Annotated in this window: 63 protein-coding genes and 1 pseudogene; 53 read left to right on the top strand and 11 right to left on the bottom strand. The window is 28.3% G+C overall.

All coding sequences use genetic code 11. From position 1 onward, the window contains the following. The first annotated feature begins 8 nt into the window (after positions 1-8). The 18 genes from map to FYJ83_RS09005 all read left to right on the top strand — a co-directional run bounded on the left by map (position 9) and on the right by FYJ83_RS09005 (position 15,225). Positions 9-761 (top strand): type I methionyl aminopeptidase, encoded by a 753-nt coding sequence (gene map / locus FYJ83_RS09080; protein ID WP_154440010.1) that lies wholly within the window; start codon positions 9-11, stop codon positions 759-761. Positions 762-795: 34 nt separating this feature from the next. Continuing rightward, positions 796-1,464 (top strand): PAQR family membrane homeostasis protein TrhA, encoded by a 669-nt coding sequence (trhA, locus tag FYJ83_RS09075; protein ID WP_154440009.1) that lies wholly within the window; start codon positions 796-798, stop codon positions 1,462-1,464. Positions 1,465-1,529: 65 nt separating this feature from the next. Continuing rightward, entirely contained in the window at positions 1,530-2,180 is a 651-nt protein-coding gene (locus FYJ83_RS09070; protein WP_154440008.1) for a response regulator transcription factor, read from the top strand. 136 nt (positions 2,181-2,316) lie between these two features. Beyond that, complete coding sequence (locus tag FYJ83_RS09065; RefSeq protein ID WP_154440007.1) at positions 2,317-3,279, top strand: M23 family metallopeptidase; 963 nt, start codon at positions 2,317-2,319, stop codon at positions 3,277-3,279. A gap of 471 nt (positions 3,280-3,750) precedes the next feature. After that, positions 3,751-5,163, top strand: coding sequence for a radical SAM protein (locus tag FYJ83_RS09060; protein ID WP_154440006.1), 1,413 nt, complete (start codon positions 3,751-3,753; stop codon positions 5,161-5,163). Further along, positions 5,135-6,289, top strand: a complete 1,155-nt coding sequence (locus tag FYJ83_RS09055; protein ID WP_154440005.1) for a P-loop NTPase family protein — start codon at positions 5,135-5,137, stop codon at positions 6,287-6,289. The genes FYJ83_RS09060 and FYJ83_RS09055 overlap by 29 nt, the downstream gene beginning before the upstream one ends. Before the next feature lie 9 nt (positions 6,290-6,298). Next, on the top strand, positions 6,299-6,553 hold the full coding sequence (locus tag FYJ83_RS09050) for a hypothetical protein (protein ID WP_154440004.1): 255 nt from the start codon (positions 6,299-6,301) through the stop codon (positions 6,551-6,553). A gap of 70 nt (positions 6,554-6,623) precedes the next feature. Further along, complete coding sequence (locus FYJ83_RS09045) at positions 6,624-6,818, top strand: hypothetical protein (protein ID WP_154440003.1); 195 nt, start codon at positions 6,624-6,626, stop codon at positions 6,816-6,818. A 108-nt stretch (positions 6,819-6,926) separates the two neighbouring features. Then, the gene (locus FYJ83_RS09040) at positions 6,927-8,252 is read left to right on the top strand and encodes an ABC transporter permease subunit (protein WP_154440002.1); all 1,326 of its coding nucleotides are present in this window, start codon (positions 6,927-6,929) and stop codon (positions 8,250-8,252) included. A gap of 30 nt (positions 8,253-8,282) precedes the next feature. Further along, entirely contained in the window at positions 8,283-9,194 is a 912-nt protein-coding gene (locus FYJ83_RS09035) for an ABC transporter ATP-binding protein (RefSeq protein ID WP_154440001.1), read from the top strand. After that, positions 9,187-10,377, top strand: coding sequence for an ABC transporter permease (locus FYJ83_RS09030; protein ID WP_195837968.1), 1,191 nt, complete (start codon positions 9,187-9,189; stop codon positions 10,375-10,377). Before FYJ83_RS09035 ends, FYJ83_RS09030 begins: the two co-directional genes overlap by 8 nt. A gap of 58 nt (positions 10,378-10,435) precedes the next feature. After that, positions 10,436-11,122, top strand: coding sequence for a peptidylprolyl isomerase (locus FYJ83_RS09025; protein WP_154439999.1), 687 nt, complete (start codon positions 10,436-10,438; stop codon positions 11,120-11,122). 105 nt (positions 11,123-11,227) lie between these two features. Continuing rightward, positions 11,228-11,377 carry a hypothetical protein gene (locus tag FYJ83_RS19670; protein WP_195837967.1) on the top strand — a complete coding sequence of 50 codons (150 nt, stop codon included), beginning with the start codon at positions 11,228-11,230 and terminating at the stop codon, positions 11,375-11,377. A 27-nt stretch (positions 11,378-11,404) separates the two neighbouring features. Further along, positions 11,405-11,617, top strand: a complete 213-nt coding sequence (locus FYJ83_RS19665; protein WP_195837966.1) for a hypothetical protein — start codon at positions 11,405-11,407, stop codon at positions 11,615-11,617. A 98-nt stretch (positions 11,618-11,715) separates the two neighbouring features. Next, positions 11,716-12,888 (top strand): MFS transporter, encoded by a 1,173-nt coding sequence (locus tag FYJ83_RS09020; RefSeq protein ID WP_154439998.1) that lies wholly within the window; start codon positions 11,716-11,718, stop codon positions 12,886-12,888. A 5-nt stretch (positions 12,889-12,893) separates the two neighbouring features. Further along, positions 12,894-14,054 (top strand): sensor histidine kinase, encoded by a 1,161-nt coding sequence (locus FYJ83_RS09015; RefSeq protein ID WP_154439997.1) that lies wholly within the window; start codon positions 12,894-12,896, stop codon positions 14,052-14,054. 20 nt (positions 14,055-14,074) lie between these two features. Beyond that, a complete protein-coding gene (gene ybaK / locus FYJ83_RS09010; RefSeq protein ID WP_326828328.1) occupies positions 14,075-14,557 on the top strand; it encodes a Cys-tRNA(Pro) deacylase in 483 nt (160 codons plus the stop codon). An 11-nt stretch (positions 14,558-14,568) separates the two neighbouring features. After that, positions 14,569-15,225 carry a pentapeptide repeat-containing protein gene (locus FYJ83_RS09005; protein ID WP_154439996.1) on the top strand — a complete coding sequence of 219 codons (657 nt, stop codon included), beginning with the start codon at positions 14,569-14,571 and terminating at the stop codon, positions 15,223-15,225. 16 nt (positions 15,226-15,241) lie between these two features. On the opposite strand, the gene ymfI is transcribed toward FYJ83_RS09005, so the two are convergent. After that, positions 15,242-15,982 (bottom strand): elongation factor P 5-aminopentanone reductase, encoded by a 741-nt coding sequence (gene ymfI, locus FYJ83_RS09000; RefSeq protein ID WP_154439995.1) that lies wholly within the window; start codon positions 15,980-15,982, stop codon positions 15,242-15,244. A 270-nt stretch (positions 15,983-16,252) separates the two neighbouring features. Between ymfI and FYJ83_RS08995 the strand changes: the two genes are divergently transcribed. The 6 genes from FYJ83_RS08995 (at position 16,253) to FYJ83_RS08970 (ending at position 21,682) form a co-directional block, all read left to right on the top strand. Continuing rightward, complete coding sequence (locus FYJ83_RS08995) at positions 16,253-17,185, top strand: helix-turn-helix transcriptional regulator (protein ID WP_154439994.1); 933 nt, start codon at positions 16,253-16,255, stop codon at positions 17,183-17,185. Positions 17,186-17,253: 68 nt separating this feature from the next. Then, positions 17,254-17,511, top strand: a complete 258-nt coding sequence (locus FYJ83_RS08990; protein ID WP_154439993.1) for a zinc ribbon domain-containing protein — start codon at positions 17,254-17,256, stop codon at positions 17,509-17,511. A 121-nt stretch (positions 17,512-17,632) separates the two neighbouring features. Next, on the top strand, positions 17,633-18,613 hold the full coding sequence (locus FYJ83_RS08985; RefSeq protein WP_154439992.1) for an ABC transporter ATP-binding protein: 981 nt from the start codon (positions 17,633-17,635) through the stop codon (positions 18,611-18,613). Beyond that, on the top strand, positions 18,610-19,410 hold the full coding sequence (locus FYJ83_RS08980) for an ABC transporter permease (protein ID WP_154439991.1): 801 nt from the start codon (positions 18,610-18,612) through the stop codon (positions 19,408-19,410). The genes FYJ83_RS08985 and FYJ83_RS08980 overlap by 4 nt, the downstream gene beginning before the upstream one ends. Before the next feature lie 4 nt (positions 19,411-19,414). Continuing rightward, on the top strand, positions 19,415-20,215 hold the full coding sequence (locus FYJ83_RS08975; protein WP_154439990.1) for an ABC transporter permease: 801 nt from the start codon (positions 19,415-19,417) through the stop codon (positions 20,213-20,215). A gap of 114 nt (positions 20,216-20,329) precedes the next feature. Further along, positions 20,330-21,682: an MATE family efflux transporter gene (locus FYJ83_RS08970; RefSeq protein ID WP_154439989.1), complete on the top strand. Its 1,353-nt coding sequence runs from the start codon at positions 20,330-20,332 to the stop codon at positions 21,680-21,682. A gap of 38 nt (positions 21,683-21,720) precedes the next feature. Here FYJ83_RS08970 and FYJ83_RS08965 read toward each other — a convergent pair whose 3' ends face one another. Further along, a complete protein-coding gene (locus tag FYJ83_RS08965; protein WP_154439988.1) occupies positions 21,721-22,083 on the bottom strand; it encodes a DUF1667 domain-containing protein in 363 nt (120 codons plus the stop codon). A gap of 92 nt (positions 22,084-22,175) precedes the next feature. Here FYJ83_RS08965 and FYJ83_RS08960 point away from each other — a divergent pair, with 92 nt between their 5' ends. The 3 genes from FYJ83_RS08960 (at position 22,176) to FYJ83_RS08950 (ending at position 24,216) form a co-directional block, all read left to right on the top strand. Then, on the top strand, positions 22,176-22,685 hold the full coding sequence (locus FYJ83_RS08960; RefSeq protein WP_154439987.1) for a nitroreductase family protein: 510 nt from the start codon (positions 22,176-22,178) through the stop codon (positions 22,683-22,685). Positions 22,686-22,715: 30 nt separating this feature from the next. Continuing rightward, a complete protein-coding gene (locus FYJ83_RS08955) occupies positions 22,716-23,417 on the top strand; it encodes an MgtC/SapB family protein (protein WP_154439986.1) in 702 nt (233 codons plus the stop codon). Between the two features lie 193 nt (positions 23,418-23,610). After that, entirely contained in the window at positions 23,611-24,216 is a 606-nt protein-coding gene (locus FYJ83_RS08950) for a peptidylprolyl isomerase (protein WP_229768546.1), read from the top strand. 67 nt (positions 24,217-24,283) lie between these two features. Here FYJ83_RS08950 and FYJ83_RS08945 read toward each other — a convergent pair whose 3' ends face one another. Together FYJ83_RS08945 and FYJ83_RS08940 are read right to left on the bottom strand one after the other, a co-directional pair. After that, positions 24,284-25,084, bottom strand: a complete 801-nt coding sequence (locus FYJ83_RS08945) for an ABC transporter permease (RefSeq protein ID WP_154439984.1) — start codon at positions 25,082-25,084, stop codon at positions 24,284-24,286. Beyond that, the gene (locus FYJ83_RS08940) at positions 25,077-25,850 is read right to left on the bottom strand and encodes an ABC transporter ATP-binding protein (protein WP_154439983.1); all 774 of its coding nucleotides are present in this window, start codon (positions 25,848-25,850) and stop codon (positions 25,077-25,079) included. Before FYJ83_RS08940 ends, FYJ83_RS08945 begins: the two co-directional genes overlap by 8 nt. Positions 25,851-25,998: 148 nt before the next feature. On the opposite strand from FYJ83_RS08940, the gene FYJ83_RS08935 reads away from it, so the two are divergent. The 4 genes from FYJ83_RS08935 to FYJ83_RS08920 all read left to right on the top strand — a co-directional run bounded on the left by FYJ83_RS08935 (position 25,999) and on the right by FYJ83_RS08920 (position 30,028). Then, on the top strand, positions 25,999-26,571 hold the full coding sequence (locus tag FYJ83_RS08935; protein WP_154439982.1) for a thymidine kinase: 573 nt from the start codon (positions 25,999-26,001) through the stop codon (positions 26,569-26,571). Between the two features lie 5 nt (positions 26,572-26,576). After that, positions 26,577-27,401 (top strand): NAD(+) diphosphatase, encoded by an 825-nt coding sequence (gene nudC / locus FYJ83_RS08930; RefSeq protein WP_154439981.1) that lies wholly within the window; start codon positions 26,577-26,579, stop codon positions 27,399-27,401. Between the two features lie 286 nt (positions 27,402-27,687). Further along, positions 27,688-29,310 (top strand): ribosomal protection-like ABC-F family protein, encoded by a 1,623-nt coding sequence (gene abc-f, locus FYJ83_RS08925; protein ID WP_154439980.1) that lies wholly within the window; start codon positions 27,688-27,690, stop codon positions 29,308-29,310. Between the two features lie 16 nt (positions 29,311-29,326). Continuing rightward, entirely contained in the window at positions 29,327-30,028 is a 702-nt protein-coding gene (locus FYJ83_RS08920; protein ID WP_154439979.1) for a metallophosphoesterase family protein, read from the top strand. Positions 30,029-30,071: 43 nt separating this feature from the next. Here the strand turns inward: FYJ83_RS08920 and FYJ83_RS08915 are convergent, their stop codons facing one another. From FYJ83_RS08915 to rodA, 5 genes are all read right to left on the bottom strand, one after another. Further along, positions 30,072-31,208, bottom strand: coding sequence for a DUF4932 domain-containing protein (locus FYJ83_RS08915; RefSeq protein ID WP_154439978.1), 1,137 nt, complete (start codon positions 31,206-31,208; stop codon positions 30,072-30,074). Positions 31,209-31,231: 23 nt separating this feature from the next. After that, on the bottom strand, positions 31,232-32,566 hold the full coding sequence (locus FYJ83_RS08910; RefSeq protein WP_154439977.1) for a DUF4097 family beta strand repeat-containing protein: 1,335 nt from the start codon (positions 32,564-32,566) through the stop codon (positions 31,232-31,234). Next, positions 32,556-33,149 carry an HAAS signaling domain-containing protein gene (locus FYJ83_RS08905; protein WP_154439976.1) on the bottom strand — a complete coding sequence of 198 codons (594 nt, stop codon included), beginning with the start codon at positions 33,147-33,149 and terminating at the stop codon, positions 32,556-32,558. The genes FYJ83_RS08910 and FYJ83_RS08905 overlap by 11 nt, the downstream gene beginning before the upstream one ends. Then, positions 33,146-33,463 (bottom strand): PadR family transcriptional regulator, encoded by a 318-nt coding sequence (locus FYJ83_RS08900; protein ID WP_154439975.1) that lies wholly within the window; start codon positions 33,461-33,463, stop codon positions 33,146-33,148. Before FYJ83_RS08900 ends, FYJ83_RS08905 begins: the two co-directional genes overlap by 4 nt. Positions 33,464-33,550: 87 nt before the next feature. After that, complete coding sequence (rodA, locus tag FYJ83_RS08895; RefSeq protein ID WP_154439974.1) at positions 33,551-34,657, bottom strand: rod shape-determining protein RodA; 1,107 nt, start codon at positions 34,655-34,657, stop codon at positions 33,551-33,553. A 112-nt stretch (positions 34,658-34,769) separates the two neighbouring features. Here rodA and FYJ83_RS08890 point away from each other — a divergent pair, with 112 nt between their 5' ends. The 13 genes from FYJ83_RS08890 (at position 34,770) to FYJ83_RS08835 (ending at position 45,606) form a co-directional block, all read left to right on the top strand. Next, positions 34,770-35,609, top strand: coding sequence for a deoxyribonuclease IV (locus FYJ83_RS08890; protein WP_154439973.1), 840 nt, complete (start codon positions 34,770-34,772; stop codon positions 35,607-35,609). Then, on the top strand, positions 35,597-36,634 hold the full coding sequence (gene queG / locus FYJ83_RS08885) for a tRNA epoxyqueuosine(34) reductase QueG (protein WP_154439972.1): 1,038 nt from the start codon (positions 35,597-35,599) through the stop codon (positions 36,632-36,634). Before FYJ83_RS08890 ends, queG begins: the two co-directional genes overlap by 13 nt. A gap of 59 nt (positions 36,635-36,693) precedes the next feature. Continuing rightward, a complete protein-coding gene (locus tag FYJ83_RS08880) occupies positions 36,694-37,884 on the top strand; it encodes a glycine C-acetyltransferase (RefSeq protein ID WP_154439971.1) in 1,191 nt (396 codons plus the stop codon). Positions 37,885-37,949: 65 nt separating this feature from the next. Then, positions 37,950-38,231: a DUF503 domain-containing protein gene (locus FYJ83_RS08875; RefSeq protein WP_154439970.1), complete on the top strand. Its 282-nt coding sequence runs from the start codon at positions 37,950-37,952 to the stop codon at positions 38,229-38,231. Positions 38,232-38,239: 8 nt separating this feature from the next. Further along, entirely contained in the window at positions 38,240-38,890 is a 651-nt protein-coding gene (gene nth / locus FYJ83_RS08870; protein ID WP_154439969.1) for an endonuclease III, read from the top strand. Between the two features lie 156 nt (positions 38,891-39,046). Next, a complete protein-coding gene (locus FYJ83_RS08865) occupies positions 39,047-40,399 on the top strand; it encodes a VanW family protein (RefSeq protein ID WP_154439968.1) in 1,353 nt (450 codons plus the stop codon). A 45-nt stretch (positions 40,400-40,444) separates the two neighbouring features. Then, complete coding sequence (locus FYJ83_RS08860) at positions 40,445-41,119, top strand: DUF2225 domain-containing protein (protein ID WP_216584974.1); 675 nt, start codon at positions 40,445-40,447, stop codon at positions 41,117-41,119. Positions 41,120-41,208: 89 nt separating this feature from the next. Next, positions 41,209-42,036 (top strand): type II restriction endonuclease, encoded by an 828-nt coding sequence (locus FYJ83_RS08855; protein WP_154439967.1) that lies wholly within the window; start codon positions 41,209-41,211, stop codon positions 42,034-42,036. Positions 42,037-42,054: 18 nt separating this feature from the next. After that, on the top strand, positions 42,055-43,155 hold the full coding sequence (locus FYJ83_RS08850) for a DNA adenine methylase (protein ID WP_326828329.1): 1,101 nt from the start codon (positions 42,055-42,057) through the stop codon (positions 43,153-43,155). A gap of 184 nt (positions 43,156-43,339) precedes the next feature. Next, positions 43,340-43,993, top strand: a complete 654-nt coding sequence (locus tag FYJ83_RS08845; protein WP_154439966.1) for a CPBP family intramembrane glutamic endopeptidase — start codon at positions 43,340-43,342, stop codon at positions 43,991-43,993. A 24-nt stretch (positions 43,994-44,017) separates the two neighbouring features. Beyond that, entirely contained in the window at positions 44,018-44,353 is a 336-nt protein-coding gene (locus tag FYJ83_RS08840) for a hypothetical protein (RefSeq protein WP_154439965.1), read from the top strand. Between the two features lie 677 nt (positions 44,354-45,030). Then, positions 45,031-45,162, top strand: a complete 132-nt coding sequence (locus FYJ83_RS20265; protein WP_268233514.1) for a hypothetical protein — start codon at positions 45,031-45,033, stop codon at positions 45,160-45,162. A gap of 216 nt (positions 45,163-45,378) precedes the next feature. Next, a complete protein-coding gene (locus tag FYJ83_RS08835; protein ID WP_154439964.1) occupies positions 45,379-45,606 on the top strand; it encodes a hypothetical protein in 228 nt (75 codons plus the stop codon). A gap of 142 nt (positions 45,607-45,748) precedes the next feature. On the opposite strand, the pseudogene FYJ83_RS20615 reads toward FYJ83_RS08835, so the two are convergent. Beyond that, a pseudogene (locus FYJ83_RS20615) lies at positions 45,749-46,649 on the bottom strand (IS982 family transposase). A 180-nt stretch (positions 46,650-46,829) separates the two neighbouring features. Between FYJ83_RS20615 and FYJ83_RS08825 the strand changes: the two are divergent. The 5 genes from FYJ83_RS08825 (at position 46,830) to FYJ83_RS08805 (ending at position 54,802) form a co-directional block, all read left to right on the top strand. Continuing rightward, positions 46,830-47,576: a flavodoxin family protein gene (locus tag FYJ83_RS08825; RefSeq protein WP_154439963.1), complete on the top strand. Its 747-nt coding sequence runs from the start codon at positions 46,830-46,832 to the stop codon at positions 47,574-47,576. A gap of 20 nt (positions 47,577-47,596) precedes the next feature. Then, on the top strand, positions 47,597-48,910 hold the full coding sequence (locus tag FYJ83_RS08820) for a lanthionine synthetase C family protein (RefSeq protein WP_154439962.1): 1,314 nt from the start codon (positions 47,597-47,599) through the stop codon (positions 48,908-48,910). 203 nt (positions 48,911-49,113) lie between these two features. Continuing rightward, positions 49,114-52,218, top strand: a complete 3,105-nt coding sequence (locus tag FYJ83_RS08815) for a lantibiotic dehydratase (protein WP_195837965.1) — start codon at positions 49,114-49,116, stop codon at positions 52,216-52,218. A gap of 1,235 nt (positions 52,219-53,453) precedes the next feature. Then, on the top strand, positions 53,454-53,621 hold the full coding sequence (locus FYJ83_RS08810; RefSeq protein WP_154439960.1) for a hypothetical protein: 168 nt from the start codon (positions 53,454-53,456) through the stop codon (positions 53,619-53,621). 272 nt (positions 53,622-53,893) lie between these two features. After that, a complete protein-coding gene (locus FYJ83_RS08805) occupies positions 53,894-54,802 on the top strand; it encodes a CPBP family intramembrane glutamic endopeptidase (protein ID WP_154439959.1) in 909 nt (302 codons plus the stop codon). Positions 54,803-55,118: 316 nt separating this feature from the next. On the opposite strand, the gene FYJ83_RS08800 is transcribed toward FYJ83_RS08805, so the two are convergent. Continuing rightward, positions 55,119-55,514, bottom strand: a complete 396-nt coding sequence (locus FYJ83_RS08800; RefSeq protein WP_229768540.1) for a hypothetical protein — start codon at positions 55,512-55,514, stop codon at positions 55,119-55,121. A gap of 159 nt (positions 55,515-55,673) precedes the next feature. Between FYJ83_RS08800 and FYJ83_RS08795 the strand changes: the two genes are divergently transcribed. From FYJ83_RS08795 to FYJ83_RS08780, 4 genes are all read left to right on the top strand, one after another. Continuing rightward, on the top strand, positions 55,674-55,844 hold the full coding sequence (locus tag FYJ83_RS08795) for a hypothetical protein (protein ID WP_154439958.1): 171 nt from the start codon (positions 55,674-55,676) through the stop codon (positions 55,842-55,844). Between the two features lie 531 nt (positions 55,845-56,375). After that, on the top strand, positions 56,376-56,612 hold the full coding sequence (locus tag FYJ83_RS08790) for a response regulator (RefSeq protein WP_154439957.1): 237 nt from the start codon (positions 56,376-56,378) through the stop codon (positions 56,610-56,612). A 32-nt stretch (positions 56,613-56,644) separates the two neighbouring features. Then, a complete protein-coding gene (locus tag FYJ83_RS19955) occupies positions 56,645-57,085 on the top strand; it encodes a LytR/AlgR family response regulator transcription factor (protein ID WP_154439956.1) in 441 nt (146 codons plus the stop codon). Then, the gene (locus FYJ83_RS08780; RefSeq protein ID WP_154439955.1) at positions 57,082-57,561 is read left to right on the top strand and encodes a hypothetical protein; all 480 of its coding nucleotides are present in this window, start codon (positions 57,082-57,084) and stop codon (positions 57,559-57,561) included. The genes FYJ83_RS19955 and FYJ83_RS08780 overlap by 4 nt, the downstream gene beginning before the upstream one ends. The last annotated feature ends 110 nt before the right edge of the window (positions 57,562-57,671 follow it).

Raw genomic sequence — 57,671 nt, 5'->3', positions numbered from 1 at the left:
GAGATTATATGATTATATTAAAAACACAGGAACAAATGGAAAATATGAAAAAAGCAGGAGAGATATTAGCCAATCTACATAAAGAAATAGCTAAGATGATAAAACCTGGAATATCTACTATGGAAATCGATAAATTTGTAGAAAAGTATTTAGAAGAACGTGGAGCATATCCAGAGCAAAAGGGCTATCATGGTTATCCTTATGCAACTTGTGCATCTATAAATGATGAAATCTGCCACGGGTATCCTAGGGTAGAGCCATTGAAGGATGGGGATATAGTAACTATTGATATGGTAGTGAACTTAAATGGATGGCTTGCAGATTCTGCTTGGTCCTATGCTGTAGGCGATATATCTGATGAAGCAAGGAAGTTGTTGGATATAACGAAAGAAGCCCTATATAAAGGAATAGAAAAAGCTGTAGTAGGAAATCGACTAGGAGATATAGGCCATGCTATACAATCTTTTGTAGAATCCCAGGGTTACTCTGTAGTTAGGGATTTTGTAGGTCATGGAATTGGGAAAAATATGCACGAAGACCCTCAAGTACCTCATTATGGAGTACCAGGTAGAGGGCAAAGACTTGTAGAAGGTATGGTTATAACCATAGAGCCAATGATTAATATGGGAACATACCATATGAAAATAGATGATAATGAGTGGACAGCAAGAACAGTGGACGGAAAACTATCAGCCCAATATGAACATACCTTAGGAATTACAAAAGATGGACCAATAATTTTAACAGACCAAGGAGAATAAAAAATAAGGCTTTTAAGAAAGGATAGGTGAAAGTATGAAAAATGAAAATCTAGTTCAATTGTTAAGCAAGAAGTATACAGTGAAAGAGGAAATAGCCAATGGTATAACCCATGGATTAGGGGTGTTGTTTGGTATAGTATCTTTAGTTGTATTATTGATGTTATCTATACAAAAAAGACAAACGATTTCTATAGTTGCATTTAGTATTTATGGTTCATGCTTAATTTTAATGTATCTGGCATCTACATTGTACCATAGTATTCCTTATGAAAAGGCAAAACAAATACTTCGTGTATTTGACCATTCATCTATATTTTTATTTATAGCAGGAACATATACCCCAATAGCACTTCTTACTATGACAGGAGCATTGAGAGTTGGAATATTGATTTCAGTATGGTCCATAGCTATACTAGGAGTTGTATTTAAAATATTTACCTTTGGAAAATTTGATAAGTTTAAAGCAGTATCTCTAATTATGTATATAGGTATGGGATGGATAGCAGTATTTACAATAAAGCCAATTATTAGAATGGCTTCTTTAGGATTTTTCATGTGGATATTGGGAGGAGGACTACTTTATACACTGGGAACTATATTCTATAGTACAAAAAAAATTCCCTATAATCATGCAATATGGCATCTATTTGTATTGGCGGCTTCTGTGTTACATTTTGTAGGTATTGTAATATATTTAGCATAATAATACCTCCGATTTTGTTGACCCAAAATCGGAGGTATTGAATATTCTGAAAGGAGAGAATCACCATGATCAGAGTTTTAATCGTAGATGATCAAAGTCTAATACGAGAAGGTCTTAGAATGATGCTAGGGATTTATGATAATATATTTGTAGTAGACGAGGCTATTAATGGAAAGGAAGCCATAGAAGCATTAAAATATAAAGAAGTAGACTTAATTTTAATGGATATACGAATGCCTATAATGAATGGAGTAGAGGCTACAAAGATAATAAAAGAAAATTATCCAGATATAAAAATATTAATACTAACTACTTTTAATGAAGATGAGTACATATTTGAAGGACTAAAAAATGGTGCAGACGGATACTTGTTAAAGGATATATCCTCCCAAGAGTTGGTTGGCTCAATAGAAACAGTTTATAAAGGAAATGTACTTTTACAGCCTGATGTTGCTAAGAGAATATTAGGGTCTATAGGAAATAATAGAACCATACAAAATAATAGAAATGAAGATATATTTAAAGACCTGACTAAGAAGGAATATGAAATATCTCTATTAATTGGAGAAGGAAAATCCAATAAGGAAATAGCAAAAACTTTGTATATAGCAGAAGGAACTGTGAAAAATCATATAACTAAAATATTAGATAAATTAGATTTAAGAGATAGAACTCAATTGGCATTACTTATTAAGGACGGAAAAAGCTATGATTAATTAATCATAGCTTTTATATTACTTTAGTAATATAAAAATATGACCTTAGTTAGATTTAGAATATTCAATATTATTATATAATTAAAGTATTGGAACCTTCTGTTTCCTAAATATAAATAGGCTATGGGGTGATACTATGGTATCTAATAAAGTAATTATTTTTTTGGCTAACCTATATTGTCAGATAATATTACCATGTGAATTAATATATATGATTTTTACTGTAAGGTATGACACAGTAAGTGAATATATTTTATTGGTTATATATGTACTAGTAATGTTCTTTTTTCATTTTTCATTTTTCTATTGGGGATATACTAGTTTTTATTTGAGATATGTATATAGCTTTTTTATAATAATTGGTACTTTTTTAATTATCTATAGAATTATATTTATTCAAGATATTACATTTGGGCAATTAAGTGATTTGATAAATAGTTTCAGAAGGATTATTTTTATTATAGTTTTTACCATAATTGATATTAATATTATTTTAAGTAAAAGGAAAAAGAAAAATTGTTTTGATTTAACATTCCCTTTTAAAAATGGTAGATTTTTAGTTATTGATGGTGGAGACGGTAAAAAGTCATATTTTACTAATTATCATTATTATGGATGGAAAAGAAAAAACATAAAAAATTACTATTCTATGCGATTTGCTGTAGATTTGATTAAGTTAAACAAATGTGGCTTTCAAAAAGGTAATCTACTGTCATCTTATAATAAGGCTTACAATATTTATGGAGAAAAAGTATATAGTCCCATAGCAGGTCAGGTAGTAAAAGTAATGGGAAATCTAGATGATAATATTCCACATAGTAGATTCCCTAATAATACAGGAAATCAAATTATTATTAGAAGCAACAATTATTATATATCTTTATATCATTTTAAAAAAGATACTATTGTAGTAAATCTTGGTCAAAATCTAGAAATAGGTGATTATCTTGGGGAGGTGGGTAACTCAGGTTACTCAATAATACCCCATCTTCATATTCAGGTTGTATACTCTGAAGACAGTGATTATTGGTTAGGAGAAAGTATTCCAATAATATTTGATAATATATACCCCGTTAAGAATTATGTAATTAAATCTTAGGTTGTTTCTAAGAAAAATATAAATAAATTTTATAGCTTAGTATTCAAATTTATTATTAGCATTAATAAATATATTAAGAAAATAGGGTATATAGACATGTATAGTAGCAACAGAAAATAATAATTATAATGGAGGTAATACTATGAAAGAGCTGAGAAAAACCATCTATTTTATATCTTTTTCATTATCCTTTATAGGTAATGGTGTAAGAATATGTAGAAATATGGGCAAAAATAGTGGAAAAAGTTTTTAAATTACCATCTGATATGTGTTACAATTAGGATAAACAGTTCATGAACAACAATCTAAAAAGCTTATATAATTTCAAAAAGATATAAAACTTTTCAAATCATTCAAATCATAGGAAAAAACATTAATAGCTATTTTAGAAAGTAATATAACATTATATTTATAAATCAAATATAATGTGTTTTTGTTATACAATTATGAGCATTTTGGAGGAGAGTGTGTATGAAACCATTTATTCATCTTTTTAAAACACCTAAAAATTATTATTTTTACGATGTAAATAAAAATGAAAATGTAAGAATTGAACACAGCTTATATCAATATTTAAACAATATGATGTCTGGTTCTAATAAGATTGATATTAATAATGAATTAGAGGACAAACTAAAGGATTTAAAAGAAGGGGGGTACTTATCAGATAATAGGGTAAAAGAAATAAAACATCCAACTACTGATAGTTTGGGTTTATACTTAGAACGTCAAACTGATATGCTAATATTACAATTAACACAGTCTTGTAATTTACGTTGTAGTTATTGCAACTATACTTCTAATAATGGTACAGAGAGAGTGCACAACAGTGCAAATAAAATGTCATGGGATTTAGCGAAACAAAGTATAGACTATTATATAGAGAAATCTGTAGATTCACAACAAATTACGATTAATTTTTATGGTGGTGAGCCATTATTGGAGTTCGAGTTACTAAAAAAATGTGTTGACTATGTAAATCAAGTATTTAAAGGTAAAGGTCGAAACTTTCATATGACAACAAATGCAACGTTGTTGGATGATGAAAAGGCAAGATATTTAAATGATAATAATTTTAATTTAGTTATTAGCCTTGATGGAACCAAGACAATAAATGATAGAAATAGGAAATTTGCTAATGGGAAAGGAAGTGTTTTTGAATCTGTCATAACAAATATTGAAAATATTAGTAAATATTATCAAAATTTATTTTCTAATTTATGTATTAACATGGTTTTAGACCCAAGTGCTACATTTGAGAATTACATTAAGGTTTTTGATGAATTTGAGTTTCTTAAAAGTGTTCGGGTTATGAGTAGCATTGTTGATGATAGTTCATTAGTGAATAAAAATCAAGTGTCACTTGAATTTATTGAGTCGTACGATTACTATTCATTTCTTAGTTATTTACATATGCTGGGAAGAGTAAATTTGAAAGATAAATTCTATTTACTAAGCAATTATCTAATGCAATGTACGGAGGTTTTAGAAGGTCTTACTAATAGTGTAAGATTAGGTAAAGTATATGCTCCAAGTGGCCCTTGTCTGCCTGGAAAACAAAGGCTGATGGTAAATGCAGAGGGAAAGATGCTTCCGTGCGAACGTGTTAGTGAAATAATAGAAAAAAACCATCTTGGAAATATTCAGAACGGAATAGATTTGGAAAGGGCACTAAGAATTTTAAATGTTGCCAAATCTAATGAAGATACATGTAAAAATTGTTTTGCATTTAGACATTGTTCATTGTGTGCTAAGGCATATGAATGTGCTTCAATAAGCAAAGATATTCTTAAGGAATCATGTAATAGGTGTAGAGATTCTTTCCATGATAAATTGGTAGATATGGAAATATTAAATGAAATTAGGTATGATAATCTATTATAGAAAAAATATTCTTAGAGAAGGTGATTATATGTTGACAAAGGATGATAAAATTTTAATTTATCCATTTTCTTATAAGGCTTTTTCAATAGTAAAACTATTAGTTGAAAATAAATTTAATATTATAGTAGCAACAGAAGATGGAACTGGTCTAATAGGAAAAGACATAGCTTTTTCAGTAAACAGAAAGAAATCTGATGTATCAGTATTAAAATACTCAGATGAACTATTAGAAGAAGTTGATCTTTTATTTATACCCGAGGGATATATTGGTGATCCAATAAATGAAGGAACAAAAGATGTTCTGCAAAAAGCAATTAAAACAAACAAAAGAATAATTTCATCACTAAAGTTAGATGAAGAAAATAAACACCTTTTAGAGTATAGCAAATATATTGACTTGTTAACTACAAAAAATTTAAAGATAGATTCATATCTAACAAGGATAAAAGAAAATAGATTATCTTTCTTTATACCAAATATTCCAGTGATATATGTAGGTGGGGTTTTCGATATTGTCGATAATAATTACATTACTATTTCTTTAAAGCAAAAATTTAAAGAAAATGGATATAGAGCATGTTGTATCATGGCAGATAATTCTGGAAAATTATTTGATTGTCTTACGTTTCCTAAAAACTTCATAAATAATGGGTTATCCATTGAGGATAGAATAATGGAGCTTAATAATTATATTAGAGCATGTGTAGAGTTAATAAAACCACATGTAATAATAATTCAAATACCATTTGGTATGATTAGATATAATAAGTATTTTGAAAACTCATTTGGTAGTTATGCATTTATGATATCTCAGGCAATAAAAAGTGATTACTTTATATGTGCTTCAACTCCAGAATTAATAGATAGTAGATATTTTAAGGAATTGTCGTCTATTTTTGACAGACAATTTAACAGCGCAATAGATGCTTTACATATATCAAATTGTGAACTAGATATACCAATGATTAATAGGGCAAGTAAGGTAGAGGTTATTTTTAGTAATGAATCAAAGATAAATGATATAATTGGTAATCTGAATAAAGATTTAAACTTTAAAGTATTTAATGTTTTTATGGAAAAAGATTTAGAAAATTTATTTCAGGATATAATAGAACAATTGGGATAGGGGGATTTTATGGAGACTATATTAAATGATGTTTGTAAGATAGTGTCAAATTTATTTAATATATCGTTAGATGATGTAAAAAACAATGAAGAAAGATGTTTATTTAGCCAACCTTTTTATTTTAGACCTACGGAACTATTGTTTATATTTTTCTATCTAGAAGAAAAATATAATATTCACTTTGATGAAAAGGATGTGTTTGATTTTTCATTTATCAGTATAAGAAGTATTGCAAACAACGTAAGTAATCACATCAATAACTAAGTTATTAACTTGCACATAGATGTTGTTTTAAGTAGCTATTACTTTGTTATTTTAGAAAGGGGAAAATAATATGAAATCACTTAATAAGAGAAAACAAAGCCTAAGTAGTGCGAGAGAAATTGCAAATGCATGTGCATGTAGTAGGCATCCTTGTCATTGTTATCCTACCTTCGATGCTCATATTGATAGTAGTGAGAGTTTATATGCAGCTTCAAGAAATATGTCAGTAAGGGGAGTAGAGCCTACGTCTATTAATAAGATATAAATTTAATGTGATTCGCTGATGTAGTATAAATAAATACGTTATCGTCTATGTGCTAGTTAATTAATAAATTTTTTTATCTGATTAAAGCCTATTTCTAGGAGGTAGAGAATGGGAAAATACATATGGTTTGAATTTAAGAGACAAATTGGTCAAGCTAGAACATGGTTTTTAATTTTATTAATTTTTATTTTATCTTTTCAGAAAATATTAGACTATAAAACCAAGTCATTAACAGAGACTTCTGCAATCAACTTTGATTCGCTTGGGAGATATATGGAAAACGCTGGTAGTAGATTGTTAGATGAATATAAAGATGGACCAAAAGAATCTCAGAATGCTTCTAATGTTCTTATTGATATAGGAACACAGATGAGAATTGCTGCAAAAGAGGAAGATTATACGGAGTGGGAGCGATTAGCATCATTTGGATATTTAATAAGAGGTAAAGCTGCAGTACAAAGGTTTGGTGGTTTAAGAGAGGAAAGCTTTCGTATAAAATCCATGAAATTTTGGGATGAAGTAAATGGTGGAATAGAGTATGAAGATATAGATTTTAAATTTGGAGTACTAGGTTCTACAAGAGAAAAAGTAGATACTTATTTAATTACAGCTAAATATTATAATATTTTATACAAAAACAATCTTCAGCCAGTTGAAAAGTATCATATGGATAGCATGATGTTTTTATATCATTATTTTAACCATATAATACCAATCGTAATAGGTTTTATTATACTTGCAATTATTTTTAATAGCATTAATGATGAGTGGAATACTGGGAGTCTAAAGCTTATTCTCACACAACCTTTTTCTAGAAATAAGTATTTGGGTTCTAAAACTATTGTAGGTATATTGATTTCTTTGTTTATAATCATTATTCCAGCATCAATTATTTCTATAGGATATGGAGTTATAGATGGGTTTGAAAACTATAATTATCCAGTATTGTTTATGAAAGATACTATGATAACTTTTAAATCATTACCTGACTACTTAGAGAAAGATATAGAAACTAGAGGATATAATGACTCCTTGGGAATTAGTTTATATGCCAGTGCAGAAGGTGGAGATAGAGATATAAATAAAAAGTTAGACTTTATTTCCCTATATAAATTACTATTGTTGGCCTTAGTGCTATTAGTATCTTCTGTAATATTTTATGTTACTTTAAACTTATTTATATCATCCATAGCAAAAAATCCAGTAATAGGTTTTGTTTTTTCTGGATTAATAACCTTAGTTGGAACTATTTTAAGCAAAAAATGGACAATAAAAGGTGGATACAATTTAAGTCCATTTTATATGAATAATCCTGTGAGGATATTAAATGGAACATATAGAGTGACAGCTTTAGCTGCATTGTCAGTATTATTAATTACAGCCTTATTCATATTTTTATGTAATGTTATATACTATCGAGGAAAAGATTTATAGTTTAGATTAATTATAGTAGGTGATTTTATAATGAATAATAAATATGTAGTAGTTGTTGAAAACTTAAACAAAACCTATGGAAAAAGACATATATTAAAAGATGTATCCTTTAAAATTTCTCATAATGAAATTGTAGGTTTTATTGGACCAAATGGAGCAGGCAAATCAACAACAATGAAATGTTTGTGTAATTTAGTAATTCCTGATAGTGGGAAAATTCAAATCTGTGATGTAGACTTATTCAAAGAAAAGGAAAAGGCTTTAAGTTATCAAGCTTCTTTAATTGAAACTCCAGGACTTTACTTAGATATGACTGGGAGAAAAAATATTCACCTCATATCAAAAATGAGAGATATCACAAAAGAAAGAGTTAAAGAAATTGAAGACTTTATTGGATTAAGGGATAAATTAGATATTAAGGTATCTCAATATTCTATGGGAATGAAACAAAGGTTAGGGTTAGGAATTGCACTTCTTAGTAAACCTAAGTTTTTGATTTTAGATGAACCTACCAACGGATTGGATCCTAATGGAATTATTGATTTGAGAAATACACTACAACAGTTAATTAAAGATGAAGATATTTCAATTTTATTTTCTTCCCATCAATTAGGAGAGGTAGAAAAATTAGCTGATAGAATAATATGTATAAATAATGGAAAAATCATAGAAACTCCAGAAGTTATTTCCGAACGATTTAGTTACATCTTACAACTCTCAGACTTAGAAAAAGCAAGACCAATTATAGAATCTATAATTGATAAAGAAAAAATACAATATATTTCACTAGATAATGTAAAGGTTTCCTTGGAAAATCAAAAATTATTATCAGAATTGTTGTCTGAATTATTAGAAAAAGGAATATTAATATTAGATATTAATAAAGCAGAAATAGATATTGAATCAGTCTATCAACAGGTTTATGGTGATAAAAATGATTAAATTAATAAAAAGTGAATGGAGTAAATTTGTAGAAAGTAGGAAAAATAGAATTGTTTTGTTATTATTAATTGGTTATTTAATAGGTCTAGTATTTTATTATGTAAAACTAGATAGAGAGTTTTTTAGTATAATGGAACAAAATATGAGAATTCAAAGCTTTGAAGCTAATCAGAAATCAAATATAATTTCTATACTTGAAGAACATGTAGAAGATTATGAAAAGAACCCAAACGAAGTAGCATTTTTAGCCATAGAAGGTCGTACATCTACATTGTTAGAAGATTACTATAAAGCTCCGAAAGTTAATGATTGGCGACACAACCTTGAACTTGAAAATAGCAAATTTAAAAATTTAATTTTCGGAGAAAAAAATGAATTTATACAAGAAACCATTTTAAAAGCTAGGAATCAACATCCAACTAAGTTAAAACAGCAGATAATGATGAATGAATTTTTACTAGAAAATAGTATGGAGCCTTATTTATCACCATATAAATTGAATGGGGTACAGTTTTTAACCTTTTTATTAAAAAGACATAATCCAATGATATTAATTATATTTTCTATTATATTATCAATAGATGTTTTTATGGGAGAGATTGAAGAAGGAAGTTATAAATTATATTTTACCCAACCTTATTCTAGAAAGAAAATATATTGGTCAAAGTTATTGAGTATTCTACTTTTTTTAATAGTAATAATGGTATCATTGATATTAATCTTTTTTATAATAATAAGTATGATTTATGGAATAGGAAAGGGAGACTTTCCACAAGTAATAGGTTCTACAAAGATCCTAATTTCTTTAACTAGTAACGTAGATAATCTTGGAAATTTTCAAGTCATATCTACAAGTGGATATTTAATATTAGGATATGTTTTGTTACTTTTCAGTGTGATAATGTCCATACTATTAACTGTAGCTTTTTCAATTTTGATTAATTCTATTTCAAGGACTTTAGGATTAATCACAGGTCTAATTATGCTAAATTATGTATTTGAATCTTTTTTAGATAATAAATCTATGTTACGATTTTGGTTACCATTATCATATCTAAATATAGAGCAAGTAATAAAGGGTGAAGTTAACGCATCTTATTTATTGGGAATAACAATTACTGTCTTTTTATCCATAATACTAACTGCCATTAGCTATGGTAAATTTATAACGGATGACTTATAAGGAGCAAAAAACTAATGGATAGGAAAATATCAATACTGTCAATAGGAGGACAAGGGCAATGAAAAAGAAAAGAATTATATTGGCTGTGATTTTATTAATATTATTTCTACTATTGTGTTCCTGTTCAAAAAGAAAATCCATAGATTTAGATCAGTTAAAGCTTCCAGAAAAAGGCGAAGAAGTGATTGTGATGAAAACAGATTTAGGTATTATTAGGATCAGACTATTTCCTAATGTAGCACCAAAGGCTGTGGAAAACTTCAAAGGCTTAACAAAGAAAGGATATTTTGATGGTCAAAGTTTTTATAGAGTCAGAAAAGATTATTTTATCCAATCAGGAGATCCTACTGGAGAAGGTAAGTATGGGGAAAGCATTTGGGGAGATGAATTTGAAGATGAATTTAGCTTAAATTATCGACATTTCTATGGAGCCTTATCCATGGCAAACAGTGGACCTAATACAAATACTAGTAACTTCTTTATTGTTCAGGGAAACGATGTTGATAATGATATAATAGAGCTTATGAAAGAAATAGGAGAAGAAGGTGGATATACTGATGAAGTGATTAAGGCCTATGAGACATTGGGTGGTGTTTATGATTTAGATAATAAACATACTGTTTTTGGTCAAGTATTTGAGGGAATGGATGTAGTTGATGCCATAGCTAATACAGAAATAGATACAGTAGTAGGCCAACCTATTAAATCAATAGTCATAGAAAAGGTGGAACTTGTATCTTATTAAGGGAATAATCTCATGAGGAGAAAATAATATGAAAGAGAATACATATAAAAAAACTAAAAAATCCATAAAACCAATAATACAATATATTTACGAAATCTCTCCAATTTGTCATTTTTTAAAGTTGTAAAGATGGTGGCAATAGGAAAGGATTTAGTAGGAGGTATAGTAGCTTATATAGAAAGTTTAAGTGCTATACAGTCAAATGTAGCTAGTTTTTTAAATAGTGTATCACAAATTTATAATGATATTTTATAAGTAGAACAATTTTATAAATTATTAGATTTGGAAATAAAGGCTAATGAGAATAGGATAATAAAAATAAAAGAAATAGAATTCAAAGAGGTATTTTCTTTAGTAGGTGATGGTATTGAGGAAGAACTGATAAAAAGTTGTGAAGAATATATGGAACTGTTGGAACTAAAAAACAATATAACTAATCTGTATTTTTTTGATGAAAATTATTTGGAAAAAGTGAAATCTAACATATTACTATAGTCATAGAAAAACATGACCATGATAATGACATTAGATAGATTTTTTATTTTCAAATTTCCTATACACTTAAAATAAGAATATATAGGAGGTTTTTTATTATGAGAGGATTATACAACACCATCTATTTTATATCTTTTCCATTATCCTTTATAGGATTTATATTTCCAATATATGCCTCATCTATAGGGGCAAATGTTATCCAAATAGGGTATCTTTATTCTATTTTTTCAATAATAAGCATTATCATAAGACCAATAGTAGGAAACCTAATAGATAAAAGGGGAAGAAAGACAGGAATATTAATAGGTACTATTCTGTATACAGTAGTTAATGTGTTTTTTATAATGGCTAGAGATTTTAAGTATTTATTAATAGGAAGAATAATTCAGTCCTTAGGAGCCTCCTTTTTATGGATAAGTGTAGACACATTTATTTCCGATATTAGTGATAAAACCAATAGAGGACAAAATTTTGGATTATTAGATCAGTGGATGGCTAAAGGTGAATGGATAGGCAGCATTATTGGATTTACTATTCTATACAACAATTTTACTGATAATCCATTTAGATTAATATTTATTATTTTTATGGTTACTAGCTTAGCATCTGTTTATTATACGATTAAAAATCTTCCAGAGACTGTTAATATTAAAAAGGGGTATGAAGAGGGTAATATTAAAAATAAGAAAGAGTTGAAATATTTCCTGGGAATAATAGGAGTTATTTCATTGATAATCAGTTTAACAGCACCAATATATTTATTATATTTACAGGAACATATTACATATGACCTTAGTCTAATAACTTTCTTATTTATTCCAGCATCTATTTTAGCTCTTTTTTTACCAAAGAGATTTGGAAGTTTCTCAGATAAATATGGGAGAGAAAAGATAGTTATAGTTGGAATGTTTATAAATGCCATACTTCAAATATTGATACCTTTTAATAAAGGGTATTATAGTTTTATGATTTTATATACTTTGATTTCTACTATAGTAATGTTCTATAGTCCTGCATTTTCTTCATTGATAATTGATTTTGTGGGAGAAGATAAAAGAGGAAGATCCTATGGATTATATAGTTTTGCCAGTGGTATAGGTGGAGCAATAGGGTATACAGCTGGTTCTTATATATACGAAAATATAGGAAATGATATAGTGTTTTATACTAAAGGAGTACTTTTACTTGTAATGACTTTATTTATCTGCTATCTTTATATTAAGAATATAAGAGTGAAAACAGAAATAGAGATAACTAGAACAATGAGGTAATATAGATGAATAAAATTTACAAGTACAATCGTTATTTGTATAAGGCAGTACAGATTCTTATAGGGATGGATGTTATTTATCGTTGTAGAGACAATAATATTAAGGCATTAATTTGCTTTGTATTATTTTTAGTAATAGTAATAAATGATTATCTAAGAACAAAATATTTTTATAAAACTATAAAAGAATATTATTCATCTATATCTTTAGCAATGATAATAAACTTAATATTATCATTGCATGTAGAGGGATATATCGATATATATTTTTATCTGATTTTGTATGAATTAATTTTATATGGAGAAGGAAAAATTTCAAGATTATTCATATCATTAGAAGTAATATCTCTTCTAGGTCTAATTTCATTTAGAATAATATCGGATTATGATAATATAGATTATGATAATATATTAGGTATTATTATGGTATCAACTGGAATATGTTTCTATTTAGTAAGTTTATTTGGATATAAAGCTTTAAGAAAAGAAAAAAAAGAAGTAGATAGGCTAAATAAAGAATTGGCATTATCCTATGAAAAGCTAAAGGAGCAATCAGAGAAAATAGAAGAATTAACTATAAGTAAAGAAAGAAGCAGGGTGGCAGAAGAAATTCACGATAATTTAGGACATAATCTTATAGCTTTAAATATGAATCTAGATGTGACAGAGAAGATTATAGATAGAGACATAGATAAAGCTAAAGAGCTAATTAATAAATCCCATATATTGACCAAGAGAAGTATGGATGATTTGAGAAAAGCGGTTTATGCCTTGAAAGAGAAAGTCACTAAAACATTTATAGATTCCTTAAAAGAAATAGTTGCTAATATAGAGGATACAGGAAAGGTTAAAATAATATTAGATGTGGAGGAAAGTATAGAGGAGATTTTACCTGAATATAAAGATATAATATATACTTCCATAAAGGAAATCATAACTAATAGTGTAAAACATGGTAAATGTAGTGAAATAAATATAAGTGTCAAGGCTTATATCGAAGAAATAAAGATTATAGTATCTGATAATGGAGTAGGATGTAATGAGTTCATTAAAGGAAACGGATTGTTGGGAATTGAAAAAAGAATTTTGGATTACAGAGGTAAAATTAATTATGATAATAGTATAAGCAAGGGATTTAAAATTGAATTAGTGTTGCCAAATATATAATCAATTAGGTGGTGAATAATGTGTCCAATATAAAAACTAATGCAATGAGAATTTTAGACCAGATGAAAATAGATTATAATACTATTACTTATGATAAAAGTGATGATAGAATAGATGGAATTTCGGTTTCAGAAAAAATTGGGAGAGAACCAAAATTTGTTTACAAAACATTAGTAACTCAAGGTCATAGTAAAAATATTTATGTTTTTCTTTTACCTGTACATAAGGAACTAGATTTTAAAAAAGCTGCAAAATTAGCAGGAGAAAAAAATATAGATATGATACCGGTAAAAGATGTATTTAAATTTACAGGATATATAAGAGGCGGATGTTCTCCCATAGGAATGAAGAAAAGCTATAAGACTTTCATTGATGAAAGTGCTTTAGAAATAGACAATATTATTGTAAGTGCAGGAAAGATCGGTGTTCAAGTGGAGTTACAAGTAGTAAAATTGGTTCAATTGGTACAAGGAGAGATTGGAAATTTTATTGTTGATCATTAGGGGGAAATAAAGTGTCAAAAGTAAAAGATGAAATAAAGATTCTATCACCTGAAATTCCAGAGAAATTGGAGCAGTTGGATATAGGAAATAAAACCATAGAAGATGAAGATTTTTTTAGTATGGGTATTATTAGTGATTGTTATATAGAAGAACAAAGGGCAGATAAGGTAATATTTGAAAAGGTAATATTTAAAAATGTAATATTTGAAGATGTATTTTTAAATGCTCTTGAGCTAACAGATGTAAAGTTTATTAATTGTGATTTATCCAATATAGATTTAAGCGGAGGAATTATACATAGAGTAGAATTTGTGGATTGTAAAATGATTGGAGTAAAATTAACTAATGGAACATTGAGAAATGTACTATTTACTAATTGTAATCTTAATTATTCTATTTTTAGATTTTCTGATTTAAAACAAGTAAAATTTATAGAATCTCTATTAAATAATGTAGATTTTCAAAATTCTAAGTTTTCGAAGATAGGTTTTACAGATATTGATATGAAAAGAATACAAATGGTTGGAGTAGCATTAAAAGGCATAGATTTAAGAACCTGCAATATAGAGGGAATAGGAATAAGGATAGAGGATTTAAATGGAGTAATAGTCTCAAATATGCAGGTAATTCAATTAGCAGGATTATTGGGAGTTGTAATTAAGGAATAAAGTAGATAAAAACAAACTAAATCACAAATCCACCATTGGGACTAATTATTTGTCCAGTTATAAAATCAGCATGATGAGATGCCAAGAAAAGTACACAATTAGCAATGTCATAAGGAGTTCCTAATCTCATTAAAGGAGTATTTTCTTTAAGGACATTTAATTCATCTTCACTATAAGAAGAAAGCATATCAGTTTGAATAACACCAGGTGCAACAGAATTTACTTGAATATTTGAAGGACCTAGTTCTTTTGCTAAGGCTTTTGTTAATCCTATTATACCTGCTTTAGTAGCAGAATAGTGAACTTCGCAAGAAGCACCTATGATACCCCATATAGAAGAAATATTGATGATTTTTCCTTTTTTATTGGGAATCATATACTTTAAAACTTCTTGTGTACAGTAAAAAACACTTTTAAGATTGACATCTATCATATTATCTAAATCCTCATCAGTAATATCTGTAAATAATTTTGATTGACTTATTCCTGAATTGTTAATAAGTACATCAACATTATGAAACTCTTTAATGCAAAAATCTATCATTGAATTTACTTCATCTCTTTTGGAAACATCTGCTTTAAATAATCTTACAGATAGACCTTTGTTTTTAAGCTTATTATATAAATTAAAGACATTTTCTTCGGATTTATTAAAGTTAATTAAAACATTATAACCTTCATTGGCAAATAATTCTGCTATAGATTGTCCGATGCCTTTAGAAGCACCAGTTACAATTGCAGTTTTTGAAAAAATCATGAATAACCCACTCCTTATGTATAACAGTTTATATTAATTTTATAATCTATTTTTATATAATAATAATTATACTCTATATTTTAAGTTAAGGAAATATATAGAAGAACCAAAAACAATATATTAAAGTGAGATTGTTATATGATTATTGAAAACAAAATAATAAAATTTAGAGGTCTAGAATGGGTACTTCCTTGTCTTATTATTAAAGAGGAAGGACTGTATACACAGGAAGTAGGTAAAACATAATAACAACAAAAGGGGAAATAAATAATGAAAATAGATAGGCTGCTTTCTATTATAGTTATATTACTTAATAAAAATAATATAACTGCTAAAGAATTGGCTAATAGATTTGAAGTTTCATTAAGGACTATATATAGAGATATAGAAACTATTAACTTAGCAGGTATCCCTATAGTATCTAACCAAGGCAGAGATGGAGGATTTAGAATTTTAGACAACTATAAAATGAGCCATCAGCTACTGACACTGGATGATATGGCTTCAATTGTAATTGCGCTAAAAAATATAGAGAATTTTTCACATAATAAAGACATTGACTTAACAATTGACAAAATAAGTAATATTGTACCAAAAGATAAAAGAGAGGAATTCGATTATTATTTTAATGAGTTGATAATATGTGACTTGCCTTGGGGATATAGAATTGATTCTGAAGATAAAAAGAAATATAATATTATATATGAAGGAATAAGCAAAGAAAAATTATTACATATAGGCTATAGAAATCGTGATGGAAATATAACAGAAAGAAGAATAGAACCTATGAGTCTTGTATTGAAAGGACTTAATTGGTATGTTTTTTCATATTGTCTTTTGAGAAATGGATATAGGTTTTTTAAGCTTTCTAGGATACATAGGATTCATTTATTAGAGGAAGGCTTTAATAGAAGAGAAATGAGTTATGAGGAATTTAAGTATAAAAGTATTCCTAAAAATAATATGGTAGATTTAGTTCTAAAGTTTTCTTCTAAGGTACGGCAAAGAGTAGAAGAATTTTTTTATGAAGAAGATATTACCATAGATAAAGATGGATCTATAATAGTTAGAACTTCATTTCCAGAGGATGAATGGGTTTATTCCATGATATTAAGCTATGGTGAATATATAGAAGTCATTGAGCCGTTTTATATTAAAGATATAATTAAGAAAAAATCACGAAAAATTTATGAAAAATATTAAATATGACATACTGTTGACAAAACATAATGGTATCATAAGATAAATAATAGAAATAAGGGGGAAATCTTATGAAACAAGAATATTGTCAAAGCTGTGGGATGCCAATGGAAGATACTAGTCTTTATGGTACAGAGAAAGATGGAAGTAAAAGTCTGGATTACTGCACTTATTGTTATGAAGATGGAAGTTTTAGAAAGCCAGAGGAAACAATGGAAGAAATGATAGAAACTTGTGTACCTTTTATGAAAGAAAATGGAATGGCCGAGGAAGATGCTAGAGCAATACTAAACAATTCACTTCCACATTTAAAACGATGGAATAAATAATTATTATAGCTTAAAAACTCTTATATAACAAATATGTTACATAGGAGTTTTTTTATTGACTTTACCTGCTTACTTTGATAAAATCAACCTTACGCTTTAAAAATGGAGAGGGGGTTTAGTCATGGTTATTGTAGCAAATCAGTTGTCTAAGGAGTATAAAATAGGACAGAGAAAGTCAGGCATAGTAGGTGGATTACAAAATATTATACACAAGGAATATAAAATAGTAAAAGCTTTGGAAAATATATCCTTTGAAATAGGTGAAGGGGAACTAGTAGGATATATTGGACCTAATGGGGCTGGAAAATCTACTACTATAAAAATATTATCTGGAATATTAACACCAGATTCAGGGGAGTGCAAAGTATTAGGGAAAGTTCCATACAAGGAAAGAATAAATTATGTAAAAGATATAGGAGTAGTATTTGGACAAAGAACTCAGCTTTGGTGGGATTTACCTGTAATCGATTCTTTTGAGCTTTTAAAGGATATTTATAAGATTCCAAAGGGGGATTACATAAAAGTAAAAAAGGAACTTATAGAATGGCTAAACTTAGAATCCTTTATAAACACTCCAGTAAGACAATTGAGTTTAGGCCAAAAAATGAGATGTGAACTTGCTGCATCATTACTTCATTCTCCTCAAGTACTTTTTCTTGATGAACCTACCATAGGCTTAGACGCCATATCTAAATTAGCAGTTAGAGAATTTATAAAAAAGCTTAATAAAGAAAAAGGAGTTACGGTAATTCTCACAACTCATGATATGGATGATATAGAAACTCTATGTAATAGAGTAATGGTAATAGGAAAGGGACAAATTCTTTTAGATGGTTCCTTAGAAACCCTTAGAAATACAGTATCTAAAGATAGAAGAATGATTTTAGAAACTTATGAAGGTACAAACGGCTTTTCCATAAATGGAGCAACTCTAATTGAAGAAGAAAAAAATAGGCTTATGATAGATTTCAATCCTGATATAATAACTCCTGCAGAATTAATAAATATTTTATCAACTAAATATAAAATAAAAGATATATTAATAGAAAACACTCCTATTGAAGAAATAATTGCTAAATTATATGGAGAATTAAATATATGAAGCCATTTATATCTATTATAAAAATTAGATTTAATTTGATGTTACAATATAGAGTGGCTGCTTTTGCAGGGGGAGTCACTCAATTTTTCTTTGGAATGGTTATGATAATGGTTCTATATGGATTTTACAATTCTTCAAGTGGAGAAATTCCTATTGATTATAAAGTGGCAGTTACTTATATATGGATTGGTCAAGCTATGCTTGGTATGTTGCCTTGGAATGGAGATAGGGAAATTCAGGATTTAATTAGAACAGGAAATGTAACATACGAACTTGTAAGACCTATGAATTTGTATAACTATTGGTTTGCAAGGGCATTTGCTTTGAGAACTGCTCCAACTTTGCTTAAATCCATTCCTCTATTTATAGTAGTTTTATTACTGCCCAAAGATTATAGTATGGAATTGCCATTAAATATGTTATCTTTCATAGGATGGATAGTGACTACCTTTGGAGCACTTCTTATTTCTTGTACCATAACAAATATTATAAATATAACTACTCTTTACTCTATTTCAGGAGATGGTATTCAAAGATTACTATCATCTATTGTCACCTTATTTTCAGGAATGATAGTACCATTACCACTTTTCCCAGATAAATTGAAACAAATATTAAATTATTTACCTTTTAGCGGTTTAGTAGATATTCCCGCTAGATTTTTTACTGGTGAAATTCCCTTTTATCAACTGTTTAAATACTTCTTATTTCAATGTATTTGGGCATTGATAATCTATATATTAGGACAATGGATACTAAATAGAAAAATAAAAGATTTAATAGTACAAGGAGGCTAAAGATATGGAAAGTATTAGATTATATTTTAAATATGTTAAATTAAGTATAGAATCTCAGCTTCAATATAAGGCTTCCTTTATTATGATGGTCATAGGTCATTTTTTAATAACATTTATTGAATTTCTAGGTATATGGGCATTGTTTCAGCGATTTGGGAATATACAAGGTTTTACTTTTGAGGAAGCAGCTTTATTCTATGGAATAGTTCATATTGCATTTGCTATTACGGAAGGATGGACTAGAGGATTTGATATTTTTCCTAGATTAGTTAGGCTGGGTGATTTTGATAGAATACTACTTAGACCTAGAACAACAGTGTTGCAAATTTTAGGATATGATTTTCAGATAATGAGAATAGGCAGACTTTGTCAAGGTCTCGTTGTCCTTATATGGGCTGCAATTAGATTAAATATAAAATGGACAATAGGTAAGACATTATTATTATTTGGATCAATTATAGGGGGAAATTTCTTGTTTTCAGGGCTTATTGTACTTCAAGCTACTTTATCCTTTTGGTCTGTTCAAAGTTTGGAAATAGTAAATTCTTTTACTTATGGAGGAGTTCAGGCGGCACAGTATCCCATATCTATATATAAGCCTTGGTTTAGAAAAATACTTATATATATTATTCCACTGGCTACAGTCAATTATTTTCCTGCCATGAGTATATTGGGAAAGACAGAACTATATAATTATCCCATATGGTTGGGATGGATTTCACCTTTAGTTGGAACAATGTTCTTTTTATTATCTTTACTAGTATGGCAAATAGGAGTCAAACATTATACTTCAACAGGAAGTTAGAAGCGAATAAAGTTCTATTATAGCTTTCAAATATCTTGATTAATTTTATTTTTTACTATACAATTATTTAGAGTTACTAAACATAAATTTATTAATTAGCAAAGGGAGATTTATATGCAAAAAAATATTAACTTAACAGAAGGAAATATATCCAGTACCCTTACTAAATTGGCTTTGCCTATTATGGGTACATCTTTTATACAGATGATGTATAATTTAACAGATATGATGTGGCTAGGCAGACTTAGTACCAATGCTGTAGCTGGAGCGGGAACAGCAGGATTCTTTATGTGGTTTGGTATGTCTCTTGTACTTATATCCTCAATAGGAGTAAGTGTAGGGGTTGCTCAAGCCCATGGAAGGGATGATATGGCTGATGCAAGGGAATATATATCAAATGGATTAAAACTAGATATATTTGTAGGACTTATGTATTCTTTAATTCTATTGGTATTTAGAAATCAAGCCATTGGATTTTTTAATTTAGGAGATGCAGAAGCTATTCAAATGGCTACTGATTATTTAGTAATTGTGGCTTGTGGATTTATATTTAATTTTGTAAATCCAGTATATTCTGCTATATTCAATGCTTCAGGAAACAGTGTAACACCTTTTATTATTTCAAGTATTGGATTGGTGGCGAATATGGTTTTAGACCCAGCTTTAATCTTTGGATTTGGGCCAATTCCAGCCATGGGAATAAAAGGGGCAGCATTGGCTACTATAACTGCACAATTTATAGTTACATTGATATATATAGTTGTTTCAAGGAAAAATAGAGTTTTATTTTCACATTTAAACCTATTTAAGTTGCCTAATATGAATTATATTCAAAGAATATTTAAGTTAGGATTTCCATCTTCTCTACAATCAGGGGCTCATGCCTTAATATCTATGGTACTGACAAAAATATTAGCAAATTGGGGTCCAACTCCAGTTGCAGTATCCTCCGTAGGTTCACAGATAGAATCAATATCATGGATGACTGCAGAAGGTTTTTCCACTGCCATAGCAGCTTTTGTAGGGCAAAACTATGGGGCAAAGAATTATGATAGAGTAGAAGAAGGTTATTATAAGGGACTTAGAATAGTAAGTATTATAGGTATGTTTGCTACATTCTTATTGATATTTGCAGGAGGACCAATATTTAAAATATTTACTCCAAACGATGTGGTGGCAATAGAAATGGGAAAAAAATACTTGTGGATATTAGGATTATCACAATTCTTTATAACTATTGAAATAGCTTCTACAGGAGGATTTAATGGAATTGGAAAGACATATATTCCAGCTACTACAGGAATTATCTTGAATTTACTTAGAATTCCTGGAGCATTGGTATTATCAGCTACTGCATTGGGAATGGCAGGAGTTTGGTGGAGTATGAGTATTAGTACTGTATTTAAGGGAATAATTTTAACAGGATTATTTATATATACTTTAAAGAAAGGGCTTCATAAAGAATAACTCCAATTTTTGGTACTTAGCACCAAAAATTGGAGTTATCATAGACTATTTACTTTTCGAGCTGCTACTACATCTACGCCAGTATTTAATATATTCTTTATAATAATATCTCCCTTTTCTACAGGAGCAGATACTTCAGCTATTTTAATTATTTCCATACATTGTTCTACTAGTCTTTCAGCAATAATGTCAGTGGTCTTTACTGGAAGTCTGCTCATAGGACCATTTTTTAAGAGTACTCTAGATGTAAGGATGCGTGAAGGTTCTATAATTTCTTTTATGCCATATTCTTCACCTCTATTACATCGATTGCCTTCAACGAAGTATTCATTATTGTCATTGGTGATTTTAAGATTACATCCTACTGGACAGACTTTACATTGTTTTTCAATTATATTCATAGGTATAACCTCCATTATTATTTACATAATTATTATAACACAATATAAAAATAAGAATAAATATAATATAATAAAATAAAAGGAGTGGTAAAATGGATGTATTAAAAGCTATTATGACTAGGAGAAGTATAAGACGATTTACTGGGGAAGTAATTACTAATGAACAGATAGATACATTACTTAGAGCAGGATTTCAAGCTCCATCTGCCCACAATATGCAGCCTTGGCATTTTGTAGTACTAAAAAATAAAGAATTACTTCAAGAAGTATCTGAATTTCATAAGTATGCACAGATGTTGCCTAATGCTGGATGTGGAATAGTTGTTTGTGGAGATGAAGAAAAACAACCTGCTAGAGGATTTTTAGTAGAAGACTGTGCTGCAGCTATACAAAATATTCTTTTAGCATCTCATGGAATTGGATTAGGAGCAGTATGGTGTGGATTATATGATTCATCTGATTTAGTAAATTCTATGAAAGAGGTTTTAGGGCTACCAAGTAATATAATTCCCATAGGAATGGTAGTAGTAGGAAATAAAGATGAAGAAAAAGAACCATCTAATAACTACCATGACGGCAAAATTCATTATGATAAATGGTAAGAGTATATATACTTTAAAGGAGCTGCTTTCATGATTTCAAAAGTTGAGATAATTGGAAGGCTTTTACTATCTGCCATAGTAGGTGGATTAATAGGTGTTGAGAGAGAAGCAAATAATAGACCTGCAGGACTTAGAACCCATATTTTAGTAACATTGGGGTCTACCTTAATTATGCTTATTTCTATAGATGGTTTTTTAAAACTTAATGATAGTGTGCCTAGAGGAGACCCAGCCAGACTGGCGGCTCAAGTTGTTAGTGGTATAGGTTTTCTTGGTGCAGGAACTATTATGAGAACAGGAAACAATATTAGCGGACTTACGACTGCTGCCAGTCTTTGGGTTTGTGCTGGTATTGGATTAGCCATAGGTTCTGGCTATTATTTAGGTGCAGTTGTTACTACAGTCATAGTTTTAACTACTTTAACCAGTGTAGGAATTTTTGAAAATAGAATATTGGTAAAGAAATATAAAACTATTGAAGTAATAGCCACAAATAGACCAGGTATTATCGGTCAGATAGGAGTCCTTTTTGGCAAGTATTATTTATCCATTAAAGATATTATTATATTAAACAATAGTGGATATGATGAAGAAAGTGGAATAATGGAGATTCGTTTTATAGTTAAAACACCTAATAATTTTAACATTAGCAATCTATATAAAGAAATTTATCAAATACATGGAGTTATAAGTGCAAATTTTGAGGGAAATATTGTATCAGATAATAATTAGATGAACTAATACGACTATATAAAACCATAAAATTATGCTATATTATTAACTAGGAGATGGAAAGATGTATAAGCTTAATAAAAGAATTATGCTAATATTGTTTATTTCTTTTGTTGTATTATTTGCAGTAGGATGTAAAGGTAATGGAGATACTGAAGTAGAAGATATTGATCAAAATCAAGGAGGAAATGTGATGAATTTAGAACAATTAAAGATGCCTAAGGATGGAGAAGAGGTAGCTATTATTAGTACAAATTTTGGAGATATTAAAATAAGATTATTTCCAGATGTAGCACCAAAGGCAGTAGAAAACTTTAAAACTCATATTGAAAATGGATACTATAATGGAATTATGTTCCATAGAGTAATCAAAGATTTTATGATCCAAGGGGGAGACCCACAAGGTACAGGTGCAGGTGGGGAAAGTATATGGGGAGCACCTTTTGAAGATGAGTTTGATTCAAACTATCATAACTTTAGGGGAGCATTATCCATGGCGAATGCAGGACCAGGTACAAATGGAAGTCAATTCTTTATAGTTCAAAACTCAGCTGTAGATAAGAATCTAATGAACCAAATGAAAGAGCTAGGAGAAAAATCAGGTTTTTCAGAAGATGTAGTAAAGGCTTATGAAGAGTTAGGTGGTACTCCATGGTTAGACTTTAAACATACTGTATTCGGTCAAGTATATGAAGGGATGGATATAGTAGATAAGATTGCTAATGTAAAAGTTGGAGCTAATGATAAGCCAGTGGAACCAGTTATAATGGAAAAAGTAGAAATTGTAAAATATAAATAATAAAAGAACCTCATTTACAGTAAAAAGTGATTACTGTAAATGAGGTTTTTATTTTAACTTTTTAACCTTACCATTTTCTAAATTTATTTTCCAATATGGAAATTGCTTTGTACATAAATACTGATATAACAGCTAAAATAAATATGCTCATCATAACTATATCCAATTTAAACACTTGACCACCATAGACTATTAAATATCCTATACCAGCTTTAGATACTAGAAACTCCCCTACGATTACTCCTACCCATGATAATCCAATATTGATTTTTAATGTATTTATAAGTGTAGGAATAGATGATGGAATTATTATTTTTTGTAATATTTGCAACTTAGTAGCACCAAAGGTATTTAATAGCTTTATTTGATCGTTATCCACTGATATAAAACTTTCAAACATATTCATAATTGTAACCACTATAGACACTGTAATTGCAGTAACTATAATACCGCTATATCCTGCACCAACCCAAATAATTATAATAGGTGCCAAGGCAGTTTTAGGAAGACTATTTAACATTACTAAATAGGGGTCTAATACCTTTGCCCAAAAATCTGACCACCAAAGACCAATTGCTATAATAACGCCTAATAAAGTTCCACCTAAAAAGCCTATTATAGTTTCCATGACAGAAATCCCAACATGGTAAAATAGATTACCATGCTTTATATAAGTCAAAAATAGTTTCCAAATTTGCGATGGATAACTAGTTAAGAAAGTATCTATCCACTTAAAATGTGCTGCTACCTCCCATAATAAAAGACCTAGTATCAAAATACTTATTTGAGTTAAGAATATATTTCTATTTTTTTTCTTTAAGTTAATTAAATACTCTTCATGTTCTTTAGAAGGTTTTTTATTAGACATGTATATCCAACTCCTTCCATATCTTATTGAAATAATGCCTGAATTCAGGTGCTTCCCTACATCCTAAAGGAGTTTCTTTCCCAATTGGACAGGTTAGTTTAATATCTACAATTTCTTTGATTGTTGCAGGCCTGTTGGAAAGTATCACAACTCTATCTGATAAACTAATAGCCTCAGCTATATCATGAGTTATTAACAATCCTGTTTTTTGTTCCTTTTTTAGAATAATACCGATCTCGTCTGCTATGGCAAGTCTAGTTTGATAATCTAAGGCAGAAAAGGGCTCATCTAAAAGAAGTAACTCAGGCTCTAATAGAAGAGTTCTAATCAATGCAACTCTTTGTCTCATACCACCTGATAACTGTCTAGGATAGGAAGATATAAATTCTCCTAGTCCATAACTGTGAAGCATGGCTTTGGCATTATCATAAACTTCTGGAGTTAATTTTCTTTGAATTTCTAATCCAAGGACTACGTTTTCTAAAATATTTCTCCACTCTAAAAGCTGATCTTTTTGAAACATATATCCAATATTACTATTAGATTTACTTACTTGTTTTCCATTTATTAATACATTCCCCTTACTTGGAGTTATAAGTCCTGCTATTATTGATAATAAGGTGGACTTTCCACATCCACTAGGCCCTACTATTCCAACTATTTCCCCTTTGGATATATTTAAATTTATATCTTTAATGGCTTCCGTTTCACCTTTTAAGCTGTGATAAGTCATTCCAATGCCGTTAATTTCAACTAAAGGTTTCATATAAAAAACACCTCCTGCAATAAATAATATATAGTAATTTATTGTATTCCCAAGGAATGCAATATGTGAGATTACAAAATATTAATTTTGTCCAAAACCATAAAAAATGGTATAATACTTCAGTAATAATATTAAGGAGGAGTTTATTTTGCATCAATACAAAGGAAAGCTAATTATACATACAGGGTCCATGTTTTCAGGGAAAACATCAAGTTTAGAAAAAGACGTAAAAAGATTTAATATAGCAGGATATAAAACAATAGCCTTTAAACCATCAATAGATACTAGGTATCCTAAATCAGAAATAAGAACTCATGACAATACAACATTAAATGCAGTTATGGTAAATAATATATTTGAAATCTGTGAATACTGTAAATCTTATGACTTAGACGTTATAGCAATAGATGAAGTACAATTTCTAGGAGGTAAAATAGAAGATATTGTAGATACAATCAATAAGTTTTTAGAAAAGGGAAAAACAGTCATACTTGCAGGACTTGATATGGATTTTTCAGGACAAGCTTTTGAAATAGTAAAGGAACTTATGCCTATGGCAGATTATCTATATAAACACCATGCAGTATGTGTTAAATGTGGTACAGATGCTTGGGTAAGTCATAGAAAGACTAAAGCTCAAGAACGAATAGTAATAGGAGCAACAGACGAATATGAACCTCTTTGCAGAAAATGTTTTTTGGAAGAGCAGAAAGGACAGTGATATAAGTGGGAGAATATATAAAATTTGAACCTTCAAAAGAGCCACTATATGGTGAATATAAGAAGTGGAATATGTATTTATTTCATAAAGATAAACTTCTGGTAAAGATAGACGGAGATAAGTTTATTATACCTAATGGAGATGATATAAAAAGGCTTAAATTAGATGTTTATCATCTTCAATGTTTAGGAGCTTATGAAAAGACCGATTGTTACTCAGGAGAAATAGAAGAAATTAAAGATGATGAATATAAGTTTATAGATTTAAGAACTTATTCTAAAAATATAAGTCATGATGAATTTTTAGTGGGAGCGAAGGCATTACTTCTATTGGATCATGTAAGAAATAATCAAAAATGTGGAGTATGTGGAACTAAAATGATTATGAAAGTCAGTGGAAATGATAGAGCCATGATTTGTACCAATTGTGATAATATGGTATGGCCTAAAACTGCTCCTGCTATAATTGTAGCAGTTACAAAGGAAGATAAAATATTATTAGCCCATAATAAAATGTTTCCAGAAGGAACATATAGTGTACTAGCAGGGTTTGTAGAAATGGGAGAGACTTTTGAGGATTGTGTAAAGAGGGAAGTATTTGAAGAAGTAGGTATTAAAGTACATAATATTAAATATTTTGGCTCTCAGCCTTGGCCATTTCCAAATTCCATGATGATTGGATTTACGGCAGAATATCTTGAAGGCGAAATTAAGGTAGATAATGAAGAAATTGTAGATGCTAAATGGTTTTCAAAAGAAGAAGCTAGAAAAATATCTAGAAAATCCATTAGTATCAGTAGTGATTTAGTAGAATGGTTTGTTAATAGATAATTTGAAGATTTTCTTGCAAAATAAGATAATTTGTGATAATATTTAATTAATTTAAATAATAGAAAAGGATGGAAACTAGAACAATGAGAATATAATCCCTTTATTAAAAGAACAATTTGATTTGAAAAAATAATACCTAGTATACTTAGGTTTATTTTAGTTTACAAATGTTCTGAAGGTGATTATAATGGTCTCTTATTCTTAAATTAACCTATATGGTTGATTTATTCCTTTTGCAATAATAAAGACATTAATCCCTTCAGACAAAATTAGGAGGGATTTTTTTATGTTAGTTTTAGATATAAATAATTTAAAAAAGTATTTTGAATATAGACTTGTATTAAATATTAAGGATTTAAAAATATACTCAGATGATAAGATAGGTCTAGTTGGATTAAATGGTTCTGGGAAAACTACATTATTAAATTTAATTGCAGGAGAAATTAACCCAGATTCTGGAACCATAAGAACAAATATTAAGCCATTCTATATTAAACAGCTAGAAGATAGTTCAAATAAGGAAGTAGATGGTGAATATATAGGTAAATTAGGACTAAAGGAAAAAAATAAAGAATTTATGAGTGGGGGAGAATTAACTAGACTAAAAATCGCTGGATTTTTAACTGATAATGGTAAGTTTCTTCTTGCAGATGAGCCTACTTCAAATCTTGATTTTGAAGGAATTGATTTTTTAATAGAAAAATTGACTAATTTTGAAGGTGCTATGGTTATAACTTCTCATGATAGAGATTTACTAGATAAGGTATGTAACAAAATAATAGAACTTGAAGATAGTAAAATTAAAATATATGATGGAAACTATTCTCATTATAAGGTTCAAAAAGAATTGGAAAGAAAGACTCAAGAGTTGGAATATGAGAAGTATATAAATGAAAAAAGAAGGCTAGAAAAGGTTTTAGTTGATACCAAGACAAAATCAGATAAAATAAAAGGACCTCCTAAGAGAATGGGAAATTCTGAGGCAAGACTTCATAAAATGGGGGGACAAAAAGCCAAGAAAAAGCTGGATAATAAGGTAAAAGCAATAGCTTCTAGAATAGATAAATTAGAGGTAAAAGATAAATTAAAGGAAGTAGATAAAATAAAAGTGGATATTAGTGGAGAGGAGATATTTTCCAAAATAGTTATTGAAGGTAAAGAATTGACTAAATCTTTTGGAGAGAGAACTTTATTTAAAGACTCTAATTTTCAAATATATAATAAATCTAAGGTTGCATTAATTGGTGGAAATGGTAGTGGAAAGACTACATTACTAAAAATGATAATGGAAAATGAAGATAATATTAATATTTCTAAGAAGGCAAATATAGGATATTTTAGCCAAGACTTAAATATTCTAGATGAAAGCAAAACCATACTAGAAAATTTATTGGAAGTAGGTCTGGAACAAGATGCAAGGGATATTTTAGCAAGATTTCTCTTTAAACGAGATGATGTATATAAAAAGGTTAGTGTACTAAGTGGAGGAGAGAGAGTAAAGGTATCTTTAGCAAAGATATTACTTAGCGATTTTAATATATTGATATTAGATGAACCTACTAATTATTTAGATATATATTCAGTTGAGGCAGTGGAAGAAGCACTAATAAGCTATAATAACACATTATTATTTGTTTCCCATGATAAAAGATTAATTGAAAATGTAGCTGATACTATAATGTATATTGAAAATGAAAAAATAAATACTTTTCAAGGAAACTTAAATGATTACAATAAAAATAAAGACAATGATTTTCAACATAAGGATATTGCAAATAGAAGGGCTATATTGGAAAATAAATTAAGTGAAATAATAGGGCTTATTTCCATTGCAAAAAAGCCAGAGGATAAGGAAAAACTTGATTTGGAATATACAAATATATTAAAAGAATTAAATAAAATTAGATAAAATAAGGTGATAATATATGAAATATGTAACCAGTGATATACATGGCAAATTAGATAGGTTAAAAAGGTTAATTGAAACTATTGAGCTTTCTGAAGACGATAAACTTTATATAATTGGAGATTTAGTGGATAGAGGTGATAAACCTATGGAAACTATAGAATTTGTCATGAATTATCCACAGATAGAAGTAATTATGGGAAATCATGATGAGATGATGCTCTATGGACTTAAATATAAAGACGAAAAACAAACAGAAAGATGGAGCAGAAATGGTTGTGAGCCTACTATAAAAGGATTTAATAAAAGAACCTCAGAAGAACAAGAAAAGATTTTATCCTTTATAGAGGGATTGCCATATTTTAAAATAGTGGATAATAAATATTTACTTGTCCATGGTGGATTTGAACCAGAAAGACTAATTGAGAGTTTGAAAGAAAAATCACTAGAAGATGCTTTAACTGAACAAAGAGATAGACTTGTTTGGGTAAGAGATGATTTTATAAAAAATAAAGCTTTAGATAGTTTAATTACCATATTTGGACATTCCCCTAGAAGATATATAGATAAGATATTTGAGGTAGAATCAAAATTACCCTATGAAATTTGGTTTGATAAAATCTATAATGACAAAATAGGTATAGATACAGGAAATTGTTATGATGATGGAAGAATGTCTTGCTTAAGATTAGATGATTATAAGGTGTTTTATATTGAGTAAAAAATGTGACAGGTAATTCAAGATTACCTGTCACATTTTTAAGTTAGTTTTTGAATTGATCCAATGCCTTTAAAAGCTCAGGATAAAAATCCTCTATTGTAGGGTATTTATCTCGATTGTCTTCATATTCTTCTAGTTTATTGTATAGTGCTTCTACATATATAAAGTTTTTTTCCTCTTCTGCTTTGAGAAGATTCCTGCCTTTAGTTTTATTTTCATGAGAAGCAAATCTTGAAGTCAAGGCACGAATTATATGCTCATTTAAGCAGGTTTCCCATTCTGCATAAGCAAGGTATTTCATTTCATCTTTTATAGGCTCAAAGAGTTCCTCATAAGAATTTGCTAAATCCAGATTTTTTGAAGTTGTTGGATTAATAAACGAATGACTAAATTCGTGTTGTTGGAGATAATTAAAGTAGTCTATAGTTCCAAAGGAGGGATCAAGATTTCCGTTTAACATCTGACATCCTATAATACTATAAATTTCAACATCTTGGTTTTTATTAGATATACTAGGTCCATATGCTCCTGCTCCGTATAATGAGGATAATACTATGTTGTAACTTTTATTTTGCCAACCGTAGTAGCCTTCTAGATGATTTATAATATCAAATTCATCATCTATTAAGAAAAGAGTATTATCAATAATAGTATTGTAGTATTCTATATTATCATTAAAAAATGAAGTAAAATCAGAGATTGAAGCAAAGTCCTCAAGAAGATTATAAAGTTTAATTATATTTTCACGGCTACCAGCTCTTCTGGCTATATAATCAGTTAATTCTACATCTTTTCTTACTTTAAAATTATTGTCCATAAAAAGCATTGAAGTTGGAGGAGCATCAAAGGTAAAACCATTTTTAGAAATTTCATTAAAAAATTTTATAGCCTCATGTTTTCTAAACTCCATAAAATGCTTTCTTACTTTGTCTTTATACTCAAAACTTTCCTTAGTAATCAATCCACTGGCAATTGTATTATAATTACTTAGATATTGGACTATTGATAACAATTCTATTCTAGGATCTACTGAAATATTTAAAGAATTTTTTGTTTTAACTATTGGTTCCATAAGAATAACACTATTATCAGTTGATGTTTTTATAGAACCACAAGCAGTCATTATATTTGATATTACAATACAGATAACTACAAATAAAATTAAAGATTTTCTATTCACCTTAACCCCTCCATAACTAATAGTTATTTACTAAATCTAACATTTCCAGATGAAGTACTAATATCAATAGATTTTTCCCCTGAACCTATTGTAGCTCTAAATCTGCCTTTATCGTTTTCTTGTATATTGATATTTCCAAATGTAATAAAATCACCTGAAGAAGTAGTGCCTTGGATAGTGTAACTAGGATTATCACCTAAACTAATAGATATATCACCAGAACTAGTGGATAATTTCATATTTTCTTTTGACTTTTCATTATCTAAAGAAATATGACCAGAGTTAGTAGATATTTTAAGTTCACCTATACAATCTTCTAACTCTATATCTCCAGAAGTAGATGATAAGTCTAATTTTTTGCCTTCAACATTTTTATACCTTTGTTCACCAGAATTAGTAGACACTTTAATCTCGCCTACACAATTTTTTAATTCTATATCTCCAGAACTAGCTGATAAGTCTAGTTTTTGACCCTCAACATTTTCAAATCTTTGTTCGCCAGAACTAGATTTAGATTCAACTTCACCTATGGAATTTTTTAATGTAATGTCTCCAGAAGTAGCAGTTAAAGTTAATTTATTGCCTTCAAGATTTTCCAGATGCTGTTCGCCAGAATTAGAGGAAATGTTGAAGTTTTTTCCAGCTAAACCTTTCATATAAATATCTCCAGAAGTAGCAGTGACATGAAAGTTACCATTATAAGATTTCGGTACAAAAATTTCTAAAATAACATCAGAAGTTACTACAGAATAATTATTCCTATTTGTTTTAAGTTTAATATCTAAACTATTAGACGTTTTGTCTACATTTAAAGTTGGTACTATATTGGTTTTCATTTTACCATAATAATGAATACCAACATCATCTCTTTCCTCAGAAGTTATCTTAACATCAATAAAATCAGGAGAAACTATTATAGTATCTATTCCAGTTATTTCAGCTTGAGTTTCTTCATCGATAGTTTCCCATTTTAAATTTCTGGAATTTATACCGAACCAGTTCCAGTTACTAAAAAATGATTTGTTTTTTTCCTTAATATTAACACCATTTAAGCCAATAGAAACCTGTTCATCTCCATCCTTAACTTTGACTCCATCCCAACCAATAGAAACACCATTCTTTCCATCGTTGACTTTAATGCCGTTCCAACCAATGGAAACTTGATCATCCCCATCTTTAACTTGTATTCCATCTTCATCTATTTTTACTATTTCATCATTAGATCTAACATTGACCCAGTTAATAGAATTAGAGCCTATAAACTTATAATTGTCATTATATCTTAAAGATAATATGCCTACTCCAAAAGCAACTAAAACAACTACTGCTAAAATTGAAACAACTTTTTTAGTATTCATTTTCTAAACCTCCCAACTTATTGATTAGTTCTAAATTCCATTTAATATATTTAATTGTAAGTTGATATAATAGTTTCGTTAAATATACAGATAGTATAATTCCCAATGTACCTAATGCAAGTAATCCTATACCAAAAGCTATGGAAGTAAGAATATGAGGTGTAGGTATTGGAGTAAAAATACTAATTGGAAAACCAAATAAAACTACAAATCCACTTACTATAATACTGATACCAACTCCATAAAAACTAAGAAGGACACCTGCTAAACCTAAATAAGGTCCTGCTACTATTATTATATTAAAGGCTATTAGTCCTATGGTAACCAGTAGTCTTTTTGTATCATTACTGGAATAATTTGTATTATCCATATTTTGGGTATCATTATAGCCATATATTGTTTTGTAATTATTGGCAACTTCCATAGGGTCTCCTAGTTCTTTTGATATTTCTTCTTCCGATTTGCCTTTTGAAATACCCATACGAAAGTGTTCTTCATAGTCTGAAAAAATATCTTCTAGCTCAGATATAGGTAATCCTTGAAGATAGTACATTAGTCTATCTAAGTATTCTTGTTTATTCATGATAAATCACCCCTTAATATATTATTTACCCCGTCAATAAAACTTTCCCATTCAATGACTAATTCTTCAAGAACTTCCATACCCCTTTCAGTTAATTTATAGTATTTTCTCGGAGGTCCTTCTTGAGATTCTTCTAGGTAATTTGTGACATAGCCTTCAGTTCTAAATTTCCTTAGTAGAGGATAGATGGTTCCCTCTGAAATATCTATATATTGAGAGATATGTTCTACTAGTTCATAGCCATAAAAATCCTTTTTCTCTAATAAGGAAAGAACACAAAGCTCTAATACACCTTTTTTAAATTGAATGTTCATTGGCATATCTCCTTTTATTTTCTTAACTACACTATATCATATGCTACCTTTCATTACAAGGTACTAAAATAAAAAAATAGAGAGGAATTAAAAAGTTAATTCTTCTCTATGAACACTTATACTTAAAACTATACCTATACAAATCATATTAGATAGCTGGAAAGTTCCTCCATAGCTCATAAAAGGAAGGGGAATACCTGTTATTGGCATAAGCCCAATGGTCATGCCTATATTTTCCCATATATGGAAAAGAAACATTGCAGCAAATCCGATTATCATTAATGAACCAAATAAATCCTTAGATTTTCTAGATATTGCAATAAATCTATTAAGTAGTATAAAATATAGGATAATTAGTCCAAAACCCCCCATAAATCCCAGTTCTTCTACAATTACAGCAAATATATAGTCAGTTTGTTTTTCAGGGATATAATTAAATTGAGTATATACTCCTTGAAATAATCCTCTGCCAAAGATTTTCCCTGAACCAATGGCAACTCTACCCTGCATAGCTTGATATCCAGAATTAGGTAGATCTCTTTCAGGATCTATAAAGTTAAATATACGATCCTTCTGATATTGATCTAGCTTAAACCATAGAACAGGAAGACTTAAAAGCCCTAAAGATATTGCATAGCCAATATACCGCCATTTCACTCCAGCAATAAACAACATAGCAGCTATAAAAAATATAAATACCATTGCAGTACCAGCATCAGGCTGCATAAGAATAAGAACTACTGGAAAAAAGGCAAAGCCCAATATCTTTAACAATATAAAAGGTTCATTTATACTATCTTTATGATTATCTATAAATTTAGCTAGGGATATAATTAAACCAATTTTTACAAACTCTGCTGGTTGAAACCTAACAGGTCCAATTTTCAGCCAAGACCTTGCACCCCATTGATCTTCTCCAATTCCAAATATAAGAACAGCCACAAGAAGTAGATTACATATTACATAAATAGGTATATAAAGTTTTCCTAGAAATTCATAATCAAGTAGAACAAGTATAGCAATTACAACTAGCCCTAAAATTGTAGCTATTCCTTGAGTTTTGACATTACTCATAGTTTCGTGACTTAAAGTAGCACTCATTATCATAAGCAGACCATAAGCACAAAGTAATAGCATAGTGAAAAATAAGGTATAATCAAAATTTTTGTAGGCTTTTTTCTTTAAATTAAACATAATATTTCTCCCTTTCTCAACACTAATGAATATTATAACATATTTTAATCTATTGAAGTAGTTAAAAATAAATGACAATGTGGTATTATATATAAAGAAAGGGTGATAAGATATGTTAAATATTGGCTGTCATTTATCCATTTCAAAGGGATATTATAATGCAGCATTAGAGGCAGTATCCATAGGAGCTAATACATTTCAATTCTTTACTAGAAACCCTAGAGGGGGGAAGGCAAAAGAAATTGATATAAAAGATATAAATAAACTTAAAGAGTTGATGAATGAATATAAATTTGCACCACTTTTTGCTCATGGAGCATATACTATGAATCTTTCCTCAAATAAGGAAGAAACTAGGGAATTTGCAAATATGATTTTAAAGGATGATTTGGAAAGGCTAAGAATAATTCCAAACACTTATTATGTATTCCATCCAGGTTCTCATGTGGGGCAGGGCAGTGAAAAAGGTGTAGAAATTATAGTAGATGCCTTAAATAATGTCATAAGTGAGGACAATAATACAGTGATTTTATTAGAAGGAATGTCAGGTAAGGGAACAGAAATAGGCAGAAATATGGAAGAGCTTAAATCCATAATAGATGGTGTAAAATACAATAAAAACCTTGGCATATGTATAGATACCTGTCATTTATATTCTGCTGGATATGATATAGTTAATAACTTAGATGGAGTGCTTCAAGAAATAGATAATATAATTGGTATAGATAGAATTAAGGCAGTACATCTAAATGATAGTAAAGTAGAATTTGCTTCTAATAAGGATAGACATGAGGTTATAGGAGAAGGCACCATAGGTTCTGATACTATAATAAATGTTATAAATCATCCATTATTAAAAGATTTACCCTTTAATTTAGAAACCCCAAATGAATTAGATGGATATAAGAAAGAAATTGAAATTCTTAGAAGGGAATATAAATGGGAGAACTAAACCAATATATATTAGAAAAATCTAAAGAGCTAAATATAGATATTTGTGGATTTACAGATTCATTGCCCTTATATAATTTAGAAGAGTATCTACTGTATAGGGAAAAAAATAATGTAAAGACTGAATTTGAGGAAAAAGATATAAATAAAAGAATAGACCCGAGACTTACTATGGATAATTGCAAATCAATAATAGTTCTTGGACTATCCTATAATATAGATTATGATGAAAAACCAGATTATCTGTTAAGAGGAAAATTATCAAAATCAAGTTGGGGAATTGACTATCACTTAGTTTTAAGGAAAAAGATAGAAAGTCTTGTTGAAGAAATAAAAAAGAAAATAGACTTCCAGTATAAATATTTTGTAGATACAGGGCCTTTAATAGATAGAGAGCTAGGTAGAAAATCTGGTATTGGATATTATGGTAAAAACTGTTCCATAATAAATAAAGAATACGGTTCTTTTATATTTTTAGGATATATATTAACTAATTTAAATTTAGATATAAGTAAAGAGGCAGAATCTGAATGTGGTGATTGTAATTTATGTATCAATGCTTGTCCTACAGGTGCTTTAGAAGAACCATACAAGCTAAATCCTAAAAGATGTATATCATATTTAACTCAAACAAAGAGTAATATACCTATAACTTTGAGGGAAAAGATGGGGATGAAAATATATGGATGTGACACCTGTCAATTAGTTTGTCCAAAGAACAAAGGTATAAAAAAATCCAATCATGAAGAGTTTATTCCGATACTGACTAAGGGTTATATGAATCTAGAAGAATTACTTACCATATCCAATAAAGAATTTAAAAGGAAATATGGAACTATGGCAGGAAGCTGGCGAGGGAAGTCTATATTAAAAAGAAATGCCATAATAGCTTTAGGCAATATGAAAAGAACAGAGAATATTCAATTGTTAGTAAATTTGTTAAAGGATGAAAGCCCTGAAATAAGAGAATATTCAGAATGGGCCATAGTAAATATTTTTTTAACAATCAGTCAAAAATCGATTTAATAAATATAAAAGATGTGTTATAATATATCTCGAAAGAAGAAATTTAAGGAGGTTATACTATGTCTAATATTCATGAATTAAGTTATTTAAAGGAAAAGATAGAAGAACTGAAGAAGGATGGAGTATATAGAACGTTGCCAGTGATGGAAACAGCAAGTGAGGCAGAAGTAATACTAAACGGAAAAAAAGTTATAAACTTATCATCAAATAACTACCTTGGATTCGCTAATAATGATAGAATAAAAAAGGCAGCTATTGCAGCAATAGAAAAGTATGGTGCAGGTTCAGGAGCTGTTAGAACTATAATAGGAAATATGGATATTCATGAAGATTTAGAGAAGCTTTTAGCTAAATTTAAAAAAGATGAAGCTGCATTTTTATATCAATCAGCTTTTAATTGTAATGCTGGTACTATTCAAGCTATAACTGAACCAGGAGATATTATAATATCTGACGAATTAAATCATGCTTCAATAATAGACGGTTGTAGATTATCAAAAGCTTCAAAAACTGTTTTCAAACACTCTGATATGGACAGTTTAGAAGAAGTTTTGAAAGAGTCAAGAAAAAACTATAAAAATATCTTAATCATTACTGATGGTGTTTTCAGTATGGATGGAGACATAGCTAAACTTCCTGAAATAGTAGAATTAGCGGAAAAATATGAAGCTATGACATATGTAGATGATTCTCATGGTTCTGGAGTATTAGGTGAAAGCGGAAGAGGTACTATAGACCATTTTGGATTACATGGTAGAGTAGATTTCTCAATGGGATGTCTTTCAAAAGGAATCGGAGTAATGGGTGGATATGTATCAGGTTCACAAACTATGTATGATTGGTTAAGCCATAGAGCAAGACCAGTACTATTCAGTACATCATTACCACCAGCAGTTGTTGGAGCTGTTACAGAAGCAGTAACTATGTTAATGGAATCAACAGAATATACAGATAAACTTTGGGAAAATGCAAGATATTGGAAAGAAAAAATTGGCAGCTTAGGATTTAATACAGGACATAGTGAGACTCCAATTACTCCAGTAATTATAGGAGACGAAGCAAAGACTATGGAATTCAGTAGAAAATTACTAGAAAATGGGGTTTTCGTATCAGGTATTGTATTCCCAACAGTTCCAAAAGGAACAGGAAGAGTTAGATGTATGGTAACTGCAGCTCATACAAAAGAACAACTAGATAGAGCAGTTGAAGTGTTTGAAAAAGTAGGAAAAGAAATGAATATATTAAAATAATTAAGGGGAGAATAATTCTCCCTTTTTCTTTTACATAAAAATAATATAGATTAGGAGATAATAAAATGATAATAGGTTCTTGCTCATTGAAGATAATAATATATGAATCTAATTCTCTAAAGGATAAGAGACAAGTAATTAAAAGCATAATGGGAAGACTACAATCAAGATTTAATATATCCATAGCAGAAGTAGATTTAAATAATAGTTGGCAATCTTCCATAATAGGATTTGCCTGTGTAACAAATGATGTTAATCATGCTAACGAAATTTTATCAAATGTAATTAAGTTTATAGATGATGATGGTAGGGTAGAAATAGTAGAGCATGAAATAGAAATATTGTAGGTGATAAAATGAAGAAGATGTTATCAAAAGAAGAAATAAAAGTAGTTTTAGAAAAACTAGACGAAAGGTTTCCAGATGCAAAGGCAGAGCTAAACTATACTAATCCATTTGAACTATTAATAGCGACTATACTTTCAGCACAATGTACAGATGTTCAAGTAAATAAGACTACATCCGTACTATTCCAAGAACTTAAAACACCAGAGGATTATATAAAGTTATCAGAAGAAGAAATAGGAAAAAGAATTAAATCCTGCGGATTTTATAAAACTAAGGGAAAGAATATATTGGAAACCTGTAGATTACTTATGGAAAATCATAATAGCCAAGTACCTGATACTATGGAAGAATTGACTAAACTCCCAGGAGTAGGTAGAAAAACTGCAAATGTAGTATTATCAAATGCCTTTGATATACCAGGCATTGCCGTAGATACTCATGTTTTTAGAGTGGCTAATAGAATAGGATTAGCCGATAGTAAAAATGTTTTAGATACAGAAAAGGATTTAATGGATAATATAGATAAACAAATATGGTCAAAGGCTCATCATTTACTAATCTTTCATGGAAGAAGAATTTGTAAAGCTAGAAAACCTTTATGTGATATATGCCCTATAAGGGAATATTGCTTTTATTATGAAAGGGACGTTCAAGAATAGATGAATATTAGTTTAGAATATATAGATAGACCTTAGATAATAATAAAATGAATAATAATAAATCAATTTATGAGTAATAAACATTGAAGCCATATAAATATAATATATAAGAATAAATTTATGTAAAAATTGATTATTATAATTCGGAGGTAATATATGAAAAAGTCCATAATTATATTATTATCTATTTCTATAATATTAGTGGCTACAATCTTAGGAGCAGGAATTTATGTTTACAAAAACATTTTAAATATAAACACCATTTATAAAGGTGTAAAAATAGATGGTTATAGTGTAGAGAACAAAACAAAAGAACAAGCCTTAGAGTTTATAAAGAAAACAAAAGAAGCTGAAATTCAAGAAAAATATATGAATTTGTTATATGGTGGAAAAATATATAAAATAAATTTGAAGCAGATAGGATTTTCCTATGAATATGATAGTGCTGTTAGTCATGCTTTTACTTTAGGCAGAGAAGGAAACTTTATCAAAAGATTAAGGGATATAAAAAAGTTAAAGACAGGTCTGGATATTCCTCTTAAATCCTTTTATAGTGAAGATAAGATAGAAAATATATCAAAAAACATTTCCCGGGAAATAAATATAGAACCTATAGACGCTAAGATAAATTTTAATAAAGGAAAAATTACAGTTACAGATCATACAGTTGGAAAAAAAGTTGTTTTGGAAGATTTAGTTACTTTAATAGATAAAAATATATATGAATTAAAAGATATAGAGATTCCAGTTAAAGATATAGTGCCTAATCTTACAAAAGAATTTTTAAGTAGAATAAATGGAGTAATAGGGGAATACTCCACGTCTTTTAAAGGAAGTAGTAAAGGAAGAATAGAAAATATTAGGTTATCAGCTGAAGCAATTAGTAATAAACTTATTTTACCTGGACAAGAATTTTCATATAATAATACCACTGGACCAAGAACTCAAGAGTCTGGATATAAAGAAGCAAATGTAATTATAGGGGGAGAGTTAACTCCAGGGCTTGGTGGGGGAGTTTGTCAAACTTCAACTACCATGTATAACGCATTATTATTAGCTGACCTTACGATTATAGAAAGAAGTCCCCATTCAATCCCAGCAAGGTATGTACCTTATGGTCAAGATGCAGCAGTTTCCTATGGATATTTAGATTTGAAATTTAGAAATGACTTTGATTTTCCAATATATACTTATTCAAAAATAACAGGAAATCAAATATATATTTATATTTATGGAGATATAAATACTAAGAATTATCAAGTAAAAATAAATCCACAGATTGTAGAGACTATACAACCTAAAACTGAAACAATATATGATGGAAAATTGTCTCCAGGTGAGAAGATAAATATACAAAAAGGAAGAACAGGATATAAAGTTAATACCTATAAGACTATTATGAAAAACGGAAAAGTGGTGTCTAAAAAACAAATCACCACGGATCATTATAGAAAAAAAGATTATATATATAAAATAGGGCCTTACTTACCTGCCAATTCTAATAATTAGTGATATAATATGATTAGGTATAATTATAGAAAGGTGGAGTAGTAAGTGTCAGAAACCAATGAATTATTTGATAAAAAAGTGAATTGTCCTATATGTAAAAGAGAATTTACAACTAAAAAAGTAAGGACATCGAGATTAAGGCTTATAAAAAGGGATGAGGACTTTTTAAATCATTATAGCACGGAAAATCCTATAAAATATAGTGTGTTTGTATGTCCCCATTGTGGATATGGAGCTTTAGAAACTAGATTTGAAGATATTAAACCTAGCGAAATAGAAATAATTAGAAAGAATATATCTCCTAAATGGTATAAAAGAGATTTTGGTGGAATAAGGAATTTAGAAGAATCAATAGAGACTTATAAATTAGCATTACTTGCTGCAAATTTAATAAATGCAAAAAAAATTGAAATTGCAAATATTTGCTTAAATCTTGGATGGCTATATAGATTAAGTGAAAAAAATGATGAGGAGATAAGATTTCTAACTTTAGCAAGAGATACTTTTATAGATGTATATAATAATGAATCTTTAATAGGAACTAATATGGATGAAAGTAAACTATGCTATTTAGTAGGTGAGTTATCTAGAAGAATAGGTGAGAAAGATAAGGCTTCATCTTGGCTTCGCATTTGTATAGAACTTCCAACTACAAAAATGAATCCAGGCTTAGATGATATGGCTAGGGAACAGTGGAGATTAGTTAAAGAGATGGAATAATGAAAAAGGATCATTTTACAGTTAAAAAGATAATTAATATATCTATTTGAAAAATACTTAATACATAGAATACAAAGGGGATTGGGAATATGGAAGCTGAAAAATTTAGAATGAAACTACTGACGACAGTCAATGATAATATAAATATTTTGCAAACCCATAATAAAGATTGGACAGTGAAAGGATTTATAGATATATATAAAAATATATATACAATTTCCGTTGATACAAAAGTAGTAAGCAAGATTATGGAGTTAATGTTGTTTCCTATTATACATAAGTTTGCAGTTGATAATGACTTAAAGATTGAACTTGCAGAATACCAGAATCATTATCCCGATATAACTTTTATATGCAAAGATGGGACAAAATATGCATTAGACATCAAATCAACTTATAGAACAAGTGATACTACTGTAAATGGATTTACACTGGGAGCATTTACTGGATATTTCAGAAATAGACAAAGTAATAAAAATATACTTTATCCTTATGAACAGTATTCTAAGCATTTTGTATTGGGTATTATTTATACTAAGCAAGATGGAGCTATAGATGAAAGAGAAATATATACTTTAGAGGATATAGAAGATATTCTTTCAGTAGTGACGAATATAGAATTCTTACTACAGGAAAAGTATAAAATAGCAAATACACGACCTGGATCTGGAAATACAAAGAATATTGGAGGCATTACCAACATAAAAAAACTTAAAGAGGGAGAAGGACCATTTTCAAAGCTAGAAATAGATATATTCGATGATTATTGGATGTATTACATGACAAAAGATATGATGGAAGAAGGTAAGCCACCCTATAAAAACTTAAAAGAATATATAGAATATAAGAAAAAGTCTCCCAATCTTAGTGTTGAAGATGTTGAAGAAGAAGATTTAATAGTGGAAGATGAGGAGTAAATTAGGAAGGTGATTTAAATAGAGCAGTTAATACTTAAAGGAGTAGAAGAATTTGAAGATGCAAATAACAGTCAAAGCTTTGAGAACTATTATTTCCCTACAACAAGATTTCAAGGTAGTAAGGCAAAGATAATAGACTGGATATGGTTTAACACTAAAGATTTTAAATTTAGGACTGTATTAGATGCTTTTGGTGGAACAGGCTGCGTCTCTTTTATGTTTAAACAGCAAGGAAAGCAAGTGTATTACAATGATATATTAAAATTTAACTATATAATAGGAAAAGCATTAGTTGAGAATACACATGAACAACTAGAGGAAGATGATATTGAATATATATTGGCAAAACATGATATTAAATATCCATCTTTTATTCAAGATAATTTTAAAGATGTTTTTTTTCTAGAGGAAGAAAATCAATGGTTAGATATGGTTATCACAAATATAAGAAATATAGACAATGAATATAAACAAGCAATAGCATGGTTTGGATTATTTCAATCATGTATAATAAAAAGACCTTATAATCTGTTCCATAGGGCTAATCTTTATGTAAGGACAGATGAAGTTAAAAGGAGCTTTGGCAATAAAACCACATGGGATAAATCATTTAAAGACCATTTTGTTAATTTTGTAGATGAGGCAAATAGAGCAGTGTTTGATAATAATCAGGAATGTAAATCCTTGAATTATGATGTTTTAGAGTTACCAATTGAGGACTATGATTTTGATTTGGTCTATATAGATAGTCCTTATATTACATCTAAGGGCGTGGGTACAGATTATTTAGACTACTATCATTTTTTAGAAGGAATGTTAGACTATGACAATTGGGAAAATAAAATTCTTCCAAAGTATAAACATAAGCCATTAAAGGGAAAAGGCGAAAGTCCATGGACTAAAAAGAATGAAATACTAGATGCCTTTGATAAGTTATTTAAAAGGTATAGAGATTCAATTTTAGTGGTATCTTACAGGTCAGATGGAATTCCATCCTGTGATGAAATATTAAATTTACTAAAGAAATATAAAAAAAATATCAGAGAATTAAAAAAGACTGATTATAAATATGCATTATCACATAAGAAAACTGAAGAGATTTTATTTATAGCAGAGTAGGAATTAAGAAAAGAGTAGTATAGTATCTACTCTTTTTTGTTGTTTAAATTCCATAATTCAGCCTAATAATTAAGAGGTAATGTCTAGTTTTGTCGATTGGATTGAAAATAATATAGCCATATGTTAGCTTAATAGTACGTAGTGTTAAGATATTAAAATCTAATTAAGAAAAGAGGCCATAGATATGGAAAACAATATTGAACCAATTAAATACTTTAAAAGAAAAAATATCAAATCAATAGATATGATTAAACTATTTATATATCAACATGCTGCTGTTTATACAATTTTATTATTTTTAATTATAATTGAATTCATATTAAATACTAAAGGATATTCAATGTATAAAGGCATTTTATATCAAGTCGATAAATCTACTATTAACATTACGTTTTGGACAGGTGTTCGTATTTGTTTAATTTCGCCATTTATAGAAGAATTTGTTTTTAGAGATTTAATATTGAGATTACTAAAAAAATATGGAGTCAAATTTGCTATAATAACTCAAGCATTAATATTTGGTATTCTTCATAACAATATAATTACAATTGTACATACTACAGTATTCGGGATATTATATGGATATATTGCAGTTAAGACCAATTCAATTGTAGTAACAACTATTTTACATATAATGCAGAATTCATTTACTGTTTTTATGGGTATGACTATATTAAAAAATGTAGTAAATGTAGACTTAGCACAAATCCTAATGGCGATAATATATCTTATAGTAGCAATAATAACTTTATATCACTCTAACTGGAAAATTAGAGTAGGTGATGAAATAAATATTGATGTAAAAGAGATTTTATTAAAATATAAATCAAATAAGTAATGGGGTAGAGTAGAGAGGAAGGCTATGAAAAAAGATATTAAGAATTTATCATTTGTTAAAGTATCTTTGAAGGATAGAATTTTTTATCTTAACCTGGGAATATTTTCAACTTTAATTCTAACTAGTTCTAACGAAATTTGGAATAGTGAAATAGGTTACTATGTGCAAAAAGTATTTAGAATAATTACATCTATTGTTTTCGCTATTATATTTATATTAAATATAATAGACTTAAATCGAAGGCTAAAGAATAAAAAAGATTTATATAATAAAAAACAAATTTTTAAAATGATATTTGGAGCCTCAATTGAACTTATAACACTGATTCTTGTTATTATAGCAAATATAAAGTATATATAGATTCTCATAAATTAAATTTATAGTAAAGCAGTTAAAATATCAAAAGACACTTTTTTTCATCTTGAATTTAAGGTGATAGAAGTGTCTTTTATATTTATCTAACTTATCTTAGAAAAAATATTTAAAGAGTTATTTTCTATAGCAGGAATAATATTTTATTTTTATTACTAAAATTCAATGGCTAGTCCAATATTGAAGAAATAATGCCCAGTTTTGTAGATTGTATTGAAAAGAAATTAACAAGATGATACTTTAATAGACAGAAGGAGCAATTGAATTAATTACTCAAATGTTAGATAAAGTATCATTTTTTTCATTTATATATGGAATGAATAGAGAAGAAGATAAGTAGATATATGATTATAGTTTGAAATTTTATTATAAATGATAGTTAAATTAGTAGCATTAGTAGGCATAGAAATATTAAGTAGGATTTATCCTACTTAGAATAGCAGCAGAAATTACCATGCAACAAATTATAATTGCTTTTATTATTATACCAAAAAGGATGTTTGAGATTAATTTATCTAAAAATCCATTTGCAAATGGATTTATTGGATATATTCAGGAATAGCAGGCACTGCTGAAGCAAAAAATGCTTTTAAGAATATCTTAAAGAGTGAAGGTTTGACACAAGTGATTTTTATATTCAAATAACAGATGGTGGGTCATAGGGTATGGAATTGTTACCTCTAGAGGTTTGCGGGATAGCTGGAACTGATGAAAAACCTATTATGATGATTGGCCATACTTATATAGACTATATTTCATTTGATTTTAGTATATCTATTATCTATAGTAAAAGATAATAACAAACCATTAGCGGTATTGGAAACGAGAATATATAGGAAAATGAATACAAAAAACATAATAATATGTTCTTTTACTATACTTTTACTAATGACGATTCTAAATAACAAGATTATTATGATTTGAGACTAGAAATATAAATATAAATTATGTTCAGGGGAGAAAATTAAGATAAAGAGAATTATCGAAAAAATTTTTATTTAAGGAGGAAAATAATGGGAGACTTTAAAGATTTTGATCTTGATTTAAAGAAGGTAAAAAATAACAGACATTCTGGAGAGGTTTCTCCAAATTATAATACTTGGGATGTTTCAGCGATAATATGTATACCTATTACAGAGGTTATTCTTAGCATTCCTGATTGTCCACCTAATCCTTCATATGGTGGAAATAGAGGATGTGGACCAGGTACTTCAGCAAATAGTAGAGTTGTTGATGAATAGTTAGAAAATAGGGTTGTTGATAAATAGTTAGAAAAGCAGTGAATTAAAATGAAAAAGATAATTCTCTTTACTTGATTATATATAAATAAATTAGTCTAATGTGTTAGTGAATTTAAGACTAGATAAATTTACCAATTATTTTTTAAAGAAAGATACCTCTTATTAAGAAAGCAACTTGGAGATATGATTCAAATATAAGTTCGTTAATATGTCTTAGATTTATGTTATTCCACATCATTTTATTGATATTAAGTTATCCAGATAATTGTGAAAAAGTGGTCTCAATTTGTCTTCTGAGTTTGAACATATGTTGACGAATCCATTTTTGATGAGAGTTTCTAGCATTATCTATTTTTATAAATAGTAGCCAAATTTCTTTTCCAGTCTCTAAATCTAGAGATAAGTGTTTATTGGAATACCCCATATAACTTAGAATAGTTATATGCTCATAGATTTCAACCAACTCCCATATAGCTTCTCTATAATCAATATTGGTGGAGTAAGGACAAAATCTATAACATAACCATCAACTGTAGTAAGAGTATGTAGTTTAAATCCATAATAAGTTTCTTTTTTGGAGGTACAATATCCATAGGTCGCATCAACCTTAAAATATTTATGAAAAGGTGTTATATCAAACTTACATACATGACTAGGAATGCTATCTACAATTCTAACAGATTTATCTGGTATCCTAGAACTTTGGTAAGTTGTTTACGGATTTCATCAATCATTGAGTGTAAAGCCCAGCGGGTTCTGTTAAATATAGTTCTACTGCAGAATTTTGGAAATAAGTCTTTTGGATTTTTATACAGAACTCCAACCAAGCTTTTTCTGAATCAATGAGGAGTAATTCACCAACGATACTAATGGTAATTATTTCACTATCATTTAGGATAGCATCCTTGATATTGTGGCGTTCTTTAATGTATGTTGGAGTAATTTTCTTGGTAAATGTCATCAATTAGGATATAAACGACTGTAATAAAGTCTTTTAAATCAGTAACTTCTTTGTTAAAATATTTATTAAAAAACTCTAGCATATGTTATCCTTCTAACTTAATTCCTTTGTCGATATTAATGATAGATTAACATAATTGTTGGAGTTTTTATATTTGTAAATTTTAACTAGCACAACGAGCTAACTCAGGTCATAATAGGATATTTAATATAATAAGATAATAAATTATAGACTCAACTTTTGCTTTTAGGAGGAGAATAGTATGGAAAAATTAGATTATAATATATTGGCTATAGTTGGAAGTAACAATCCTAAATCATATACTTATAAAATAACTAAGGAATTATTAGAAAGAATTAAAAAAGAAAAATTTAACTTTAGCATAGAGATTATTTTTTTACATGATTATGATATTAAGTATTGTCATGGATGCATGAATTGCTTTAATCGAGGTTTCTGTCCACTTGACCAAGAAGATGAATTTAACATAATAAAAGAAAAACTTCATAGATCGGATATTATTATATTTTCTACACCTGTTTATGCTCATGCATTGCCTGGAATTATGAAATCTTTTATAGACAGGATCTCAAGCAGCTTACATTTATTGGAATATGCAGGTAAATTAGGTTTTACAGTTACAACCACTGAAGGAAACGGGCAGGAAGTAGTGAGTAAATACATTCGGGGCTTACAATCGGGATTAGGGATAAAGAATTTAGATAATTTTATTTTTGCTAGATTAAAGAATGAATTTAAAAGTTTTATTGAAAGTAGTTCTAGTGATTTTATTAAAAGAGTAGAGGACAATTATGGATATTCTAATGACTTACTAGAGGATTCTTTTATATTTTTTAAGAAGATGTTTACAGGAGTTCATGAAGATATAGAATTATATCAATCTTTGAAAAATAAATATGAATGTAATTATTGGAATCAAAGGTGGATTCAAGAATGTGACTCTTTTCAAGAATTTGCTAGAAAAAATAGAAAGATAAATGTTAAATAATAAAAATAAAGGAGAAAGATATGGATAGTCTGAATTATATGAATTTATCTGAAAAAAATTTGAAGAAGGTGGACGAGATATTAAAGTGGTATTTTAAATATATTGAAAGAAAATATGATTCAGAAGAAATTAATCCTAAGGATTATGCTGATTTTCTTATTGGTATTTCAGAATCGTACCCTATTTTAGAAAATAAAAGCAAATGGGAAGTAATAGGATATGACCTGTGCAAAGCAATAAAGCAAAAAATTGAAAGTGAAGTAGGAATAAATAATATAACTTCTATGTATTCAGGATTGGGATATATGAGTTTTGCTGTTAATTTATATTATGAAAGGACAGGCAATTTAGAAAGATTCTCTAATTCTTTAAATAAAGCACTATTAGAATGTAACTTTGCTTATGTACAATACTTACTAGAAAATAATCAGTCTGTGCAAATGAGCATGTATGATGTTATATTAGGAGTTGCAGGTACATTATATTATCTATTGGATTTTGATTGGAATGAAGATGAATATAAAAAGATAGTAGCAATCTCTGATTATTTAGTAGGACTAACGAATTATCATAAACATAATATGTATGATGTTATTAATTTTCATATTAAGAAAGAAAATCAGTTTAGACTTGAAGAAAAAAATGATTTTCCAAATGGAAATTTTAATTTTGGGTTGGCACATGGAATGATAGGGCCTTTAATTACCTTATCTAAAGTGTATCATAAAAAGATAGAAGTAGAAGGTATTGAAAAGGCGATTGATGAATTATTTAACATTTATGATCAATATAAAAGATATAAAGGAAATATAGCAATTTGGCCTAGCCAACTTTCTTTTGAGGATTATATACGCAGAGATTATGATAAAGATGTCAGACCTATTATATCAAGTTGGTGTTATGGAAACCTAGGAATAGCTAGAGGCTTAGAATTAGCAGCTATGTATATAGGGGATAATAGAAAACAAGAGGTATATAAACAAGATTTAATTAATATTGTCAACCAAGATGTAGAAGATTATAGACTTATTACACCAATACTATGTCATGGATATGGAAGCGTTTTAGCTATACGTATAATGGCATATAGGGATACTAAAGATATAAGCTTTATTGAAACAATAGATGATAATTTAGAAATTATATTTAACATGTTTAGCGAAAAAAATAGATATGGTTTTATAAATAGACAAATTATGCAAGATGGGAATCAAATTATTGAAACTAATAAAGAAGACATGAGCCTTATGGAAGGAACAACAGGGATTGTATTAGCTTTATTAAGTACAATTATAGAAGATACATCATTTGGGAAATTAATGCTAATAAAGTAAGGTGCTTAGAGATAAAACCATAATATGATAAATCAGTAGATGAAATGAATAATAAGGTTTATTATTAAAAATCATTGTATGATGACTTATCTGTTCATGTTATTTTTGAATATGGACTGTATTTTATTTTAAGTGTTTAATGCATTTTAATGTTATATATTTTATTAGTTAAAGAATCTATAAAAAATCAAAGAGGTGATATTGTGAAATACAAGTGTAAAGACATTTTTATGATAAGAACACCAGCTTTATCAATAGACAAGCTCTCACAACTACTAACTAAAAATGATATATCAGAATTCGTTAGTGATGAAAGTATGTATGGCTTTCTCAATGAAAGTCTATTAGTATCAAGTAAGTCTTTGCAAAGATCCCTTAATATGGATATAAAAAATAAGAAAAAAGAAAAGGCTTATAATCTTAGTTTGCTAAAGTACATAACTAGAGCATCATCTAGACCAACTCCTTATGGATTATTTGCAGGTGTAGCATTGGGGAAATTTTCAGACAGTGAAAAAGAAGATACTGTTATTATAGACGAGAGTAGAGCTATCAGGGATGCTAAGATAGATACTTATTGGATATGTCATCTAATACATGAATTAGAAAAAAATCATGAAGTACTATCGAAATTACAATTACAGTTTAATACCATTTGTTATAGATATGGAGATCGGATAAATAACCCATATTTTTCTAATCATGGGAATGCTGATAATCTCAAAAATTATGTAGAAGAAAATAATATAAGATATTCTCCGCTAATTGATATCATAAAAGAAAACTCAAAATCTTTTATAGCTTATAAAGATTTAAAGTTCAAGATATGTGAAATATATAAAGGGATACCAGAGCATGTTGTGGATAATACGCTTGGTATGTTAGTTGAAAATGAGTATTTACTGACGGATTTGAGGTTACCTGCTTATTGTAATGATGGTTTAGGGCATGTTATCTCGAAGCTAAAAAACAATAAAAAGATTGAAGATATAACAAATAATTTAAAGGAATTGAAATTACTAATAGATACGTATAATAAAAATACAACTTTTGTAGAAAATATTGAGATTATAGAAAATATATATGAAATTATGGAGAAACTGCATATAACAAAAGATTATTTGGAGGTTAATAGAGGATTAATTTTAGAAAAAAACACTTTACCTATGTCCTTAAAGAAAAGGATTGAAGATTTTGTTAATGTTTTTTGTAATCTTTATTTAGAAAGTGAATACTATTCTAAACTAGATAAATTTATAGATATATTTTCCGAAAATTATGGATTAAATGTAGAAGTCCCTCTAACTGAAATAATTGATCCTAATGGATTTAATGGATTATCTTTAGTGGAAGGAAGAGCTAGGTCAATATCTGAAAGAGATAAAAAAATTAGAAAAGTTATAGATAGTAAAATTATATTTGCATTGATGAATAATCAAGAAGATGTAATTTTAAATAAAGATGATTTTACAAGAATTATAGAAAAATATCCAGAAAAAACCCCCCCTAAATCTTTTGATATAAACTTTTTTATAACAAAAGTAGGTGATGAATATAATATAGTAGTAGGACCAAATAAAGGATCATCAAAGGCTGGGAGTATGTTTCAACGATTTGCAAATCTCTTCGAGGAGTATCTTTTAAAAGAATATAATGAAATTTATAGGGAGGAAATAAGTCTTTCTGAAGATGAATATATCTTAGTAGAATCAAGAGAATTAACTGTCTCTGGAAGATCAAATAACGTAACTAATAGATTTAAGAATCATAATTATTATTTTCCAATAGCTTTGACAGATGAAGATACTTCTGATCAAATTACATTAGAAGATTTAGTCATTGGATTATCTGAAGATAAGAAGTTATATATAAAGTCAAGGAGTAAAAATAGAATATGTAAAATAGTTGGAGATAATATGTTAAACACAGCTATAAATAGTAAAATTCTAAGCTTTTTAAGGGAAATCTCAAATAGATATGAAGATAAGTTTGTTGATAGGCTATATATGTTATATGACAATAAATATATTTATACTCCTAGAATCAGTTTTAAAGGAATAATAATACACCCGCGAAAATGGACTTTTACATATGAAATGCTGGAATTAAATACTTTTGAAGAATTTAAAAATAGCTTTCAAAAGTATGACTATCAATATAATATAGATAGATTGATTTATTTATGTGAATACGATAATAGGCTAATTCTAGATTTAGAAAAAGAAGAGTCCATGGAGATAATGTATTCTTCAGTTAAGAAAAATAAAGAGTTAGAACTATGTGAATTAGAGAGAGGGTTATTTGAGGGAAGTGTTGTGAAGGATAAAAAGGAAAGAAACTATGTTTCTGAAATGGTATTTTCTTTTATATTAAATAATAAAGAAAAAGAAGTGGATAAGCCAAGTATAGAAAACTACGTAAAGGACAATTTAGTTTTGCAAAATGAAAATAGAATATTTCCACCATTTAAAGATGGATGGATATATATAAAATTATATGGAATTGGAAATAGAGAAGATGAGGTGCTTAAAAGTATACCTAGTATATTAGAAATTCTAGATAATCCTAAATTTTTCTATCTAAGATACTTTGATAAAGAAGGAAAACATCTAAGGATTAGATTTAAATTCAGTGATGAGAAAGAGTCTATAGAAAAGATACCATCCTTAAATACTTGGCTATTGGACCTTCAAGAAAAAGCTTTAATTAATAGATGGGTTTTTGATGCCTATCAAAGAGAGATTAATCGCTATGGAGGGATTGAATTAATAGATGGAATAGAACGTTTATTCAATAAAGATAGTGAGTTTATTATTAGTATATTAAACTTATTTGATATGGAAAAAGAGAATGAAATAGAAAAGGCCTATATTATAGGATTATGTACAATGTTAAAGGGATTGACAGAAAATGAAGCCGAAATGTTAGTAATTGTAGACATTAATGCCTATCCTAAGGTTTACAGAGAAGAGTTTAGGAGGGATAGAAAAAAATATATGGACATGGTAGAAAATATATTAACTGATGAAATAGAATCTATTGATCATAGGATGATAGAATTAAAGGCTAGTATACTAGCTAGAGAAAAAAATTTAAAAGAATTAGAAGAAAAGTTATCGAAGGTAGTAAGTAATAAAAAAAATACTAATTATAAAAGTAACATAATCTTATCTCTAATGCATATGTATTGCAATAGATTAACTGGAAAAAGGGAATATGAAGAAAAATATTTAGCCCTAATAAGACATGCATTATATTCTCTTATAGAAAAAGATAAAAACATGAAGCTGGCTTATAATAATAATTAGGTAGCTGGAAAAAGTATAAAAGATATTATTAACAACTGTAATTAACTTTTGAGGTTTCTAGTTAAAAAACAATAAAGTTGGAGGAGCATCTTTTAAGCAAATCCGTAAAATATAAATTTTTATGGGTTATTAAAATTATGAAACCGTACAAGTAATTACTAATATGCAATTTGGACAGTCAACAGTTAGTTAGATAGTTTTTTAGGTTATGTAATTTATATTGTATGAGACTTAAATACTCTAATGCTGAATAAGTCCTAATATTCTAGAATCAATTAATATAATCTACTAAAATGAATAGTAGTTAATCCAAATTTTCAAAATTATGGTTATTATTAAGTTCATTTTTAAATATCTTAATATTGCTTTAGATATATTATGATATACAGATAGATATTTTAAGGAGGAAATATGGAATACAATAAAAATTATCTGATAAAATAAGAGCAAAAATAGATAGATTTCTTTTTGAAATATACTCTTATATTAAAATCGAGTACGATCAGGGAACTTTAAATCATGTTTATTTTAAAGATATAATTTTATTAATCTCAGAAGGATTTTCTTTTCTGGAAGATAGAGAAAAGTGGGAAAAGATTGGATATGATATGTGTAAAGCAATTAAGTAAGGATTCGAGAATTATGGTATTGTAGAAAATGATATTGGAATGATTACAAGTTTTGGATATACATGTTTTGTAGTATCTCAATATAGCAAAAAACAGGGCATTTAAAAAGAGTTTCTAATAGTTTAAATAAGTACTACTTGACTTTATGATAAATAATACAGAATTATTTACTGAGGATCCCGAAACTACTATGAGCAAATATGATGTTGTTTCTGGACTTTCGGGAAGCCTTTATTATCTTTTGGATTTCGCCTGGAATAATGGGACCTCTTTTTGTGTTATCTAAGGCATTTAGTCTTGGATATAAGGTAGATAACTGTATGAGAAATTTAAAGTTTATAAAGATGATATTCCATATGACCTTCCCAGCTATCATTTGAGCAATATCTAATAAGAAAATATGAAGATGAACACTGTCACTTAGATTACTGGTATTATGGAGATATAAGTATAGCAACAGGATTACAAAATGTCGCTAAAAATATGGGCTGGACTGAAAAAGAAAAATTATATAAAAATGACTTAATTAATACAATCAATTAGCTAAGTCAAAAATTTAATCTATACAGGCCAGTACTTCGCCATAGCTATTCAAATACCATAGCTATGAAAACTTCTTCATATATAGATGATACGGATTATAGATATATAGATAATATTGAAGAAAATATTAATATTATTCTTAAAAGATTTGAAGAAAATAAAGAAGTACTTGAGAATAAAGATAATTATATCGAGGGATATATTGAAGATTTATCTTTATTAAGTGGATAATTAGGCAGTGCATTAGTTCTATTAAGTGTAATATAAAAAATATGGAATATAGTAAGCTATTGTTAATTGACTAGAATGATAGGTAATATATGTATAGAGATTCTATAATGTTATCTTATCATAGGGATAGTAAAGGAGGAAACTATGAATCAAGAAATATATTCATTTTGTTTAGTTATATATAAAGATAATTTAAGGTTAGGACAGAAACCTTAATATATATGATAATAATAAATCTAGACCAAACTTTTGGCCTTTAGGGGGAGATATATATGGAGAAAATTAACCAAGATGATTTTAGAAAATCATCCAATAAAGTAGGGCTAATGTTTATTTTACATATGATTTCATTTGGACTTGTTCCACCAATTCTTTCTGAAATAGGAATATATAATCAATCTACGAATGGTTTTCTATTTAATATGGGTTTTATACTGATTATAACTTGTTTATTATTTCCCTGTGATTTTAAAAAGATGTTTTTAAGGGAGAAAAAAATTGGAATATTAGAAGGCATTTTCTATGTATTTTTATTTCTATCTATATATTTTCTATTAGCTATTTTAATAAGTAATTTATTTTCATCTCTGTATTTTACGAGTATAGGTAAAAAGCAGTTAATAGCTGGAATATTTATTTCACGCGGAATTATAGTACCAATAGTAGAGGAAATCGTATATAGGGGAATATTATTGGAAAACTTGCGAAAATATGGAGATGCCTTTGCTATAGTTATTTCTTCACTTATCTTTGGTATGCTTCATGCTCATAGAATAGTAGATACATTTTGGGCAGGGATATTTACTGGAGTCCTATACGTTAAATCAAATCAATTATCATATTCTATTTTAATGCATATGTTTATAAATTTATTCTTTACTTCATTTATATTTTGGATAAAACAATCTTTTTTAATAGAAAATATAAATATAGAATTCTTAATATTAACTATTATTTCAATGATTACAGCCTTTGTGTTATATATTGTAGCAAAGAGAAAAAATTACTTGAAAATAAAAGATGTAAAAGTTTTTCAAATAAAAGAGATTATTCCACAATTTAAAAAAGATAAAGAGAAATATAAGATTTTCTTTCAAGGGGGAGGAATAATTTTTGCTTTAATACTATTTTTTATAATAACATTAATAGAGATAAAATTAGTTATAAATACATTAAAGTAAATTTCATGATTGGAGATTAGAAATATAAATATAATCTATATATATAAGAGAAGATTAAGTTAGACAGAATTACCAGATTTATTTTAATTAAGTAGGAGTAGTATCTCGAAAAGTAACTGAGAATATCTAAGATAATCATAATAAAGGATATTGCTGGTAAAACCATAGAAGTTTCGGAAATGAAAATAGAATGAACTTTGAAAAATACATATTGAAGTGATTGGATAACTTAAAAGAGGCATAGCAAACTAAGCCACTAGGTATGAGACTTTAAATCAGTAAAAATATAAATATCATAATCTAATATTTATGTCACTTATCCTAATGTAGCTATAAAACTAAATTTCAGGTGTTTTATCCAAGCATCTAGGTGGATATTAATAGCGGTAAAATTAGATATGCAAAATTTTAATTTAGAACTTTGTAATTGCATATCTTCAATACGATAGTCAACAAACATTCCCTTATTCGAACGTTCTACAGATGTTCTGGTTTTAAATTTATCTTTAAAAGCCTGTGAATATCTAGGTACAGGTGGAAACATTCTAAGGTCATAATCTGGCTTTAAATATACTACCTTACCATATTTGCTATTAGAACATTTGCATTCTTTCGATGGCTCCTCTCTATGACAAGAAAACCAACAACGATATTTTATGCCTTTAGGCTTAGAGTATCCCCAGTTGTAATATGGAATTCCACCAGGGTGCATATAGGTCTTCCTTTATCATCAAAGCAGAGAATGCTTGGATGTTTGCAATTGAATTTTGCTTTTGTTCTTAAATCTATAGAGATGAAAGGAATCATATCATAATGCTTTAATAGTTCATAAGGTGTATAGTTATCCATAGCTCCATTAGCTAAGAAATTCTTGAATTTTAGATTAGGATACATCTCAAAGATATCTATTAGAGTAAAAACAGTAGTAACACTATCATGGCGGCTAGCCTGGACTATTTTAAGATATATAGGAAGATCATTTGGACTATCAGAGGCAGTTACATTAAATGATGTATCACCAAAGAACCATCGTTCACGATAGCTATCCCACCCCCAAGTAGCATTAGGGTCTGAATATCTTCTAGGGCATTTACAATTGTAGATACCTCTGGCTCTGCAATCACAAATCTTTACACCATAATGGCTTGCACCTGAATAATAAGGAGAACCATCAAAGGCAACAGAAGTGGAAGAAGCATTGGCTAGAAGGCCTATTTTCTTAAATCATGATCTGGTTTTACAAGCTGGTCTAACATTACAAGTTCTAGTCGAAGTTGTTGTTTATCCTTTTTTCCTCCTGTCATCATAATATATCACCTCATTCTATATATTCGACATAAAGAAAAGAAAACCCTTTTTGCTTTAAGGATTTTCTTAAAAAAATTTAAATATTTTTTTACTTTTTCGATGAACCCAATATAAGAAGTTACTTTTAATTAAAAGTAACTTCTTATATTTTAACATTGTTACAAAATTTGACAAAATATTCTTTACGTTTATGATATATTAAGTTTATAATAAAACAAGAATATTATCAATGATAATAAATATTTCTCAAGAGTAGGTGTATATAATGCATATAGCCGTCTGTGATGATGAAAAACTTTATAGGAACAAAATTAAAAATTATTTAGAAGAATACATAACCTTATATCCAGAAATGAGTATAGTAGAATTTAGTTGTGGAGAAGATTTGATTAATGCCTATGATGATGAGCAAAAAATTGATTTTCTTTTTTTGGATATAGAAATGAAAGAAATAAATGGTATAGACACTGCACAAGAAATAAAAAAAGAAATAATCATATAATAATCTTTTTTATAACAAGTTATGTGAATTTTGTGTCAGACACTTTTAGGATAGGAGCTTTTCAATTTCTTATAAAGCCTATTGATAAAGATGAATTTAGAAAAGATTTTAATAGAGCGATTGAACAATATAAGGTCAATAATTATAGGTACATAGTTAAATACAAGGATTCTACTGCTACATTAGAAATTAAAGATATAATTTATATTGAGGCATATAATAGACATTTGTTTATATTTGATGGAATTAATAGATATGAATGTATAGGTAAATTAAAAGATGAGGAGAAAAAACTATCATTTTATGGATTTGTTCGTTGTCATCAAGGATTTTTAATAAACATGGCATATATAAAGATTATTGATAAAACCTTAATTCTACTAAAAAATGGAGATAATGTTCCAATTAGCAAAAGATTAAGATCAAAAGTAATGGAAGATTTTAATAGATTTATTACGAGGAATATAGTATGAATAACTCTAGAATATTAATAGATACTGTAGGATTATTTCTTGAGACAGCTATAACATATTATTATATGAGAGCATTACTAAAAGACTGTAAGGTGAATAAAGAAATAGAACTATTATCTTATTTTATTATGATGAGTCTTACAATTATTACAACTATATATTATAAAAATACAATTGTATTTCCTATAATTTATTTTATATTGCTTATGTTTATATCTATGCTATATAAAGGAAAACTGTTATTAAAGATAATACTAAATTTAATTCTTATTATTTTTCTAGTATCAGCCGAAGTAATAGTAATTGCAATTCTTGTTGCTTTAACTGGTGAAAACCCACAATTTATTTTAAATAATATAATATATTATCTGCAAGGGCTACTTGTATCTAAGTTATTAGTACTTATTATAGTAAAGATATATGAATATAGAAGAAATAATAATTATTCTTTAATCTATCTGGATAGGCTATACTAAATAGGACAATTCTTTTCCGAACATGATATAATTATTATAGGAGGAGAATAGAATGTCTAGAAAACATTATGAAGAAAACTTTAAAAAGCAAATAGTCAATATTTATAATC

The sequence above is a fragment of the Tissierella pigra genome (assembly GCF_009695605.1).
GTDB classification, from domain to species: Bacteria; Bacillota; Clostridia; order Tissierellales; family Tissierellaceae; genus Tissierella; species Tissierella pigra.
The sequence above is the reverse complement of the archived record's forward strand: the minus strand, read 5'-3'. Positions and strand labels throughout refer to the sequence as shown.

What these genes read in the sequence shown, in the direction of transcription:
- FYJ83_RS08780 (WP_154439955.1), top strand. Translation starts at nt 57,082, where the DNA reads ATGAATAACTCTAGAATATTAATAGATACTGTAGGATTATTTCTTGAG.
- map (WP_154440010.1), top strand. Translation starts at nt 9, where the DNA reads ATGATTATATTAAAAACACAGGAACAAATGGAAAATATGAAAAAAGCA.
- FYJ83_RS08840 (WP_154439965.1), top strand. Translation starts at nt 44,018, where the DNA reads ATGAAAAAAGATATTAAGAATTTATCATTTGTTAAAGTATCTTTGAAG.
- FYJ83_RS08875 (WP_154439970.1), top strand. Translation starts at nt 37,950, where the DNA reads ATGATAATAGGTTCTTGCTCATTGAAGATAATAATATATGAATCTAAT.
- abc-f (WP_154439980.1), top strand. Translation starts at nt 27,688, where the DNA reads ATGTTAGTTTTAGATATAAATAATTTAAAAAAGTATTTTGAATATAGA.
- trhA (WP_154440009.1), top strand. Translation starts at nt 796, where the DNA reads ATGAAAAATGAAAATCTAGTTCAATTGTTAAGCAAGAAGTATACAGTG.
- nth (WP_154439969.1), top strand. Translation starts at nt 38,240, where the DNA reads ATGAAGAAGATGTTATCAAAAGAAGAAATAAAAGTAGTTTTAGAAAAA.
- FYJ83_RS08940 (WP_154439983.1), bottom strand. Translation starts at nt 25,850, where the DNA reads ATGAAACCTTTAGTTGAAATTAACGGCATTGGAATGACTTATCACAGC.
- queG (WP_154439972.1), top strand. Translation starts at nt 35,597, where the DNA reads ATGGGAGAACTAAACCAATATATATTAGAAAAATCTAAAGAGCTAAAT.
- FYJ83_RS08990 (WP_154439993.1), top strand. Translation starts at nt 17,254, where the DNA reads ATGAAACAAGAATATTGTCAAAGCTGTGGGATGCCAATGGAAGATACT.
- FYJ83_RS08945 (WP_154439984.1), bottom strand. Translation starts at nt 25,084, where the DNA reads ATGTCTAATAAAAAACCTTCTAAAGAACATGAAGAGTATTTAATTAAC.
- FYJ83_RS08920 (WP_154439979.1), top strand. Translation starts at nt 29,327, where the DNA reads ATGAAATATGTAACCAGTGATATACATGGCAAATTAGATAGGTTAAAA.
- rodA (WP_154439974.1), bottom strand. Translation starts at nt 34,657, where the DNA reads ATGTTTAATTTAAAGAAAAAAGCCTACAAAAATTTTGATTATACCTTA.
- ymfI (WP_154439995.1), bottom strand. Translation starts at nt 15,982, where the DNA reads ATGATTTTTTCAAAAACTGCAATTGTAACTGGTGCTTCTAAAGGCATC.
- FYJ83_RS08975 (WP_154439990.1), top strand. Translation starts at nt 19,415, where the DNA reads ATGGAAAGTATTAGATTATATTTTAAATATGTTAAATTAAGTATAGAA.
- FYJ83_RS08835 (WP_154439964.1), top strand. Translation starts at nt 45,379, where the DNA reads ATGGGAGACTTTAAAGATTTTGATCTTGATTTAAAGAAGGTAAAAAAT.
- FYJ83_RS08865 (WP_154439968.1), top strand. Translation starts at nt 39,047, where the DNA reads ATGAAAAAGTCCATAATTATATTATTATCTATTTCTATAATATTAGTG.
- FYJ83_RS08800 (WP_229768540.1), bottom strand. Translation starts at nt 55,514, where the DNA reads ATGCACCCTGGTGGAATTCCATATTACAACTGGGGATACTCTAAGCCT.
- FYJ83_RS08955 (WP_154439986.1), top strand. Translation starts at nt 22,716, where the DNA reads ATGATTTCAAAAGTTGAGATAATTGGAAGGCTTTTACTATCTGCCATA.
- FYJ83_RS08980 (WP_154439991.1), top strand. Translation starts at nt 18,610, where the DNA reads ATGAAGCCATTTATATCTATTATAAAAATTAGATTTAATTTGATGTTA.
- FYJ83_RS09035 (WP_154440001.1), top strand. Translation starts at nt 8,283, where the DNA reads ATGAATAATAAATATGTAGTAGTTGTTGAAAACTTAAACAAAACCTAT.
- FYJ83_RS08855 (WP_154439967.1), top strand. Translation starts at nt 41,209, where the DNA reads ATGGAAGCTGAAAAATTTAGAATGAAACTACTGACGACAGTCAATGAT.
- FYJ83_RS08985 (WP_154439992.1), top strand. Translation starts at nt 17,633, where the DNA reads ATGGTTATTGTAGCAAATCAGTTGTCTAAGGAGTATAAAATAGGACAG.
- FYJ83_RS09070 (WP_154440008.1), top strand. Translation starts at nt 1,530, where the DNA reads ATGATCAGAGTTTTAATCGTAGATGATCAAAGTCTAATACGAGAAGGT.
- FYJ83_RS08810 (WP_154439960.1), top strand. Translation starts at nt 53,454, where the DNA reads ATGAAAACTTCTTCATATATAGATGATACGGATTATAGATATATAGAT.
- FYJ83_RS08905 (WP_154439976.1), bottom strand. Translation starts at nt 33,149, where the DNA reads ATGAATAAACAAGAATACTTAGATAGACTAATGTACTATCTTCAAGGA.
- FYJ83_RS08790 (WP_154439957.1), top strand. Translation starts at nt 56,376, where the DNA reads ATGCATATAGCCGTCTGTGATGATGAAAAACTTTATAGGAACAAAATT.
- FYJ83_RS08950 (WP_229768546.1), top strand. Translation starts at nt 23,611, where the DNA reads ATGAATTTAGAACAATTAAAGATGCCTAAGGATGGAGAAGAGGTAGCT.
- FYJ83_RS08825 (WP_154439963.1), top strand. Translation starts at nt 46,830, where the DNA reads ATGGAAAAATTAGATTATAATATATTGGCTATAGTTGGAAGTAACAAT.
- FYJ83_RS09040 (WP_154440002.1), top strand. Translation starts at nt 6,927, where the DNA reads ATGGGAAAATACATATGGTTTGAATTTAAGAGACAAATTGGTCAAGCT.
- FYJ83_RS08880 (WP_154439971.1), top strand. Translation starts at nt 36,694, where the DNA reads ATGTCTAATATTCATGAATTAAGTTATTTAAAGGAAAAGATAGAAGAA.
- FYJ83_RS09015 (WP_154439997.1), top strand. Translation starts at nt 12,894, where the DNA reads ATGAATAAAATTTACAAGTACAATCGTTATTTGTATAAGGCAGTACAG.
- FYJ83_RS08960 (WP_154439987.1), top strand. Translation starts at nt 22,176, where the DNA reads ATGGATGTATTAAAAGCTATTATGACTAGGAGAAGTATAAGACGATTT.
- FYJ83_RS08995 (WP_154439994.1), top strand. Translation starts at nt 16,253, where the DNA reads ATGAAAATAGATAGGCTGCTTTCTATTATAGTTATATTACTTAATAAA.
- FYJ83_RS08820 (WP_154439962.1), top strand. Translation starts at nt 47,597, where the DNA reads ATGGATAGTCTGAATTATATGAATTTATCTGAAAAAAATTTGAAGAAG.
- FYJ83_RS20265 (WP_268233514.1), top strand. Translation starts at nt 45,031, where the DNA reads ATGGAATTGTTACCTCTAGAGGTTTGCGGGATAGCTGGAACTGATGAA.
- FYJ83_RS09055 (WP_154440005.1), top strand. Translation starts at nt 5,135, where the DNA reads ATGAAATTAGGTATGATAATCTATTATAGAAAAAATATTCTTAGAGAA.
- FYJ83_RS08845 (WP_154439966.1), top strand. Translation starts at nt 43,340, where the DNA reads ATGGAAAACAATATTGAACCAATTAAATACTTTAAAAGAAAAAATATC.
- FYJ83_RS09065 (WP_154440007.1), top strand. Translation starts at nt 2,317, where the DNA reads ATGGTATCTAATAAAGTAATTATTTTTTTGGCTAACCTATATTGTCAG.
- FYJ83_RS08910 (WP_154439977.1), bottom strand. Translation starts at nt 32,566, where the DNA reads ATGAATACTAAAAAAGTTGTTTCAATTTTAGCAGTAGTTGTTTTAGTT.
- FYJ83_RS08890 (WP_154439973.1), top strand. Translation starts at nt 34,770, where the DNA reads ATGTTAAATATTGGCTGTCATTTATCCATTTCAAAGGGATATTATAAT.
- FYJ83_RS09030 (WP_195837968.1), top strand. Translation starts at nt 9,187, where the DNA reads ATGATTAAATTAATAAAAAGTGAATGGAGTAAATTTGTAGAAAGTAGG.
- FYJ83_RS08900 (WP_154439975.1), bottom strand. Translation starts at nt 33,463, where the DNA reads ATGAACATTCAATTTAAAAAAGGTGTATTAGAGCTTTGTGTTCTTTCC.
- FYJ83_RS09020 (WP_154439998.1), top strand. Translation starts at nt 11,716, where the DNA reads ATGAGAGGATTATACAACACCATCTATTTTATATCTTTTCCATTATCC.
- FYJ83_RS08805 (WP_154439959.1), top strand. Translation starts at nt 53,894, where the DNA reads ATGGAGAAAATTAACCAAGATGATTTTAGAAAATCATCCAATAAAGTA.
- FYJ83_RS09050 (WP_154440004.1), top strand. Translation starts at nt 6,299, where the DNA reads ATGGAGACTATATTAAATGATGTTTGTAAGATAGTGTCAAATTTATTT.
- FYJ83_RS09025 (WP_154439999.1), top strand. Translation starts at nt 10,436, where the DNA reads ATGAAAAAGAAAAGAATTATATTGGCTGTGATTTTATTAATATTATTT.
- FYJ83_RS08965 (WP_154439988.1), bottom strand. Translation starts at nt 22,083, where the DNA reads ATGAATATAATTGAAAAACAATGTAAAGTCTGTCCAGTAGGATGTAAT.
- FYJ83_RS09045 (WP_154440003.1), top strand. Translation starts at nt 6,624, where the DNA reads ATGAAATCACTTAATAAGAGAAAACAAAGCCTAAGTAGTGCGAGAGAA.
- FYJ83_RS09060 (WP_154440006.1), top strand. Translation starts at nt 3,751, where the DNA reads ATGAAACCATTTATTCATCTTTTTAAAACACCTAAAAATTATTATTTT.
- FYJ83_RS08970 (WP_154439989.1), top strand. Translation starts at nt 20,330, where the DNA reads ATGCAAAAAAATATTAACTTAACAGAAGGAAATATATCCAGTACCCTT.